Annotated in this window: 52 protein-coding genes (2 of these 52 cut by a window edge); 24 read left to right on the top strand and 28 right to left on the bottom strand. The window is 31.9% G+C overall.

Annotated elements, in window-relative coordinates; genetic code table 11:
* From ACZ2G2_RS13215 to ACZ2G2_RS13200, 4 genes are all read left to right on the top strand, one after another.
* On the top strand, window positions 1-373 hold the 3' portion of the coding sequence (locus ACZ2G2_RS13215; RefSeq protein ID WP_090838365.1) for a sugar nucleotide-binding protein. Its footprint begins 458 nt before the window's first position; the window shows 373 of its 831 coding nt (coding positions 459-831); its start codon lies beyond the left edge, outside the window; the stop codon is at window positions 371-373.
* A 25-nt stretch (window positions 374-398) separates the two neighbouring features.
* On the top strand, window positions 399-692 hold the full coding sequence (locus ACZ2G2_RS13210; protein ID WP_090838367.1) for a 4a-hydroxytetrahydrobiopterin dehydratase: 294 nt from the start codon (window positions 399-401) through the stop codon (window positions 690-692).
* 17 nt (window positions 693-709) lie between these two features.
* Window positions 710-2,755: a carboxy terminal-processing peptidase gene (locus tag ACZ2G2_RS13205; protein ID WP_470392619.1), complete on the top strand. Its 2,046-nt coding sequence runs from the start codon at window positions 710-712 to the stop codon at window positions 2,753-2,755.
* Between the two features lie 138 nt (window positions 2,756-2,893).
* Window positions 2,894-3,613 (top strand): YebC/PmpR family DNA-binding transcriptional regulator, encoded by a 720-nt coding sequence (locus ACZ2G2_RS13200; RefSeq protein ID WP_470392617.1) that lies wholly within the window; start codon window positions 2,894-2,896, stop codon window positions 3,611-3,613.
* Window positions 3,614-3,684: 71 nt separating this feature from the next.
* Here the strand turns inward: ACZ2G2_RS13200 and bcp are convergent, their stop codons facing one another.
* Window positions 3,685-4,140 carry a thioredoxin-dependent thiol peroxidase gene (gene bcp / locus ACZ2G2_RS13195; protein ID WP_090838373.1) on the bottom strand — a complete coding sequence of 152 codons (456 nt, stop codon included), beginning with the start codon at window positions 4,138-4,140 and terminating at the stop codon, window positions 3,685-3,687.
* A gap of 35 nt (window positions 4,141-4,175) precedes the next feature.
* Here bcp and ACZ2G2_RS13190 point away from each other — a divergent pair, with 35 nt between their 5' ends.
* Both ACZ2G2_RS13190 and ACZ2G2_RS13185 read left to right on the top strand, forming a co-directional pair.
* The gene (locus ACZ2G2_RS13190; protein WP_090838375.1) at window positions 4,176-4,823 is read left to right on the top strand and encodes an endonuclease III domain-containing protein; all 648 of its coding nucleotides are present in this window, start codon (window positions 4,176-4,178) and stop codon (window positions 4,821-4,823) included.
* Between the two features lie 38 nt (window positions 4,824-4,861).
* Window positions 4,862-5,263, top strand: a complete 402-nt coding sequence (locus tag ACZ2G2_RS13185; protein ID WP_470392616.1) for a GNAT family N-acetyltransferase — start codon at window positions 4,862-4,864, stop codon at window positions 5,261-5,263.
* Window positions 5,264-5,389: 126 nt separating this feature from the next.
* Here the strand turns inward: ACZ2G2_RS13185 and ACZ2G2_RS13180 are convergent, their stop codons facing one another.
* Window positions 5,390-5,545, bottom strand: a complete 156-nt coding sequence (locus tag ACZ2G2_RS13180; protein ID WP_177183509.1) for a hypothetical protein — start codon at window positions 5,543-5,545, stop codon at window positions 5,390-5,392.
* 56 nt (window positions 5,546-5,601) lie between these two features.
* The gene (locus ACZ2G2_RS13175; RefSeq protein WP_090838943.1) at window positions 5,602-6,186 is read right to left on the bottom strand and encodes an RNA polymerase sigma factor; all 585 of its coding nucleotides are present in this window, start codon (window positions 6,184-6,186) and stop codon (window positions 5,602-5,604) included.
* A gap of 234 nt (window positions 6,187-6,420) precedes the next feature.
* Between ACZ2G2_RS13175 and uvrA the strand changes: the two genes are divergently transcribed.
* Complete coding sequence (uvrA, locus tag ACZ2G2_RS13170; protein WP_470392614.1) at window positions 6,421-9,204, top strand: excinuclease ABC subunit UvrA; 2,784 nt, start codon at window positions 6,421-6,423, stop codon at window positions 9,202-9,204.
* Window positions 9,205-9,229: 25 nt separating this feature from the next.
* Entirely contained in the window at window positions 9,230-9,802 is a 573-nt protein-coding gene (locus ACZ2G2_RS13165) for a hypothetical protein (protein ID WP_101202483.1), read from the top strand.
* Between the two features lie 136 nt (window positions 9,803-9,938).
* On the opposite strand, the gene ACZ2G2_RS13160 is transcribed toward ACZ2G2_RS13165, so the two are convergent.
* Window positions 9,939-10,988, bottom strand: a complete 1,050-nt coding sequence (locus tag ACZ2G2_RS13160) for a DUF3667 domain-containing protein (RefSeq protein ID WP_470392611.1) — start codon at window positions 10,986-10,988, stop codon at window positions 9,939-9,941.
* 205 nt (window positions 10,989-11,193) lie between these two features.
* Here ACZ2G2_RS13160 and ACZ2G2_RS13155 point away from each other — a divergent pair, with 205 nt between their 5' ends.
* Both ACZ2G2_RS13155 and ACZ2G2_RS13150 read left to right on the top strand, forming a co-directional pair.
* Window positions 11,194-11,856 carry a hypothetical protein gene (locus tag ACZ2G2_RS13155; protein ID WP_470392610.1) on the top strand — a complete coding sequence of 221 codons (663 nt, stop codon included), beginning with the start codon at window positions 11,194-11,196 and terminating at the stop codon, window positions 11,854-11,856.
* A gap of 163 nt (window positions 11,857-12,019) precedes the next feature.
* A complete protein-coding gene (locus ACZ2G2_RS13150; RefSeq protein ID WP_470392608.1) occupies window positions 12,020-13,195 on the top strand; it encodes a hypothetical protein in 1,176 nt (391 codons plus the stop codon).
* Between the two features lie 71 nt (window positions 13,196-13,266).
* Here the strand turns inward: ACZ2G2_RS13150 and ACZ2G2_RS13145 are convergent, their stop codons facing one another.
* Genes ACZ2G2_RS13145 through ACZ2G2_RS13130 form a run of 4 tightly spaced genes read right to left on the bottom strand, consistent with a single transcriptional unit; the run spans window position 13,267 to window position 18,788 of the window.
* Entirely contained in the window at window positions 13,267-14,718 is a 1,452-nt protein-coding gene (locus tag ACZ2G2_RS13145) for an oligosaccharide flippase family protein (RefSeq protein ID WP_470392606.1), read from the bottom strand.
* Window positions 14,719-14,747: 29 nt separating this feature from the next.
* Window positions 14,748-16,031 carry a glycosyltransferase family 4 protein gene (locus ACZ2G2_RS13140; RefSeq protein WP_470392604.1) on the bottom strand — a complete coding sequence of 428 codons (1,284 nt, stop codon included), beginning with the start codon at window positions 16,029-16,031 and terminating at the stop codon, window positions 14,748-14,750.
* A gap of 36 nt (window positions 16,032-16,067) precedes the next feature.
* Complete coding sequence (locus ACZ2G2_RS13135; RefSeq protein WP_470392603.1) at window positions 16,068-18,506, bottom strand: YfhO family protein; 2,439 nt, start codon at window positions 18,504-18,506, stop codon at window positions 16,068-16,070.
* A 30-nt stretch (window positions 18,507-18,536) separates the two neighbouring features.
* Window positions 18,537-18,788: a DUF4834 family protein gene (locus ACZ2G2_RS13130; RefSeq protein ID WP_282067980.1), complete on the bottom strand. Its 252-nt coding sequence runs from the start codon at window positions 18,786-18,788 to the stop codon at window positions 18,537-18,539.
* A 119-nt stretch (window positions 18,789-18,907) separates the two neighbouring features.
* On the opposite strand from ACZ2G2_RS13130, the gene ACZ2G2_RS13125 reads away from it, so the two are divergent.
* Window positions 18,908-19,966 (top strand): transporter, encoded by a 1,059-nt coding sequence (locus ACZ2G2_RS13125; protein ID WP_101202475.1) that lies wholly within the window; start codon window positions 18,908-18,910, stop codon window positions 19,964-19,966.
* A 15-nt stretch (window positions 19,967-19,981) separates the two neighbouring features.
* Window positions 19,982-21,103, top strand: a complete 1,122-nt coding sequence (locus ACZ2G2_RS13120) for a GTP cyclohydrolase (RefSeq protein ID WP_281846511.1) — start codon at window positions 19,982-19,984, stop codon at window positions 21,101-21,103.
* Between the two features lie 57 nt (window positions 21,104-21,160).
* Here ACZ2G2_RS13120 and ACZ2G2_RS13115 read toward each other — a convergent pair whose 3' ends face one another.
* The 3 genes from ACZ2G2_RS13115 to ACZ2G2_RS13105 form a co-directional block, all read right to left on the bottom strand.
* On the bottom strand, window positions 21,161-22,420 hold the full coding sequence (locus tag ACZ2G2_RS13115) for an aminotransferase class I/II-fold pyridoxal phosphate-dependent enzyme (RefSeq protein ID WP_090838403.1): 1,260 nt from the start codon (window positions 22,418-22,420) through the stop codon (window positions 21,161-21,163).
* A gap of 183 nt (window positions 22,421-22,603) precedes the next feature.
* Window positions 22,604-23,644, bottom strand: a complete 1,041-nt coding sequence (locus ACZ2G2_RS13110; protein ID WP_470392599.1) for a PLP-dependent cysteine synthase family protein — start codon at window positions 23,642-23,644, stop codon at window positions 22,604-22,606.
* A 73-nt stretch (window positions 23,645-23,717) separates the two neighbouring features.
* A complete protein-coding gene (locus ACZ2G2_RS13105) occupies window positions 23,718-25,781 on the bottom strand; it encodes a S9 family peptidase (protein ID WP_470392598.1) in 2,064 nt (687 codons plus the stop codon).
* Between the two features lie 139 nt (window positions 25,782-25,920).
* On the opposite strand from ACZ2G2_RS13105, the gene ACZ2G2_RS13100 reads away from it, so the two are divergent.
* Window positions 25,921-26,241, top strand: a complete 321-nt coding sequence (locus ACZ2G2_RS13100) for a YbaB/EbfC family nucleoid-associated protein (protein WP_470392596.1) — start codon at window positions 25,921-25,923, stop codon at window positions 26,239-26,241.
* Between the two features lie 72 nt (window positions 26,242-26,313).
* On the opposite strand, the gene ACZ2G2_RS13095 is transcribed toward ACZ2G2_RS13100, so the two are convergent.
* Both ACZ2G2_RS13095 and ACZ2G2_RS13090 read right to left on the bottom strand, forming a co-directional pair.
* Window positions 26,314-28,545, bottom strand: coding sequence for an OmpA family protein (locus tag ACZ2G2_RS13095; RefSeq protein ID WP_470392594.1), 2,232 nt, complete (start codon window positions 28,543-28,545; stop codon window positions 26,314-26,316).
* Between the two features lie 212 nt (window positions 28,546-28,757).
* Window positions 28,758-29,777: a threonine aldolase family protein gene (locus ACZ2G2_RS13090; protein ID WP_470392592.1), complete on the bottom strand. Its 1,020-nt coding sequence runs from the start codon at window positions 29,775-29,777 to the stop codon at window positions 28,758-28,760.
* Between the two features lie 101 nt (window positions 29,778-29,878).
* On the opposite strand from ACZ2G2_RS13090, the gene prfB reads away from it, so the two are divergent.
* The 4 genes from prfB (at window position 29,879) to ACZ2G2_RS13070 (ending at window position 34,268) form a co-directional block, all read left to right on the top strand.
* Window positions 29,879-30,989 (top strand): peptide chain release factor 2 gene (prfB, locus tag ACZ2G2_RS13085; RefSeq protein ID WP_143067787.1). Its coding sequence is split into 2 segments (ribosomal slippage): window positions 29,879-29,941 and window positions 29,943-30,989, totalling 1,110 coding nucleotides; the frame shifts between segments, so codons are not numbered across the junction.
* A gap of 3 nt (window positions 30,990-30,992) precedes the next feature.
* Window positions 30,993-31,334, top strand: a complete 342-nt coding sequence (gene arsC, locus ACZ2G2_RS13080; protein WP_470392590.1) for an arsenate reductase (glutaredoxin) — start codon at window positions 30,993-30,995, stop codon at window positions 31,332-31,334.
* 47 nt (window positions 31,335-31,381) lie between these two features.
* Entirely contained in the window at window positions 31,382-31,762 is a 381-nt protein-coding gene (locus ACZ2G2_RS13075; protein WP_470392588.1) for an ArsC/Spx/MgsR family protein, read from the top strand.
* A gap of 85 nt (window positions 31,763-31,847) precedes the next feature.
* Entirely contained in the window at window positions 31,848-34,268 is a 2,421-nt protein-coding gene (locus tag ACZ2G2_RS13070) for a TonB-dependent receptor (protein WP_470392587.1), read from the top strand.
* Window positions 34,269-34,413: 145 nt separating this feature from the next.
* Here ACZ2G2_RS13070 and ACZ2G2_RS13065 read toward each other — a convergent pair whose 3' ends face one another.
* Complete coding sequence (locus ACZ2G2_RS13065; protein WP_177183510.1) at window positions 34,414-34,587, bottom strand: hypothetical protein; 174 nt, start codon at window positions 34,585-34,587, stop codon at window positions 34,414-34,416.
* Between the two features lie 107 nt (window positions 34,588-34,694).
* Window positions 34,695-36,311, bottom strand: coding sequence for a sensor histidine kinase (locus ACZ2G2_RS13060; RefSeq protein ID WP_470392586.1), 1,617 nt, complete (start codon window positions 36,309-36,311; stop codon window positions 34,695-34,697).
* A 229-nt stretch (window positions 36,312-36,540) separates the two neighbouring features.
* Between ACZ2G2_RS13060 and fumC the strand changes: the two genes are divergently transcribed.
* Entirely contained in the window at window positions 36,541-37,938 is a 1,398-nt protein-coding gene (gene fumC, locus ACZ2G2_RS13055) for a class II fumarate hydratase (protein ID WP_090838427.1), read from the top strand.
* 150 nt (window positions 37,939-38,088) lie between these two features.
* Here the strand turns inward: fumC and ACZ2G2_RS13050 are convergent, their stop codons facing one another.
* Complete coding sequence (locus ACZ2G2_RS13050) at window positions 38,089-38,616, bottom strand: Crp/Fnr family transcriptional regulator (RefSeq protein ID WP_177183511.1); 528 nt, start codon at window positions 38,614-38,616, stop codon at window positions 38,089-38,091.
* 221 nt (window positions 38,617-38,837) lie between these two features.
* Here ACZ2G2_RS13050 and hutI point away from each other — a divergent pair, with 221 nt between their 5' ends.
* On the top strand, window positions 38,838-40,073 hold the full coding sequence (gene hutI, locus ACZ2G2_RS13045) for an imidazolonepropionase (RefSeq protein WP_470392584.1): 1,236 nt from the start codon (window positions 38,838-38,840) through the stop codon (window positions 40,071-40,073).
* Between the two features lie 151 nt (window positions 40,074-40,224).
* Here hutI and ACZ2G2_RS13040 read toward each other — a convergent pair whose 3' ends face one another.
* Entirely contained in the window at window positions 40,225-41,109 is an 885-nt protein-coding gene (locus ACZ2G2_RS13040; RefSeq protein WP_470392582.1) for a chromosome partitioning protein ParA, read from the bottom strand.
* A gap of 101 nt (window positions 41,110-41,210) precedes the next feature.
* On the opposite strand from ACZ2G2_RS13040, the gene ACZ2G2_RS13035 reads away from it, so the two are divergent.
* The 3 genes from ACZ2G2_RS13035 to ACZ2G2_RS13025 are packed head-to-tail and all read left to right on the top strand — an operon-like array spanning window position 41,211 to window position 43,001.
* Window positions 41,211-42,239, top strand: a complete 1,029-nt coding sequence (locus ACZ2G2_RS13035; protein WP_470392580.1) for a formimidoylglutamase — start codon at window positions 41,211-41,213, stop codon at window positions 42,237-42,239.
* Window positions 42,232-42,522 (top strand): hypothetical protein, encoded by a 291-nt coding sequence (locus tag ACZ2G2_RS13030; RefSeq protein ID WP_090838437.1) that lies wholly within the window; start codon window positions 42,232-42,234, stop codon window positions 42,520-42,522. The genes ACZ2G2_RS13035 and ACZ2G2_RS13030 overlap by 8 nt, the downstream gene beginning before the upstream one ends.
* A 2-nt stretch (window positions 42,523-42,524) precedes the next feature.
* Window positions 42,525-43,001 (top strand): GNAT family N-acetyltransferase, encoded by a 477-nt coding sequence (locus ACZ2G2_RS13025; protein ID WP_470392578.1) that lies wholly within the window; start codon window positions 42,525-42,527, stop codon window positions 42,999-43,001.
* A 38-nt stretch (window positions 43,002-43,039) separates the two neighbouring features.
* Here ACZ2G2_RS13025 and ACZ2G2_RS13020 read toward each other — a convergent pair whose 3' ends face one another.
* From ACZ2G2_RS13020 to ACZ2G2_RS12975, 10 genes are all read right to left on the bottom strand, one after another.
* Complete coding sequence (locus ACZ2G2_RS13020) at window positions 43,040-44,806, bottom strand: hypothetical protein (RefSeq protein ID WP_470392576.1); 1,767 nt, start codon at window positions 44,804-44,806, stop codon at window positions 43,040-43,042.
* A 126-nt stretch (window positions 44,807-44,932) separates the two neighbouring features.
* A complete protein-coding gene (locus ACZ2G2_RS13015) occupies window positions 44,933-45,469 on the bottom strand; it encodes a hypothetical protein (protein ID WP_470392574.1) in 537 nt (178 codons plus the stop codon).
* 67 nt (window positions 45,470-45,536) lie between these two features.
* Complete coding sequence (locus tag ACZ2G2_RS13010) at window positions 45,537-46,772, bottom strand: DUF6638 family protein (RefSeq protein WP_470392572.1); 1,236 nt, start codon at window positions 46,770-46,772, stop codon at window positions 45,537-45,539.
* A 62-nt stretch (window positions 46,773-46,834) separates the two neighbouring features.
* On the bottom strand, window positions 46,835-48,163 hold the full coding sequence (locus tag ACZ2G2_RS13005) for a hypothetical protein (protein WP_470392570.1): 1,329 nt from the start codon (window positions 48,161-48,163) through the stop codon (window positions 46,835-46,837).
* 65 nt (window positions 48,164-48,228) lie between these two features.
* A complete protein-coding gene (locus ACZ2G2_RS13000; protein WP_143067788.1) occupies window positions 48,229-48,729 on the bottom strand; it encodes a PIN domain-containing protein in 501 nt (166 codons plus the stop codon).
* Between the two features lie 145 nt (window positions 48,730-48,874).
* The gene (locus ACZ2G2_RS12995) at window positions 48,875-49,498 is read right to left on the bottom strand and encodes a hypothetical protein (protein ID WP_470392567.1); all 624 of its coding nucleotides are present in this window, start codon (window positions 49,496-49,498) and stop codon (window positions 48,875-48,877) included.
* Window positions 49,499-49,503: 5 nt separating this feature from the next.
* Complete coding sequence (gene nudK, locus ACZ2G2_RS12990; RefSeq protein WP_470392566.1) at window positions 49,504-50,088, bottom strand: GDP-mannose pyrophosphatase NudK; 585 nt, start codon at window positions 50,086-50,088, stop codon at window positions 49,504-49,506.
* Window positions 50,089-50,157: 69 nt separating this feature from the next.
* On the bottom strand, window positions 50,158-52,119 hold the full coding sequence (locus ACZ2G2_RS12985) for an AAA family ATPase (RefSeq protein WP_470392564.1): 1,962 nt from the start codon (window positions 52,117-52,119) through the stop codon (window positions 50,158-50,160).
* 75 nt (window positions 52,120-52,194) lie between these two features.
* The gene (locus ACZ2G2_RS12980) at window positions 52,195-53,253 is read right to left on the bottom strand and encodes a hypothetical protein (protein ID WP_470392562.1); all 1,059 of its coding nucleotides are present in this window, start codon (window positions 53,251-53,253) and stop codon (window positions 52,195-52,197) included.
* Window positions 53,254-53,667: 414 nt separating this feature from the next.
* On the bottom strand, window positions 53,668-55,008 hold the full coding sequence (locus tag ACZ2G2_RS12975; RefSeq protein WP_090838461.1) for a coiled-coil domain-containing protein: 1,341 nt from the start codon (window positions 55,006-55,008) through the stop codon (window positions 53,668-53,670).
* Between the two features lie 169 nt (window positions 55,009-55,177).
* Here ACZ2G2_RS12975 and ACZ2G2_RS12970 point away from each other — a divergent pair, with 169 nt between their 5' ends.
* Window positions 55,178-55,957 carry an MBL fold metallo-hydrolase gene (locus tag ACZ2G2_RS12970; protein ID WP_470392560.1) on the top strand — a complete coding sequence of 260 codons (780 nt, stop codon included), beginning with the start codon at window positions 55,178-55,180 and terminating at the stop codon, window positions 55,955-55,957.
* A gap of 41 nt (window positions 55,958-55,998) precedes the next feature.
* A complete protein-coding gene (locus tag ACZ2G2_RS12965) occupies window positions 55,999-56,178 on the top strand; it encodes a hypothetical protein (RefSeq protein WP_470392558.1) in 180 nt (59 codons plus the stop codon).
* Between the two features lie 269 nt (window positions 56,179-56,447).
* On the opposite strand, the gene ettA is transcribed toward ACZ2G2_RS12965, so the two are convergent.
* Window positions 56,448-57,671 carry the 3' portion of an energy-dependent translational throttle protein EttA gene (gene ettA / locus ACZ2G2_RS12960; protein ID WP_090838469.1) on the bottom strand. Its footprint extends 468 nt past the window's final position, so 1,224 of the gene's 1,692 nt are visible here — the last part of the coding sequence; its start codon lies off the right edge, out of view; it ends in the stop codon at window positions 56,448-56,450.

Below are 57,671 nucleotides of genomic sequence, written 5' to 3'. Positions count from 1 at the left end.
ACTACCCATGGTTTTTGGAGCGCAATCCCCAAGAATACAAGAAATAAAGTTTTTTTTAAAAGAAAAATCACCCATTGAAGTTTTTCCGAATTTAATAATGAATGTCACTACAGATACCAAGGTGACACAACAAATTCATTATATTATCAATCAAAAAAAATCCGGTATTTTCCATCTTGGAAGTACAGATTTAGTGCATCATGACGACTTTTTTAAAGAAATAATAGCGTCTTTAGGTGTTATAAACCCAGTGTTTAAGCAAGTGTTTACTACTAATGACGACCGTTATTTAGCAGTACTATCTAAAACAAATGCGCTTCCAAAAAATTTAGAGCTATTAAGTCATGATATTTTAACAGAATTAGAAGTATAAATGTCTTATTTTTAAATAAAAATTTATGTCTACACTTACCCCTATTGAAATTGAACAACGTTTATTAAGATTACCAGAATGGGACTATGCTGATAATGCAATACATGCAGAGTTTGAATTCGAAAATTTCAAAGATTGTTTTAGTGCCATGAGCAGAATTGCTTTTGAGTGCGAAGCATTAAACCACCATCCAGAATGGACTAACGAGTATAATGTTTTAAAAATAATTTTAACAACGCATGATGCAGGTGGCGTTACTGATAAAGATTTTAAATTAGCATTAGCTATTGAGCATATTGTTGAAGAAGACGAAGACTAACCGTTTAAACGCCCCAAATGTATAAACACCTTCTCCTACTCTTTCTATTAAGTACTAACGTCAGCTTGGCGCAATCAGATTCTATATTTTGTAAGCAGTTAGTGGCTGTAAAACAGTTGGTAAAAAATAACCATTACCAACCAAAAATAATTAATGATAGTTTATCAAAAGGTGTTTTTAATCTGTTTTTAAAAGGCTTAGATCCTGATAAGGATTACTTTTTAAAAACAGATATTGACCAATTTAAATCAGATCAACTGCAATTTGATAATTATTTACTGTCTGATAATTGCGACTTTTTAGACACTTATAAAACAGTATTATTACAACGTATTAACGACACTAAAACTATTTTAGAGCAATTAAACACAACTGTTCCTGATTATTCTGGTGGGCTAACCTTACAATATTCGCCTTCAAAATTTATCACTTACCCCAAAGATTATCAGGGATTACAAAAAATGCTTGAAAAATTAGTAGCCTATAAGGTTATTACCAATCTATTGGATAGTAATGACGCTATAGAAGTTATTAAATCTAACTTTTCAACTCTAGAAGTTAACGCTAGATTGGATGTTATTAAAAATCAACTGTGCAAACTTGAGCAGTTTACCAACACCAGCGGTGGTATTGATCGTTATGTAAAAGATGCCTTTATTAATGCTTATTTAGAGTATCACGATCCACATTCGGTGTTTTTTAATCCTACTGAAAAATTAATTTACGAAACCTCCTTATCTAGTAATCAATTGTCTTTTGGTATTACTACCGAAAAAAATAAAGAAGGTCAGATTTTTATAGCAGAAATCACACCAGGAAGCGCAGCTTTTAATAACGGAAACTTTGAAACGGACGATATCATCATGTCATTAACCGCTAATGGCGTAACATTAAATACGTTTTGTATTTCTAATCATGAGATCGAAGCATTTAGTAATAAAGAAGACCATAAAACAGTATCCTTTTTAGTAAAAAAGAAAAACGGAACAGAACAAACCATTACCATAACTAAAACCAAAATTAAAGTAGAAGACAATGCCATTAAAGGCTATTTACTTGGCGAAAATCAAGATTTAGGATATATCAAGATACCTAGTTTTTATACTAATGACGAGTCTCTAAACGGTCGTGGTATATCCTCTGACTTTGCTAAAGAACTTTACAAACTACAAAAACAACATATTGACGCGTTACTTATTGATCTTAGATTTAATGGTGGCGGATCCATGCAAGAAGCAATGGAACTTGTTAGCATGTTTATAGATCAAGGTCCAATAACCATTATTGAAACTAACTTAAAAGAAACCTACACCATTAGAGATAGTAAGCGTGGTACGTTTTTTAACAAACCTGTTGTAGTACTGGTTAATAGTTATAGCGCTTCTGCATCAGAGTTTTTTGCATCTGCAATGCAAGATTATAATCGTGCTTTAATTGTGGGGTCTACAACACATGGTAAATCCAGTGCGCAAAGTATCCTTGCTTTAGATGACACGGGCAATTTAGGGTTTTGCAAAATTACTGTCGAAAAATTTTATCGTATCACAGGCCAAAGTCATCAGGCAACTGGAGTAATTCCGGATATAAAACTCCCTTCTATTTATGATAATTTAGATAGCGGAGAAGGGTATTTAGACTACGCTTTAGCCAAAGATACAGTTACGCCTCAAATGGGATTTAGACCGTTTAAAACAGTAGATTACGCCTCTATATTAAGTAATAATAAGCAGCGATTAGCCAACAACACTAATTTTAAAGACATTGCTAAAAACAACCTAAAGTTAAGAGCCAGTATTTTTGAAAAAGGAGAAAAATATCAACTGACGTTAGAAGGTATAAAAAAAACCAGAGAAACTAAGAGCGACTTATATTTTCAGATTTTTCCTGAACAAGACGATTTACCATTAATTAAAGTGTCTAATACTAAAGCAACACAAAAATTATTAGATATTAATAAAGAAGATCAAACCTTAAATGCGGATATAATCACGCAATTATCAAAAGATATTTATATTGCAGAATCTTATACAATTTTAAAAGACCTACTTAATCTTAAAAATTAGTAATAAAAGCAAACTAATTACGTAGACACCTGTCTAAAGATTAAATTAAAAGTAAAAGTTTTTTTAAATTTGTAATTGTAAAATTAATTTTAACTATTTAGTTTTCGCTTAAGCGGAAATTTAAAAACATATATAACCATGGGAAGAGCTTTCGAATTTAGAAAAGCACGTAAAATGAAACGTTGGTCTGCGATGAGCAAGGCCTTTACACGCATAGGAAAAGATATTGTAATGGCGGTTAAAGAAGGTGGACCCGATCCAGCTAGTAACTCACGTTTACGTGCAGTTATCCAAAATGCCAAAGCAGTAAACATGCCAAAAGACAACGTAGAGCGTGCTATTAAAAAAGCAAGTGATAAAAGTCTTGGTGATTTTAAAGAAGTTGTATTTGAAGGTTATGCACCACATGGTATTGCTGTATTGGTAGAAACTGCAACAGATAATAACACCCGTACAGTTGCAAATGTGCGTAGTTATTTTAATAAATGTGATGGTAGTTTAGGGACGTCAGGTTCTGTAGTATTTATGTTTGACCACACGTGTAACTTTAGAGTAAATGCTGAAGGTTTAGACCCAGAAGAGTTAGAATTAGAATTTATCGATTTTGGTGCAGAAGAGGTTTTTGCTGATGATGATGGTATTTTAATCTACGCGCCTTTTGAAAGCTTTGGCGCTATCCAATCAGAAATTGAAAGTCGTGATATCGAAATATTATCTTCAGGATTTGAACGTATTCCTCAAGTTACAAAAGCAGTAACACCGGAACAAGCAGCAGATATTGAAAAATTATTAGAAAAATTAGAAGAAGATGATGATGTGCAAAACGTATATCATACTATGGAAGAAACTACAGAATAATTGTTCTTTCAAACTTATAGCAACAAAAAAAGCGACCTCATGGTCGCTTTTTTTATACTTAAATTATAATCCTACAGCTCTAAAATTTGAGCTGCATGGTCTTTAGTTTTTACTTTATCAATAACATGGGCTACTACTCCATCTTCATCTACCAAAAAGGTTTTTCTGTGGATACCATCATATTCTTTACCCATAAATTTTTTCAAACCCCAAACACCAAAAGCATTAATAACTTCTTTCTCTTCGTCCGCTAATAACGGAAACGGGAAACTGTATTTGTTTTTAAAATTAGTTTGTCTTTTTTCTGAGTCTGCACTTACACCCAAAATCTCATAACCTTTATCTTGTAACAGTGTATAGTTGTCTGTTAAATTACAAGCTTCGGCTGTACAACCAGGCGTACTAGCTTTTGGATAAAAGAAAACAATTAGTTTTTTGCCTTTATAATCCGATAATGACACTGGATTTCCATCTTGATCATTTACTGTAAAATTTGGTACTTTATCGCCTTGTTTTAATGTATTCATAGTTGTAATTTTGGTTTCATTCAAAAATACGACTAATGACTAAGCAAGAAAAGGTAGATTTTGTTATAAATACGTTAAATAAACTTTATCCAGAAATACCTATTCCGTTAGACCACAAAGATCCGTACACCTTATTAGTTGCTGTATTGCTATCTGCACAATGTACAGATGTTAGAGTTAATCAAATCACACCGTTATTATTTGCCAAAGCAGATAACCCGTATGATATGATAAAAATGAGTGTGGAAGAAATCAAAGCTATTATTAGACCTTGTGGTTTGTCTCCAATGAAAAGTAAAGGTATTTACGGGTTATCAAAAATGTTAGTCGAAGACTATAATGGTATTGTACCACAGTCTTTTGAAGCATTAGAAACCTTTCCCGCTGTTGGACATAAAACAGCTGGTGTAGTTATGAGTCAGGCTTTTGGTGTACCTGCTTTTCCTGTGGATACACACATACATAGACTTATGTACCGTTGGAATTTAACCAACGGTAAAAACGTACAACAAACAGAAAAAGATGCCAAGCGCTTATTTCCAAAAGACACTTGGAATGATTTACACTTGCAAATTATTTGGTATGGACGCGAGTATTCTCCAGCTAGAGGTTGGGATTTAGAAAAAGATATTATTACCAAAACTATTGGTCGTGCTACCGTTTTAAAGGACTATTATAAGTAGAATTGATAGATTAATAAGCTGAAAAACATTAGTAACACATGAAAAATATCGAATTCAAAATCGGAATACGTCCTAACACATCGGAGATAATCAAACTTTATAATAGCTCAGGAATAACAAGACCTACCAACGATAGTGATCGGATTTCAAAAATGTATAAAAATTCTAATCTAATTATAACCGCTTGGTTAAACAACGAATTGGTAGGAATAGCACGCTCACTAACAGATTTTTGCTATGCCTGTTATTTATCAGATTTAGCGGTAAATAGCGAATATCAAAAAGAAGGTATTGGTAAGCATCTAATAAACCTTACCAAAAAAGAGATTGGACCACAAACAACGCTAATTTTACTTTCGGCACCATTAGCAATGGAATACTATCCAAAAATAGGTTTTGATACTATTAAAAATGGTTTTATAATTCCGCGAACTGAATAATTATCATCACCTTTTTTCTGACATAATAGGTCCTGAAAAAGTATAATAATTCATTTTCATTAAGGTTAATTACTAAAATGCCTTAAAAATAAAAACGTCCTGAGACTATCAGGACGTTTTCAAAGTTTAGTTTTGAAGTGCTTCAAACTTCAAATTTTTATAATTTATAACACTTAAAGCCTTAGAATAATTTAAAATAAAACTAATTGTTTCTGCTTTTGGTTCTATTTTAAAGTTTTGTTTTTTTGGGGTATTCGAATGTTCAGAGTAAATTTTCGCCATGTATATATGTTTAAGGTATACACAGATAACGAGCAATCTTTTGATTTATTGCATTTCTAATTTGTTAAAACAATATTATGCTTTTCAATTACTTTTCTCATATTAATTAATGCATAACGCATACGCCCTAAAGCGGTATTAATACTTACACCTGTACGTTCTGATATTTCTTTAAAACTCATATCATTATACATACGCATAACCAAAACTTCTTTTTGATCTTCTGGTAATTCGTCTATTAATCGACGTACATCTGCTTCGACCTGCTCCTTAACCATCACTTTTTCAGCGTTTAAAGAGTTATCACTAATTACAGAAAAGATATCAAAATCACCTGAATTATCAAATTTTGGCATTCTGTTATTCTTTCTAAAATGATCAATAACTAAGTTGTGTGCGATACGCATAACCCATGGTAAAAATTTACCTTCTTCATTATACTTACCTCTTTTTAAGGTACGAATAACCTTAATAAAGGTATCTTGAAAAACATCCTCTGCGATGTCTCTATCAAATACTTTAGAATAGATAAAACTGTAAATACGTTGTTTGTGTCTTTTAATAAGAATCTCTAAAGAAGACTCATCTCCTTTAATATAGTTACTAACAAGGATAGCATCCGTTATGGTTATTTTTTGCATAATCATTACTTTTAAGCACCAAAAGCAGGTTTTGGTCTGGGGTTTATAAATTAAAAAGTAATGTTATACTATAGGCTATAAAGTTTTGTTAATAATATGATATGTTCCAAATATAACAACAATCATTCCGTAAAAGCAAAAAAAAACATTTTTTTTAACATTTTATTGCACAATAAACCTATTTAAAAGGTGCTCAACTTGTGTTATCTTTGTGTTTTAGACGTAAAAACAACTATGACTACACCGCTTTCTGAAGTAAATCCAAAAGAAAACATTATTATAAAAGGTGCAAAACTGCACAATCTTAAAAATATTGATGTTGTAATACCACGACGCAAACTTGTTGTTATAACAGGACTATCAGGTTCTGGAAAGTCAAGTTTAGCATTTGACACCTTATATGCTGAAGGGCAACGTCGTTATGTAGAAAGTTTAAGTAGTTATGCTAGACAGTTTTTAGGTCGTCTAAACAAACCTAAAGTAGATTATATTAAAGGTATTGCTCCTGCAATTGCAATCGAGCAAAAAGTAAATAGTACAAATCCTAGATCTACGGTTGGAACAACTACTGAGATCTATGATTACTTAAAACTGCTTTTTGCAAGAGTTGGACGCACCTACTCTCCTATTTCTGGTCAAGAAGTTAAAAAAGATACTGTTACAGACGTTACAAATTATATAAAAGGATTAGGCTTAAACGAAAAACTACTGCTTTTAGCGCCTTTAGTTTTAGAAGAAGGTCGTGAATTACAAGATAAATTAAGTGCATTAAATGCGCAAGGTTACGCCAGAATTAAAGTAAAAGATAAAGTTATAAGAATAGACGATGCTAAGGACTTAACATCAACCAAAGATTTGTTTTTGGTAGTAGATCGTATTGTAACAAAAGACGATGAGGATTTTTATAACAGATTAGCAGATGCCATACAAACTGCTTTTTTTGAAGGTAAAGGCAATTGTTATATAGAAACGTTAGCTGATAATACAACCCGTCATTTTAGTAATAAATTTGAATTAGATGGCGTGCTGTTTTTAGAGCCAAACGTACATTTATTTAGTTTTAACAACCCTTATGGTGCCTGCCCTAAATGTGAAGGTTATGGTGATGTGATAGGTATTGATGACGATTTAGTCGTGCCAAACACAGCACTTTCTGTTTATGAAAACGCCATTTTCCCTTGGCGTGGTGACAGTATGAGTTGGTATAAAGACCAATTGGTTAACAACTCGCATAAATTTGATTTTCCGATTCATAAACCATATTTTGAATTAAGTGCAGAACATAAAGCCTTAATTTGGGAAGGAAATGAATACTTTGAAGGTTTAAATAGCTTTTTTGCAGAGTTAGAAAGCAAGGCTTACAAGATTCAAAACCGTGTGATGTTATCCCGATACAGAGGTAAAACACAATGTAAAGTATGTCATGGAAAACGATTAAGACAAGAAACTAACTATATTAAAGTTGGTAATGCAACCTTAACGGAATTAGTAGAGTTACCTTTAAATAAATTGGCTGTGTTTTTTAATACGATCGTGTTAAACGACTACGATGCAAAAATTGCAGAACGTTTATTAATAGAAATTAGAAACAGACTTAGCTTTTTACATAACGTAGGATTAGATTATTTGACAATAAACCGAAAATCTAATACCCTTTCCGGAGGAGAAAGCCAACGTATAAATCTAGCAACCTCTTTAGGTAGTAGCTTAGTTGGATCTATGTATATATTGGACGAACCTAGTATTGGTTTACACCCAAAAGATTCTGAACGCTTGATACAAGTTTTAAAACAACTCCGTGATTTAGGAAATACTGTAATTGTGGTAGAACATGATGAAGATATCATGAAGGAAGCGGATCAAATTATAGATATTGGTCCTGAAGCTGGTACTTTAGGAGGAGAAGTTGTTGCAGTTGGTACGTATGCTGATATTCTAAAATCAAACTCGTTAACCGCACAATATTTAAATGAAACCTTAAAAATTGAAGTGCCTAAAACACGCCGTACTAGTAAATATAGTGTCGATATTATTGGTGCTAGAGAAAATAATTTAAAAAATATAGATGTCTCTTTTCCTTTAGAAATGCTAACAGTTATTACTGGTGTTTCTGGAAGTGGAAAAAGTACATTGGTTAAAAAAATATTATTTCCGGCAATACAAAAACACTTAACTGGTTTTAGTGATAAAGCAGGACAGTTTACAGAACTAAAAGGAAACTATAGTATTGTAAAAAACATCGAATTTATTGACCAAAACCCTATAGGAAGATCGTCTAGATCAAACCCGGTGACTTATGTTAAAGCTTATGATGACATCAGAGCGTTATATTCTAAACAAAAACTAAGTACTATCCGTAATTATGCAGCTAAACACTTTAGTTTTAACGTGGATGGTGGACGTTGCGAAACCTGTAAAGGTGAAGGTGAAGTGACTATTGAAATGCAATTTATGGCTGATGTCCATTTAGAATGTGAAACTTGTAAAGGAAAACGTTTTAAAAAGGAGGTCTTAGAAGTCACTTTTGCAGATAAAAACATTGATGACATTTTAAATTTAACTATTGATGATGCTATTGCCTTTTTTGATAAAAATGGCGTTTCTAAAATCAAAAATAAATTACAACCACTCCAAGATGTTGGATTAGGCTATGTTGCTTTAGGTCAAAGCAGTTCTACCCTTTCTGGAGGAGAAGCACAACGTATTAAACTAGCTACTTTTTTAGGTAAAGGAAACACAAAAGATAAAACCTTATTTATTTTTGACGAACCTACAACAGGTTTACACTTTCATGACATTCAGAAATTATTAAAATCCTTTTATGCTTTAATAGCTAAAGGACATTCTATAATTGTTGTGGAGCATAATTTAGAATTGATAAAATGTGCAGATCATATTATAGATTTAGGTCCTGAAGGTGGAGAAAATGGTGGTAAATTAGTCGCTTTTGGAACACCTGAAGATATTATAAAGGTAAAAGCTAGTGTTACTGCGCAATATTTAAAAGACAAACTATAATAAACATTACAGTTAACAACGTTAAATGGGTGATTTAGAAACTATCAAAAAAAAGGTGTCTACAAAACCCGCAGTAAGTGGAGGTGCTAATTTTGAAACACATGTTTTGTCTCAGACTAGATATGGGTTTAAATTTAAGCCATCTTTAGGCTTTGCCCTATTTACACTGTTATTTGTTAGTGTTGCTTATGCCTTTTTGTACGCAGGTATTGCCTTGTATATAAAGACTCAAAATTTTGACTTTATATTTACTCTAGCAACATTAGCAGGAACTATGTTTTTTATTGCAGGTAACTATTTACTGATTTCTTATTTTTCGCCCATTGTTTTTAATAAACATTCCAATCGTTTTTATCGCGGATTTAATAAACACAACTCAAAGAAAAGTACTGTATTATCAAACATTGTTGCTTTACAGATTATTGGCGAAACTATATCTGGTGAGAATGGTAATTACAAAAGCTTTGAACTTAATTTAGTACTAAAAGATGCTTCACGAATTAATGTGGTGGATCATGGCAAACTAAAAACTATTATTATTGATGCTGAAGTATTAAGCAAACATTTTAACATTCCTATTTGGCATGCAACGTCTTAGTGTTATGGTTTATAAACAATACTTGTAACCCAAAAAAGCAACTTCATTAAGTCTATACCTATTTATTTATAAGGCTTTTAATTTCGGTTTAACCGAAAAAAAAATTAGAATACTACTTCCCTATTTAAATTTTGATTTAATAAAACAAAAAAGAAACAAACGCTAACACCACAAAAGCAATAGGAACCAATATTGCCAAAAATACAAAGGAAATAACACCACTTTTTAGTATACTATAGCGCCAACGTTGATTGTAAAAATGCTTGACGGCAATTACAAAATAGATAAAAATGGATAGTGCAATCAACAAATTAACCCAACTAGGCACATCTATAATAAGGTTGGTAATTAATAAGATGCTAAACACCATGAAAATGAAAGCGAAAAAATAGAACGAAAACACTAAATGATAAGCATAGCGTCCTTTTTTCCAATAAAACAATTTTAGAAATAAAGCAAAAATAGGTAACAATATAAATAATGCAATTGGTGTGGCATTTATCATAGAGATCCATATCGAACCTGCTTTTCTGTCCTTATGAAATTTTAACATTTGAGGATACAACATCTTGTCAAACCAACCCGGATTGTCTGCCATTCCCATTGCTTTATAAATAGTGTCATTAGAAGCACTTGCAGCTAATAGAGCATCTATTTCTTGAGTATTATACCCAAAGGATACGGAATTATTTGACTTAATATCCTTTTGAGAGACTATGGAGTCAATCACTTTATCAGACATTCTAGTCAGTGTTTTGTTTTTAATTAAAGCGGTGCGCATTTCATCTCTTTTAACGGAATCTGCATCCTTAGTTTGAATCTGATTTAATACATTGTTTGATTCGGCTTTAAAACCTTCATTTAGGTCTTGTTCTACTTTGTTCATCTGAAAAGAAAACAAAAAGAAAAATACAAATGTTATAAATAAGTACAATTGGGCGGGATGCAAAAAAGACAAACGCTTCCCTCCTATAAATTGATTTGGTAAAAAACCTGGCTTAGTCATTAAGGGTATAAAACTCTTGAAGAATTTAGAATCCCATAGTAGATAGTTGTTTAAAGTATTATAAAACAAAATTCCAAGCGTTAAATCCTCTTTATCCTTCATTCCGCAATGCGGACAAAAATCAAATCCAGATTTAAAATCACTCTCGCAATTTTTACACGTGTTATACTTTAAAGACATTGGTGGTTGGTTTTTACGATAGTAAATATAGCATTCTTTTTAATACTTTTTGGTTTACATCAAGAATAAAACCATGTCTTTAAACGGTTTGAAACACTAGTAAAACCAACGTTTAACAAGTTTGGCACAGCTATTGAAACTATCTAATCAATATAGCGAATGCCGAAACGCTTAATTAGTAGGCAAAATCTAAATCCTTAATACTATGAGAAAATTAGTACTATTATTTACAGGTATGTTAATTGGATTAACTACCGTAACAGCAGAAACTAAATCTGCATCGCAAGGTGAAGATTTAGTATTAAACAGAAATTATTACGCACAACCAATATTGTTTGTAGAGCGTGGTGTAGAATTTTTAATTTTTCCTGACGGAAGTTTTGATTTTAATACACAATTAGAACAAACACAAGGTGACAATTATTACAGACGTAGCACTACAAAACGTAGATCTGTAAATACAACTTATGGTGCACCAGGAACACAGGTTTCCTATTCTACCCCTAGAGGCAGAGGTATGATTGTAACCCATGATCGAGATGGTAAAGTAAGACGTATTGGACATGTGTTTTTAAACTATAACAGAACTGGACAAATCAAACGTTTAGGATCTGTATATATCGCCTACAACCGTCAAGGTTTAGTTAGTCAAATTGGAAGCATGCGTTTAAAATACAACAGAAATGGGCATTTAATTAAAACCATTGGTCATGTTAATAGAGCAAATACAAGTAACTATGGTGGTCAACACCATAATAACACTGTAGATTATAATACATACAATGATTATAATACTAATGATGATAACTACTATTATAAAAAAGGTGTAAAAACTAAAAAGACTAAAGTTGTTAAAACAAGAAAATAATATCTTTTTTGCCCTAAAGATAAACCCCGTAAATTTTTATTTACGGGGTTTTTTATGTGATAAAATTAAAACAAGACACCTAAACCCCTTACTATTACTAGGTTTTTGATTTTTGGCACGATGCTTGTAATTAGTTAATTGTTCAATCTTAAAACAATACATTATGAAAAACATATTCCTTTTATTAACAGCATTAGTCCTTAGTGGATTTACTGTTAATGCAGACACAAATACCACTGTAGATAACGGTGTTATTAACAACTCTTACGTTAGAGGTTATGGTAACTCTTTTATATTTGAAGAAGCAGGAATAGAATTTTCTGTTTATGCTGATGGGCAGTTTGACTTCTACATGCCAAATTACGGACCACAAGTTAACGTAGACGTAAATAACAGAAACACAAGTATTAGCTTTAATACAGGTTACGATTATGGTGCTTATGTGCAGTATGACGAATTTGGAGCTATTATACAAGTAGAAAACACTCCAGTATTCTATGACTATTATGGTCGTGTAAGTCAAGTTGGAAATGTTTATATAAACTATAACAACAGAGGATATGTAAACCGTGTTGGTGGATTATATGTACACTATAACCGATACAACCGTTATTCTCACTGCACAGGATTTATTAACGTGTATAACAGAGCATATGTTTACAGATCATGGCACTCGTTTTATGTATTACCTTCAATACATTACCGTGTATTATACTCTACACCTTACAGACAACATTACACACCTACTAGATACAGATATGATAGGCCTTATGTAAACAACAATAGACGCAGAACAGCGGTTGCTAGCAGAAGAGGAAACACAATTACTAGAAATAGAGCTTTAGCTTCTAGAAACGAAGGAAGAACACCTAGAGCAAACAGTACAACACGTACAAGAAATAACAAAGTAACACCTAGAACAAAAGGTAATACTACTGTAAAGCCTAGAACTAAAAATAACAATGCTACGATTAGTACGCCTAGAACAAGAGGTAATCAAACAGTTAACTCTAAGCCTAGAACTAGAAACAATAATACTACCACTAGTACACCTAGAACAAGAGGAAACCAAACAACGATCTCTAAGCCTAGAACTAGAAATAATAGCACTACAACTAGTACGCCTAGAACAAGAGGGAACCAAACAACAACCTCTACGCCTAGAACTAGAAATAATAGTACAACAACTAGTAAACCTAGAACAAGGAATACCGTAAGTACAAAATCAAATAGAAGTAATACTAGAACGACAACAACTAGAAAAACGACTTCTAAACCAAGAACAACAAGCTCTAGAAGTACATCTTCTAAAACAAGAAGTACAAGGTCTAGAAATTAACATAGAATAGTTACAAGATTAGAATCCTACAAACGGTTGTTTGCCCTAAAGCAACTGGAAGTAGGATTTTTTTATGGAATAAACTTATTTAATAGTTTAGAAATATCCTCAGACAAATTAAATTTATAAACAGAAAGCCCATATACAATACTAAGTAGCATTGTTTTTAACAAAATAGCCAAAATCGGATGGCACGAAAACTCCCAAAAGAATAATGCTAATCCGCAAATCGTAATTAAAAGCAACGTTTTTAGTGTTAAACCTGTAAAAGGATGCATTTTAAACTTACGATACACAAAGCTAAGTTTAATAATATTATAAGTAAATATCGTGATACAACTCGCGTAAGCTGCTCCGTTAATTCCATATATAGGAATAAATACTAAGTTTAAAACCACGGTCAATATGGCTAACAGTACACCAAATACTAGCACTACTCTATAATAATCGCTATTAAACAAAATAGCATTATTATTTCCTATTAAGTTATCAGACAACTTAGCTAAACCAATAACTAACACCACAAGAAACCCTTCGCTATAATTCTCAGGAATCAAAAGATATAACTTGGATATGTTTATGATAATACACAAAAAAATAAAACCGCTTATAATAAATAAGTTGATAGACGTTTTTTGATACAAGGTCTTTAATTCCTCCTTATGTCCTTCGTTTAATAATTTTGCAGTTAAAGGATTAGTTATTTGGTGCATTGCTCTTGCTGGCACACCAATTACCGTAGCAATATAGATTGCTACACCATAATAAGCTACATTATTAAGCGCTTGAAACTGTCCTAACATAAACTTATCTATTTCTAAGATAATATTAGCTACAGAGCCTGCTATAATAATTAAAGCAGAGTATTTTAAAATACTAGATAAATTAGGGATTTTAGTCCATTTAAAACTAGGCATTCTCAAGCTAAAAGCATACAATTTCATTATCAAAGCGCGCGCAATATATACTATAACAATCCCATAAATTAATTGGTCTACAGTTAGATAACCAAAATAAAGTGCTATTAATAAAATAGAGGTTGCTATCCTATGAAAGACTTCGCTCATAAAATTACCAAAAACACTTTGTAACTGCACTTTGCTCCACGCATAAAACACCTCAAAATAAGCAAATGCAGCTGCAGACACATAAATTAACCACGTGTAATCCTTTATTATCGCATTTTTTTTAGATAGCCAATTCGCAATCACATCAAAAGCAAAATGCGTCAGTAAACCTAAAGGAATAATAAGAAACAAAGGCAGTATCAACATCAAACTTAAAAAGCTATTTTGCGATTGTCTTGTCTTAAACGACGAATAAAACTTAACGATAGTATTATGTACTCCAAATGCCATAAATGGCATTAATATACTAGAGGTAGACAATATAAAAGTTATTAAACCAAAATACTGTTCCGTTAAAAATTGAGTGTACAAAAAAATAACATTAATAGCGCCTACTCCAAAACCAAAGTACGTGACAATAGTGTTTTTTATAGATTGATTAATGACTATTCCCATAAATTAAAAGATATTAAAACCCTAAGGTATTAAGGATTTATCAACTGTGATAAATTCTTGGTAAGTTGTTGTCTAGAATACTTCTGTAAACCAATTGGATTTGTTTTTAAATCTCCTTTTTTAAAGGCTTCAAAATGTTGTTTTATAGTCAACTTTAAAGCATCGTAATCTTGGTAATTAAAAAACTGTCCTGTATTAGTTTCTTTAATAATAGAAGCCACATCTGCACCAATTGGGCCTAATGCAATTATAGGTCTATTAGCAACCATGTACTCAAATAACTTACCTGGTATTATTGCTTTAGTAATTTCAGAATCTATCTCAATCAATAATAATAATTGCGACTTTTTCTGAAACATAATTGCTTCACTATGTGAAACATAACCAATGTTATTTAAACTATTAGTTAAATCGTTAATTTCAATAGATTGAAGCACTTCTTTACCAACAGCACCAACCAAATTCAACTGAAAATTTGATGCAAAATCTGAATCTTCATTAATTAAATCACGTAATACTTTCCACAATACTTCAGGGTTTCTTTTTGATAATAACGAACCAATATGCGAGAGCGTAAACTTTTTATCCAATCCAAATGTTGTTACTTTTTCATGGTCATAACCATTGGTAATAACCTGAATAGGCTGTGTTGTAATTTGCTCAAATTCCACCTTAGTGCTAGGACTAGTAACAATAATTTTATTGGCAGTATTAAGTACTTTTTTCTCTAAATTTTTGTGCTTAATTTTCGACGCAGATGTTAATTTTAATTGTTTATGGTAGCCAATAGTTGTCCAAGGATCTCTAAAATCCGCAATCCAAGTCACGTCTAATTTTTGCTGTAATTCTAAACCTATTAAATGTAAACTGTGCGGTGGACCACTTGTAATAATCGTATCTATATTAAAATCTTTAATATAAGTTGACAAGTATTTAACAGACGGTTTTACCCAATTTTTTCGCGCATCAGGAATAAAAAAATTACCTCTTACAAATAGCATCAAACGCTCCATTAAGCTCTGCTTTTCCTTTTCGGCAATAATCCCTTTACTAATCGTTTTACTTTTCTTAGAAAACAATTGCGCTATCTTATAAGGCTCTTTAATATGTTGTTTAATTACTGTTAAATCAGGATTAACCTGATCAGCCAAACTAGCATCTGTAATAGGATAACTAGCGTTTGACGGACAATATACAATAGGTTCTATATTAAATTCTGGTAAGTACTTTACAAATTTTAACCAACGCTGTACGCCTGGACCTCCTGCTGGTGGCCAATAATAAGTAATTATAAGTACTTTTTTTTTATTCATTATATAACGCTTTCGCGGAATTTATGCCTTGACGTATTAATCCTTTTGGTTTCCTAGATAATTTTTATATCCAAAAAACAAACCTCCAAGCACCAATAAAGCTAATAATATAGAACTAGCTAAAGCAATAGTACTTCCCGTTTTAACCACTTGAGGTTCAAATTTAAAAGTCACGATGTGTTTCCCTTTAGGGATTTCCATACCACGTAAAGCATAATCTACCTTATAATGTGGTTTTAATTGACCATCTATATAAGCATTCCAACCATTAGCATAATACATTTCAGAAAACACTGCAAAACCATTGTTACTGTTCTCAGAACTATATTCAATTAGATTGGGAGTGTACGTTTTTACTTTAATCCAAGCTAAAGAATCCGTTGTAAATGATTTAGGTAAATTAGTTTTCCCTTTAAATTCTGATGAATACACAGCTGTTTCTTTTGATTTTAAAGACTCTAAAGCCAATAACTCATCCGTTTCTGAAGCTACTTTTTCAAGATTTGAAACAAACCATGCGTTTCCGTTTGCATCATTATTAACGTAAGGAAATGGTTTTTCATCTTCACCAGCACCAATAATGTATTTCGCGTTAAGCAGACTTAATACATTAATATTGTTTTTGTAGATATAAAATTCATATAAATCCTGAAAACGTTTTGGTTTGGCAGCATGATATCCTCCTAAAGCATTATGAAAATAACTTGTTTTTGCACCGCCAGACGTCATATCATATACTCTATAATTAGACTTGTCTTTTAATATTTGTAAGTCGGCCTTATTAGCTTCATAAGGACGTTCCATTTGGAACTTAGACACAAAATCATCATTATTTACATAACGCTTATCAACACTAACTAAATCCACAACAATTAAAAGTCCTAAAATAATAATGACTTTGGTTTCGTTTAATTTCTGTTTTAAAAATAAGTAAATAACACCTGCAGCTAACAGAACAAATAGCAACGTTCTAAGTGTGTCTGTTGTAAAAAAGCTAGCTCTATCAGCTTTTAACGCATCTAAAAACGCTTGGCCATTACCTTCTCTAATGCGTCCATCCATTCCTCCTACAAAATCAAAAAGACCAATGGTTTTAGCAACCAAAAATAAAACGGATAACCCTCCGGTAATAAATACCGTATATTTTAAAGCCTTTATTTTTTCTTCTGTTTTAACAACGTCATTAAACAGTCTAACTAAAGCAAATACAGCTAAAACGGGAATACATAATTCTAAAATAACTTGTATAGAACTAACCGCTCTAAACTTATTATATAGTGGTACATAATTTATAAATAAGTCCGTTAAAAACTCTAAATTCTTTCCGTACGATAATAATAATGATAAAATAGTACCGCCAACTAACCACCACTTTAAGCGTCCTTTTACTAAAAATAGGCCAAGTACAAACAAAAAGATAACTACTGCTCCAATATAAGCAGGCGCTTCCACTATTGTTTGACTTCCCCAATACGTAGGCAAGCTCTTTGTATATTCTTTAGCATTACTGGCAGGTACACCTTGCGCCACTATATATTTAAATACAGCCGAGTTTTCTCCAACATCTTCGCCACTACCTCCTCCTAAAAATCTTGGAATAAATAAGTTAAAAGTTTCAAGTTTTCCATAACTATATTCTGTGATATACTCTTTACTTAATCCATTACTGCTTTCTCTTTTAGAGCCATCAGGATTTATGGTTAACGCACTTTTACCACGTGTACTTTCCTTAACATAATCTTGCGTAGCTAATATATTTGTAGCATTTAAACCTATCGCTAACACTACTGCTGCCGATAAGACACCAACCGCTTTGAAAAAATGTGGCAACATTTTTTTTCTGTAAGCATCTACTAAATAAGCAATACCCAATACCAACACTAATAAAAGCAAATAATAGGTCATTTGATAATGGTTAGCCACCAACTCTAAGCCCATAGCAATTGCTGTTAACAAGAACCCCCCAACATACTTACCTCTAAATGTTAGTAAAATACCACTTAAAACTAATGGCATATAAGCAATAGCATGTGCTTTACTATTATGTCCAACACCAAGAATTATAATCAGATATGTAGAAAAACCGAAGGCTAGTGCCCCCAGTCCAGCAAGTTTCCAATCTACCTTTAAAACTAAAAGTAAAATATAAAAACCTAAAAAGTATAGAAACAAATAATCCGCAGGTCTTGGTAAAAACCGTAAGGATAAGTCTAATTTTTTAATATAATTGTGTGGGTATTTTGCTCCTAATTGATAGGTTGGCATACCTCCAAATGCGCTGTTAGTCCAATACGTTTCTTCACCTGTTTTGGTTTTGAAATCCTTTTGTTGCTTAGCCATTCCGGTGTAATGCACAATATCACTTTGGTAAATAACTTTACCTTGTAAAACAGGACTAAAATAGGCTAAAGAGCAAACAATAAATCCTACCAAAACTAAAAGATGTGGTAAGATTTTTTTAAACGAAAATTGCATAAATGATTTTAAAAAGTATGAGCTTGAAAATTACTCAATTTCTTCGTAATCTACATACTCCCCTACATTTTTATTTGAAGATTTATTATTAGGCATTTTATCTATAGATATTTCTCCTTCTTTTGTAGTTGGTTCTGCTTTTTGTTGGTTAAAACCGCCATTAAAACGTTGACCCGCTTTTTTGGCTGCGTATTTAAAAAGCGCAGGTGCAAACAGACGAGATAAGATTTTTAATCCGTAATAAATTAATGCAATAATAAGGATGGTTCTTAATAAACCCATGTTGTAACTTTTGTTAAATTATCAATACTTTAACAAAAATACAATTCTTCAGTTTTAAATTAAGTTTTAAATACTTAAAAAAAATATAAAATCTTATATTTGACTTTAAACAATAATATATGCTTAACCCAAAATTAATATTGCAGTATATTCTGCTATTAGCAAGTATCACTGCTACTGCCCAATATACAGATGTCATAAATTCTAACAGACCTGGAGTATCTAGAAGTGCTTTTGCTGTGGGAAAAAATGTAGCTCAACTGGAAGTTGGTCCTTATATAGTTAAAGAAGAACATACGCCACTAAAAAATGAAGTTTCAGGATTTGGAATTGACTTTGCGGCACGTTATGGTTTGGTTTGGGAGCAATTAGAATTAAATATTGAAGGAAGTTACCAAAATGACACCTTTACTGATAACCGCTCTTCTGCATTTCCTGTAGAATCAGACCGTGCTAATTTTAGATATTTGACAGTAGGTGCTAAATATTTGGTTTACGATCCTTATAAAAAAAGAGGTGAAGAAAAACCAAATTTATATAGCTACCATGCAAACAAGAAATTTAAATGGAGTAATTTAATACCAGCAGTTGCCGTATATGTGGGAGTTAACTATGATGCTGACAATAACAGTTATGTTCCTTATAGCAACCCGTTTACAAGTCCTAATTACGAAGGTGGTTTTACACCTAAAGTAATGATTGCTACTCAAAACAACTTTAGCAGTGGATGGGTATTAGTAACCAATTTTTCTAAAGACAGAATTGGATCAGATTTTTCTGATTTTGAATATATAGTAACATTAACTAAAGCCATTAATCAACAATGGGTGTTATTTGGAGAAACGCAAGGGATTAAAAGTGACTACTACGCAGATAACTTATTTAGATTTGGTGGTGCCTATTTATGGAATAAAGATTTCCAATTAGATACAGCAGTGACTTTTAATACTAAAGACACACCTTCTGTATTTGGTGTAAACTTTGGTGCCTCTTACCGTTTAGATTTTCATAAAGATCCTGAAGCAGACAAAGACAACGGGACTGATGCTTTAGAAGAATACGAAAGAAGAGCAAATAAGAAAAAGAAGAAGAAAAAAGATGGAGACCCTGATACTCCAGAAGATTCAGGAAAACGAAAAAAAGAAACTCAAGAAATTGATTTCGATGACGAAAATTAACCCTTTCTTTTTTATATGATTACAACCAAAAAAGTAGTTTCAAAAGCAGATTACAAAGCATTTGTTAAATTTCCATTCGATATATATAAAGATTCCAAGTATTGGGTTCCTCCTATTATTAGCCAAGAATTAGCTACGTTTGATGCTAAAAAAAACCCAATCTTTAATGATGCTGAAGCCACATTGTTTTTAGCTTATAAAGACAATAAAATTGTAGGGCGTATAGCTGCCATAATAAACTGGCTAGAAGTAAAAGATCAGAACATCAAAAAAATGCGTTTTGGTTGGTTTGATTTTATTGATGACCAAGACGTCAGTAAAGCACTGTTAGAAGAGGTTTACAGTATAGGAAAAGCAAATAGCTTAGTTTACACAGAAGGTCCTGTAGGATTTTCTAATTTAGATAAAGTTGGTGTTATTACTGAAGGATTTGATACTGTTGGAAACATGATAACGTGGTATAATCACCCCTATTATGTTAACCATTATAAAGCACATGGATTTTCTGTTGAAAAAAAATACTCTGAAAATCGCTTTCCTTTTGAAAACGTAAAACCGGAATTTTTCTATAAAGCGCAAGAATTAATCAAGCGTCGCTATCAGTTAACTGCTTTAGATTTGAAAAAAACATCTGAAGTTATGCCATACGTAGATCAGATGTTTGATTTATTTAATGATAGCTATGCATCTTTGTCATCCTTTGTGGCTATTACAGACATTCAAAAGGAATATTTTAAAAAGAAATTTATCAGTTTTATAAATCCAGAGTACATAAAGTTTGTACTAGATAAAGATAAAAAGCTAGTTGCTTTTGCGGTCGTAATGCCAAGATTTGCAAGTGCATTAAAACAGATGAATGGTAAACTTTTTCCTTTAGGGTTTTTGAAGTTACTAAAAGCTAAAAAAGAAAGTAAAGATGTTATGTTTTACTTAATTGGTGTACATCCTGATTATCAAAATAAGGGTGTCCATGCTGTTATTTTTAATGAATACTATAACACATTTACTGAAAAAGGTATACAAACCTGTTACAGAACACCAGAACTAGAAGATAATGAAGCTATACATAAAATATGGAAGCATTTTGATCCAGAAGTATATATTAGACGTTGTACCTTCAAAAAGGAACTACACTAAAACAAAAAATCCGATTCTTACGAATCGGATTTTTTTATATATAATATTTATTACTTCTTATTCTCCCATTGCTTTTATTAAAGCAGCAGACATACGTTTGTAAGTTCCGTTTTCTAGACGTTCTCTAATCGCATCAAAAGCATCTAAAGTAACTGTTACATCTTCTAATGTATGCGTTGCAGTAGGAATCATTCTTAATAAAATTAATCCTTTTGGTATTACTGGATACACTACAATAGAACAGAATATTCCGTAATTTTCTCTTAAGTCTCTAACTAAAGCCATCGCTTCAGGAATACTTCCGTTTAAATATACTGGAGTTACACAACTTTGTGTTGTTCCGATATCAAAACCACGTGATTTAAGACCTGACTGTAATGCATCTACAATTTTCCATAAGTTTTGTTTTAACTCAGGCATTGTACGTAACATATCTAAACGTTTTAATGCTCCAACAACCAATTGCATTTGCAATGACTTAGCAAACATTTGAGAACGTAAGTTATATTTTAAATAATCAATAATTTCTTGATCAGCAGCAATAAAAGCACCTGTACTTGCTAAAGACTTTGCAAACGTTGCAAAATAAACGTCAATATCATCCTGTACACCTTGCTCTTCACCAGCTCCTGCTCCAGTCTTACCTAAAGTACCAAAACCATGTGCATCATCAACAAAAAGTCTAAAGTTAAATTTCTCTTTTAAAGCAACAATTTCTTTTAAACGACCTTGCTCTCCTCTCATACCAAAAACACCTTCAGAAATCACTAAGATTCCTCCTCCAGTTGTCTCTGCCATTTTAGTAGCACGTTCTAAGTTTTTTTCCAAACTTTCCATGTCGTTATGCTTGTACGTAAAACGTTTACCGTGGTGTAATCTTACACCATCAATAATACATGCATGTGCATCAACATCATAAACAATAATATCATCTTTACTAACTAGAGCATCTACAGTAGATACCATACCTTGGTAACCAAAGTTTAATAAATATGCTGCTTCTTTCTGTACAAAAGTTGCTAGTTCGTTTTGTAACTGCTCATGTAATTCTGTATGACCCGACATCATTCTTGCTCCCATTGGGTAAGCTGATCCGTACTGTGCTGCAGCTTCTGCATCCACTTTACGAACTTCAGGATGATTTGCTAATCCTAAATAATCATTGATACTCCAAGTGATAACTTCCTTTCCTTGAAATTTCATACGATTAGAAATTTCTCCTTCTAATTTAGGAAACACAAAATAACCTTCTGCTTGCGCAGCCCATTTACCTAGTGGTCCTTTGTCCTTGTATATTTTTTCAAATAAATCTTTCATTGTAAAACGCGATTTTTAAGCTATTATTTGCGAAATAATTGGCTTAAGCTATTATAATTTAGTTAGATAATACAAAATTAGGCATTTTTATTATACGTGCATAATAAATAGCCTAACTGTTATTAACAAAAAAGTTAACTCTAATTATATTAAAGTTAACTTTTTATATGTTTATTGTAATAATTACTTTACATATTGAATGCTTTGAGCAGCAGCTTCATTTTTACTATCAAAAAAGCCTTGTTCACTCATCCATTTATCACTGTATATTTTACTCATATAACGTGATCCGTGGTCAGGAAAAATAACAACAATGTTGTCTGTCTCCTTGAATTCATTTAATTCGTTTAACTGCTTTAAAGCTTGCATCGCAGCTCCAGAAGTGTATCCTACAAACAAACCTTCTGTTTGAGCCAATTCTCTTGCTGTGTGTGCGCTTTCTTCATCAGATACTTTGATAAACTTATCAATACTATCAAAATCTGTAGCTGTTGGAATTAAGTTTTTACCTAAACCTTCAATTCTGTATGGATAAATCTCTTTATCGTCAAACTCTCTAGTTTCGTGATATTTTTTTAGTACAGAACCAAATGCATCTACACCAATAATCTTGATGTTTGGATTTTGTTCTTTTAAATATTTAGCTGTACCAGAAATAGTTCCTCCTGTACCGCTACATGCTACTAAATGTGTTATCTCCCCACCTGTTTGGTTCCAAATTTCTGGACCAGTAGACTTGTAATGTGCATCTATATTTAACTGATTAAAATACTGGTTAATGTAAACAGAACCTTTAATCTCGTCGTGCAAACGTTTTGCAACTTGATAATAACTTCTAGGATCATCCGCACTTACGTTTGCTGGGCAAACATACACCTTAGCTCCCATGTTTTTTAACATGTCTATTTTATCTGCAGAAGATTTAGAACTTACAGCTAATATACAGTCGTATCCTTTAATTACGCTAACCATAGCAATACTAAATCCTGTATTACCAGAAGTCGTTTCTATAATTGTATCGCCAGGTTTAAGGATACCCTGCTTTTCTGCTTGCTCAATAATATATAGTGCAATTCTATCTTTAGAAGAATGACCAGGATTAAAAGCCTCTACCTTTGCTAGGTAATTTCCTTTAAATTCTGATGTAATTTTTTTTAGTTTTATCATTGGCGTATCACCAATTAAATCTAATACGCTATCAAAAACTTGTTTCTTTTGTTTCATAAATGCTATTTAAAAGCTACTTATTTTTTTGATTTTAAAAATCAAACCGTGCAAAAATAAGCATTTTTTTTCATTATTTATTTATTCCTTCTAAATCAAATATAAATGCATACTCTAAAGCCACCTCTTTTAAAGCCTCAAAACGACCAGAAGCACCACCGTGACCGGCTTCCATGTCTGTTTTTAACAATAATAAATTAGCGTCTGTTTTTAACTCTCTTAATTTTGCAACCCATTTTGCAGGCTCCCAGTATTGTACTTGCGAGTCATGTAAACCTGTTGTTACTAATAAATTTGGATACGCTTTAGCTTCTATATTATCATAAGGTGAATATGATTTCATATAATCATAATAAGGTTTATCATTTGGGTTTCCCCACTCATCATACTCTCCTGTTGTTAACGGAATAGAATCATCTAACATTGTAGTTACAACATCTACAAATGGTACTGCAGCAATAACTCCGTTGTATAATTCTGGATTCATATTAATTATAGCTCCCATTAACAGTCCTCCTGCACTACCCCCCATGGCATATAGATGTTGCTTAGACGTATAGTTTTGTTCTATTAAATGTTTTGAGCAATCAATAAAATCTGTAAAAGTATTTTTCTTGGTTAACAACTTACCGTTTTCATACCAAGGTCTACCTAAATATTCACTTCCTCTAATATGTGCAATAACATATATAAAGCCTCTATCAAGTAAGCTTAATCTAATTGTAGAAAAATAGGGGTCTATTGTAGAGCCATAAGAGCCATAAGCATATTGTAATACTGGGTTATTACCGTTAAGCTCTGTGTCTTTTCTATATACTACAGACATTGGGATTTTCTCCCCATCTCTAGCTGTTGCCCAAATACGTTCTGAGGTATAATTGTCTTTATCAAAGTTCTGATCAAGTACTTGTTGTTCTTTTTTAACTGTTTTAATCCTTGTAATAAAATTATAGTCTATAACAGAACTCGGCGTTGTTAAAGAATTATAACCATAACGTAAAAATTCGCTATCAAAATCAGGATTATTACCAATTAATGCGGTGTACGTTTCATTTTCAAAATCTAAATAGTAATCTTCCTTACCATTCCAACTAATAATACGTAGTTGATTTAATCCGTTCTCTCTTTCGTTAACTACTAAATAGTCTTTAAAAATTTCGATATCTTCTAACAAAACATCAGATCTATGTGGCAAAACGTCGACCCAATTATCACTGCTAGTATCCAATTCGCTAGTTTTTTGAAGCTTAAAATTTGTTGCACCATCTTTGTTGGTAATAACATAAAAATTATCTTCAAAATGCGCAATAGAATATTCTAAATCACGCGTACGTGCATTAAAAATTCTAAAATCACCATCTGGATTATCTGCTTCTAAAATGCTATATTCTGTAGTTAATGTACTAGAGCTTCCAATAACTAAATACTTTTTAGATTTTGTTTTATAAACGTATGTATTAAAGGTCTCATCCTCTTCGTTAAAAATTAAAACATCTTGTAAGGATTCAGTTCCTAGTTTATGTTTAAAAATTTTGTCAGATCGTAATGTAACTTCATCTTTTTGACTGTAAAACAAAGTCTTATTATCATTAGCCCATGTTGCACCTCCAGATGTGTTTTCTATTTTATCTGAATATATTTCACCTGTAATAAGATTCTTTACATAAATGGTATACTGTCTTCTACTTACGGTATCTACAGCATAAGCTGCTAATGTATTATCTGTGCAGATAGAAATACCACCCAACTTAAAGTAACTAAATCCTTCCGCCATTGTATTACAGTCAAACATGACTTCTTCATCCGCCTCTAAACTATCTTTTTTTCTAGTATAAATTGGATAATCTTTTCCTTCTTCAAATCTAGTAATATACCAATACCCATTTTGTTTATATGGCACACTTTGGTCGTCTTCTTTTATTCTAGCCTTCATTTCGTCAAAAAGAGACTTTTGAAATGGCTCTGTATGTTTTAAAACAGAATCTGTATAACTATTTTCTGCATTTAAGTAATCTATTACTTCTTGATCTTCTCTTTGGTTTAGCCAATAATAATTATCTATTCTCGTGTCATCATGTATGGTTAATTCCTTTTTTACTTTTTTTGCTACAGGAGGCACTATATTACTTTTAGTCATACTTTTTTCTATTTAATGGGATACTACAAATGTAAAACTTAATATAATTAGCAAAAACAGTTTTTTCATATTTAATTAAAATGAATTTATAAACATTCATTTTAATAAATTTGCACAATTAATTTTAAAACTATTAGAAATGTTTGGAGACCTTAAGGGTATGATGGGTAAATTAAAAGAAACCCAACAAAAAGTAGAAAGCACTAAAAAAAGATTGGATACTGTTTTAATAGATCAAAACAGTACTGATAATTTATTACAGGTAACAATAACTGCTAACCGTGAAATTAAATCTATTACTATTAGTGATGATTTATTAAATGATAAAGAACAGCTAGAAGATTATCTGATTTTAACACTTAACAAGGCTATTGCAAAAGCAACTGAGATTAATGATACTGAGATTGCTGCTGTTACTAAAGAAGGAATGCCTAACATTCCAGGAATGGATTTGTTTTAATAAACAAATCCTTATTAAAACAAAAAAGGAAGCCAAATTGGCTTCCTTTTTTTATATAAAAGTATATACTAATTAGTTAGCATTGATAACTCTAAATTGAGTACGTCTGTTTGCTAAGTGCTCTCTTTCTGTACAAGAAACACCATCAGAACATCTGTTTGCTAATCTAGCTTCACCATATCCATTAGATACAATTCTTGAAGAATTGATTCCTTTTGTGATTAAGTAGTTAGTTACAGCTTGAGCTCTTCTTTCAGATAAAGATCTGTTAGATTCTTTAGAACCTCTTGAATCAGTATGAGAAGCAATCTCTACAGATACTCCACTAGCCAATACAGGTAATAATTTAGCATCAATTTCAGATTTAGCAGCTGCTGTTAAAGAAGCAGAACCTAAATTCCAGTTTATGTTTAAGTCGTTATATTCAACGATTTTACAATCAACCTCAGTCCAAGTAGTTAATCCACCTTTTTTCTGTAATACTTCTTTCGTTACTGTTTTGTTAACAGCAGGAACAGTAGTTTCTTCTACTCTAGCATCACTAGCTAAAACTGTACGCTTTAAAGTTGCAGTTTTTTGAGCAACAGCGATAACTCTAGTTGTAGGAGGTGTAGTCATAACAGTACGCTTCATTGTAGTACTTACTGCAGGAATTGCAACAACTCTAGTAGACTCAGGAGTAATGTTAGTTTTTCTGATTGTTGTAGACTTAGAAGGTACATCAATAGCTCTCGTTGTAGGAGGTGTTGCCATTACAGTACGTTTCATAGTTTTAGTTACAGCAGGAATCTCAGATACTCTAGTAGTAGCTGGCTCTAATACAACTGTACGTGTCATAGTTTTTGTAACAGCAGGAATTGCAATAACTCTTGTTGTTGGAGGTGTAACCATTACTGATCTAGTAACTTCTTTAGTTACAGCAGGTACATCTACAACTCTTGTTGTTGGAGGTGTAACCATAACTCTTCTTGTTACATCTTTAGTTACAGCAGGAATATCAATTACTCTAGTTGTAGCTGGAGATACTAATACTGTTTTCTTGATTGTTTTTTCAACAGAAGGAATTTCAATAACTCTAGATGTTGGAGGTGTAGTCATTACTGTTTTCTTAACTGTTTTAGTAACAGCAGGAATATCAATTACTCTAGTTGTTGCTGGAGTTTGAACTACACGTCTTGTGTAAGTACCCATACCACAATCAGAAGCATTGTTTGTTCCTTGATCACATCCTGGCTTAGTCATTACTTGCGCATCAGAAGCTAATTCAGTTGTGTTAATTGTAATGTTTTGAGATGGTACATTTTTGTAACACCAGTATCTACAATCGTTAGGATCACTTGAAGCACAATCAGCAGCAGGTGTATCACTCATACCCCATTTAGCTGTAGCTGGCTTTACTTCGATAGTTTGGTAACCAGAAGTAAATTTAGCAGGCACTACAGATAAAGTAGAACCAAATTCTTGTTTCTTGTAAGATAACGTTTCAGTTCCCCATTTTGCAGGAATAACTTCTAAACGTTGAGCAGCGTCTTTAACAACAACTTCTACAGTTTCAGTACCATATTGAGCAGGAACTAAACTTAATCTAGAAGAAGCTGGTTGTACTAATACAGTTACATTTTCAGTTGTCCATTTTGCAGGAACAACTTCTAAACGTTGACCAGCAGCTTGTACTACTACAGTCTCAGTTCTAGTTTCGTATTGTGCAGGTACAGTTTGTAACTTAGTATAAGCAGCTTGTACTAATACAGTTTCAGTTCTGTTTTCGTACTGTGCAGGAACCAACTCTAAACGTTGACCAGCCTCTTGTACTACAACCTCAAAACTTTCAGACCCTAATTTAGCAGGAACTACAGATAAAGTTTGACCAGCTTCAGCTGTAACAACTTCAAAAGTTTCGTTTGCATACTTAGCAGGTACTACTGCTAATTCTTGGTAAGAAGGTTGGATTGTCATTTCTTCAGTAGTTGTATCCGTAGATCCAGCTACTTTTTCTAATCTCTGTGACGCTCCTTGAGTAACAACTTCAAAAGTTTGTGTCTCATACTGTGCAGGTACAACAGATAATTCTTGTCCAGCAGATTGAGTTACAACTTCTTCGTTTTCTGTTCTGTACTGTGCAGGAACCACGCTTAATTTCTTGTAAGCTGGTGCAACCTGAACTGTAATGTCTTGGTTAACCCATACATCAGGAGTTACACAACGTACGTAACATTTCCCTGGCTCAGGATTTGTAGGTAAATCTTGTGCAAAAACTGCTGAGCAGACTACAAAAGATAAAATTGTTAGTAATACTTTTTTCATTTTTGTTAATTTAAATTGTTATTTATTAAAATATATAGCCGAACTAATAACGACTGTTCACTAATTTGATGCAAAAAAAACACATATCTGACTATTCTCGGTATTTATTCTTAAAATTGAGTTAACATTTCGATAAAGTGTGTTAAATTTCCGTTTAAAAACACTTGTTTTTACACTATTAGATTCTGCATAACAACTCTAGTAAAAAAAAATTACAAATTATTGATAATCTCTAACACCCTATCATGCTGGTTATCAAAATAATCCAAGTGCGTTACCAGCCTTAATTTGTTACTTCCCATTCCAATTAATTTAATATTTTTAGCAGAAAACAGCTCTATAAATTGGTTTTCTGAGTATTTTTTATTAAGCTCAAATATGACAATATTAGTTTCAACAGGTTCTACCTTTTTAACAAAAGAAGACGTTAATAATGCGTCCCCTAATTCCCTTGCTTTTTTATGGTCTTCTGCCAATCTTTCAATATTATTATCCAAAGCGTATAATCCCGCAGCAGCTAGAAAACCACCTTGTCGCATACCTCCACCTAAAATTTTTCTAATTCGGAGTGCTTTTTTCATAATTTGCTCATCCCCTACTAAAACGGATCCTATTGGACACCCTAAACCTTTACTTAAACAGACAGATATCGTATCAAACGCATCTCCGTATTGTTGTGTCGTTTCGTTTTTTTCTACTAATGCATTCCAAAGTCGTGCACCATCTAAATGAAATCCTAAGTTATGATCTTGACAAACTTGTTTTACTTTTAAAACTTCTTGAAAATCCCAACAAGCACCTCCTCCTTTATTTGTAGTATTTTCAATTTCCACCAACGTTGTTAATGGACTATGGTAAAATTCTGGAGGATTTATAGCCTCAATTACCTGCTGCGCTGTAAACATCCCTCTGTTCCCATCAAGTAAATTACATGATATACCACTATTAAAAGAGGCACCTCCACCTTCGTAATTATATATATGTGCATATTTATCACATATTACTTGATCTCCTGGATTAGTATGTAATTTAAGTGCGGTTTGATTAGCCATTGTCCCTGTTGGAAAAAACATAGCATGAGACTTACCAAACATGTCGGCAACTTTTGACTCTAATGCATTTATAGTTTCGTCTTCTTTATAAACATCATCACCAACATTGGCATGCATCATGGCATCCAACATTCCTGGACTTGGTTTAGTAACCGTGTCACTTCTTAAATCTATAATCATCTTAATTCTTATTTTTCAGCATAAATCTATTAAAAATAGTTGGCAAATATTTTTAAATGTTAGTATTAATTCTATTTTTGTTAGATACGCAAACCTAATATATGATCACTTCAGAAAACATTAAAGATCTTAATACACGCCTTAATTTGTTAAGGCAATATCTTTGACATTGATGCTAAGCTAATTGCACTTCAAAACGAAGAAGAACAAACCTTTGATCCTAGCTTTTGGAATGATTCAAAAAGCGCTGAGCTAGTAATGAAATCCATTAGAGAAAAGAAAAAATGGATTAATGACTACAACCAATCTAAAATACTTGTTGAAGATTTAGAAGTTATATACGAATTCTATAAAGAAGATGAAGCCACTTTATCTGACGTAGAAAACAGATATAATAAAGCCTTATCCTTAATTGAGGATCTTGAGTTTAGAAATATGTTGTCAGAACCTGGAGACAATTTAAGTGCCGTATTACAAATTACAGCTGGAGCTGGTGGTACAGAAAGTTGTGATTGGGCAAACATGTTGATGCGCATGTATTTAATGTATGCCGAAAAAAATGGATTCAAGGTCAAAGAGCTTAACTTTCAAGAAGGTGATGTTACTGGTATCAAAACGGTTACTTTAGAAATTGAAGGCGAATTTGCTTTTGGTTGGTTAAAAGGCGAAAATGGCGTCCATAGATTGGTGCGTATCTCTCCTTTTGATAGTAATGCAAAAAGACACACTAGTTTTGCCTCCGTATATGTATATCCTTTAGTAGATGATACTATTGAGATTGAAATAAACCCAGCTGATATAGAAATTACTACTGCCCGATCAAGTGGTGCCGGTGGACAAAATGTAAATAAAGTTGAAACTAAAGTACAACTAACACACAAGCCGTCTGGTATACAAATATCATGTTCTGAGACACGATCACAACACGATAACAGATCTCGAGCTATGCAAATGTTAAAGTCTCAATTGTACGAAATTGAGTTGCAAAAACAATTAGCACAACGCGATGATATTGAAGCCGGAAAAATGAAAATTGAATGGGGTAGTCAAATTAGAAACTATGTATTACACCCTTACAAACTAATTAAAGATGTAAGAAGTAGCCATGAAACAGGAAATGTTGATGCTGTTTTAGATGGTAATATAGAACCCTTTTTAAAAGCCTATTTAATGATGATGGGACAGCAAGAAACAGATAACCAAAACCTATAAAAAATGATTAAAATATACCATAATCCTAGATGCAGCAAATCTAGACAAGGGTTACAGTTATTAGAAGACTCTAATCAAGAGTTTGAAATTATTAAATATTTAGACCATCCATTATCAAAAGCTCAATTATTAGAAATAATCAAGCTTTTAGATATTACGCCAATGGAATTGGTAAGAAAAAATGAAGCCATTTGGAAAGAAAACTACAAAACAAAAACACTTACGGATAATCAAATAATTGATGCGTTAGTCACATATCCAAAGCTAATAGAAAGACCTATTGTTGTTAATAATAACAAAGCAGTAATAGGCAGACCAACAGAGTTAATTCAAACAATATTGTAATATAAGTTCTTAGCAATTAATAGCAACTAAAATTTTCCCTTAAACTAATGATAGTAATATATCACAATCCTGAGTCTACAGGCTCAAACGCTTGCCTTGAAATACTAGAAACACATAAAAACGATAGTCAAGTTATAAAATATCAAGACAAACCGTTAGATAAAATCAAGTTTACCAAAATAATAAAACTTTTAAATGTAAAACCTGAAGAATTAATTAGAAAAGAAAGTAAAACGTGGATAGATAACTTCAAGCCTCTTGTAGATGAGGGACACAAGTTTAATGACGACAGCTTAATAGATATCATGATCGAGTATCAAGATATTATAGAACGTCCGATAATTATAAACGGTGAAAAAGCTGTTATCGGAGATCCTCCAAAACGCATATTTGATATCGTACAGCAAGAAAATGCGCCTTTAAAATAAGGCGCATTTTTTATTTAACAAACCTTTAACCAATCCCCTTTAAACCTATCGGTATTTTTGAGGTCATACTTACAAACCAAAACTTATGACAAAAAATATTATTACCGTTTGCTTGCTCTTTTTAGCATTAAATACAGCATTTGCACAAAGTGGAGCTGATGACAAGGTAACTATTACAGGAAAAATTTTAGAAAAGGACACCAATGCACCTTTAGAATATGCAACGGTTGTATTTAAAAATGCTAAAAATCCAACAGATGTTTCAGGAGGTATTACAGATGGTACTGGTAACTACTCCATTGAAATAAACAAAGGAACTTATAATATTAGTTTTGAGTATATCGGTTTTAAAACCGAAACAATTCCTAACAAAACAATTACTGCTGACCAGAATTTAAAAACGCAGTATTTATTTATGGATGCGGAAGCATTAGATGAAGTTGAAATTGTTGCTGAAAAAACGACAGTACAAATTAGATTAGATAAAAAAATATATAACGTTGGTAAGGATTTAACCGTGCGTGGCGGAACCGTAAGTGATGTTTTAGATAACGTCCCTTCTGTTTCGGTGGATGTGGAAGGTAATGTCGCTTTACGCGGAAATGATAACGTGCGCATCTTGATTAACGGAAAACCATCAGGTTTAGTTGGTTTAAATTCGACTGACGCTTTAAGACAACTACCAGCCGAATCTATAGAACGTGTCGAAGTAATTACATCGCCATCCGCAAGATATGAGTCGGAAGGAACTGCAGGAATATTAAACATCATTCTTAAACGTAGTAAGTTAGAAGGTTTAAATGGTGCAATAACAACTAATGTTGGTTACAATCCGTCTGCAGGAATTAATGGTAACATTAATTACAGAACTGGAGACATCAATATATTTAATACTACAGGTTATAGCTACAGAGAAGCACCTGGTAACTCCTCTTCTTCTACTCAATACGTATCTACAGGAAACTTTTTAGATGAAACTAACGAATTTGATAGAATTAGAAAAGGACTTACTACTAATTTTGGTGTAGAATGGTATGTCAATGATTCTGCTTCTTTAACTGCTTCTTTCTTGTATAGAAATAGTGATGACGAAAACAACACGACTAACTTATTACAACAATTTGATTCTGATAAAAACTTACTATCTACAACGGTACGTTTAGACCCAGAATTTGAAGAGGACAAAACAATGCAGTACGCATTAAACTTTCAGAAAAATTTCAAAGAAAGTGGTCATGTTTTTACTTTTGATTTTCAATATGAAAAAAGTTCAGAAGACGAAAACTCTTTAGTAAAAGTAGATGATATTACTTCAGAGCGTGTTGCTACTTTAGAAGATCAAACACAAATTTTACTACAAACAGATTATGTACTTCCTATTGGAGAAAACAGTCAATTTGAAGCAGGTTACAGAGGAAACTTTAATACAACGACAACAGATTTTCAAGTAGAGTTTTTAGATACTGATAGTAATCAATTTGCACTAAGTACAGATTTATCTAACGTTTTAAATTTTAGAGAATATTTAAATGCAGTCTACACTCAGTTTGGAAGTAAAATTGGTGACTTTTCATTTTTACTAGGCTTACGTTTAGAAAACACGCAGTTAACTATTGACCAACCAACTACAGGCGATTTCAGTAAAAGAGATTTTACAGGATTATTCCCAACAGTAAATTTAAGTTACGAAATAACGGACAGAGAAAACATTACATTGGGATATGCACGACGTTTACGTCGTCCTAGAGGATTCTTTTTAAACCCATTCCCATCAAGATCTAGTGTTACTAATTATTTCCAAGGTAACCCTAACTTAAACCCTAGTTATTCAGGACAATTTGATTTAGGATACTTAAAACGTTTTGGTAAATTCACATTTAATTCATCTTTATACTATTCTCATGCTACAGACGCTTTTAACTATGTAAGTTTTGATACTGGAGAAACAGCTATTGTAAATGGAGAAGAATTACCAATCATACAACGTACACCTATTAATTTAGCTACGGAAGATAGATATGGATTTGAATTCACTTTAACTTACAGTCCTTCTAAAAAATGGAGAGTAAACGGAAACTTTAACTTTTTTCAAAACGACACTAAAGGAGATACTCCAAATGGTTTATCCTTAGACAACACAAATACAAGCTGGTTTGCTAGATTAAGCAATAAGTATACGTTACCTGGAGAAATTGATTGGCAAACTAATCTAAATTATAGAGGTCCAAGTGAAGATGCTCAAAATAAATCAGAAGGTATCTTTACAACTACTATGGCATTGAGTAAAGATTTATTTGGAGACAGAGCGTCAATAGCGCTTAATGTAAACGATTTATTTAACAGTAGAAAAAGACAGCAGACTACTACTACTCCTACTTATGATGCTTATAGCGAGTTTCAATGGAGAGAACGTAGCTTTAATTTAGCCTTTACATATCGATTCAATCAGAAAAAGAAACGATCACAACGCGGTAGTTACGGAGATGGTGATGATTTTGAAGGTTAATAGTTAAAATACAATTAATAAAAAAGGAGCAAGTAATTAAATACTTGCTCCTTTTTTTATGTACCAAATTAAATAACAAAGTACTACTCACAAAAAAAAGGAAAACTCTTTCGAATTTCCCTTTTTTAATATACTATTTGAAAGCTTATGCGCTATGATTAGCTTTTTTCTCTTCTTTAATTTCGTTTAAACGCTCAATTACACTTCCTCCAATCCAGTAAGGAATAACAAAAGTGATTAAAAATATCATCAACCAAAACCCTATGGTTAAGATAGTTAAAAATGCTAAAAAGCCTAAATATTGGTCAAATTCGAACATAATGCGTTTAATTTCTTGTTTATTGTTATGGCAAAGATAAAGTAAAGTTGTTTTTTATCCAATACAAAGTTAAAATTTATTAACAGACTTGTTAATAATTTTCCGACCTACGCCTTGAAACTTTTTTCTAATGGTTTAAAATAGATAATAAAAGTGCTATCCGGCGACTTATTGTACTCCAATCGCCCTCCTAATTGCTCCGTTAAAATTGTAATTAATTGCATTCCTAAAGTTTTTGCACTTTTAAAATCAAAATTATCGGCTAATCCTTTACCGTAATCTTTATATATCAATTTATAGAATGACTCTTCTTTAATAATTTCAATTCGTAATTTATTATTACGTCCTTCTCTAAAAGTATGCTTAAAAGAATTTGTAACCAATTCGTTAATTATTAATCCCAAATCCGAAGAGGTGTCACCATCAAAGTACAACTCTTGAATTATAACAATTTCTTTTTGTAACTCTAATGCTTTATACTTTACAGTATCCTCAACATACATCAATAATTGCTCTATATACTCCTTTGTATTTACTTCCTTTAAAGTCGCATTTGCATAAAGTTTTTCATGTACAAGAGACATTGATTGTATTCGGTTTTGACTATCTCTTAAAGCCTTTTTAATATTTTCATCTTCATACTCATCCTCTTGCATTAATAAAATACCAGACACCATTTGCATGTTGTTTTTTATCCTGTGGTGAATCTCTTTTATCAAGGTCTGAATTTTAAGCAAGTTACCCTCCAACGCTTTATTTTTATCAAGAACTAAATCGTTAGCATCATGTAAACTATTATTTAAGGCTCTGTTTTTAAGAAACTGATATAATGATAACAACACTAAAAGAGAAATTAAAGCATACCAAGCATAAGCTATATTTGTGCTACTCTTATTCACTAAAGGCTTAACTTTGTAAGCACTACCAATTCTTAATTTTAAACCAAACAACTGTATACTGGAATAGATATAATCACTATCCTTAACATCAAATTTTTTATAATATTCTGCATCTTCGGTAGCATTAAATATTTCAGTATTATTATGGACTGCTTCTCGAGTAAAATCTATCGAATCATTAACAATAAATTTGTGTACATAAGTTTCTGAATCATTGTTTTCATAAAAATAATCCAACAAATACTTCACATTTATAACGGGAGCAACATATCCTAAAATTTCGTTTTTATTATTTCTTGCCGAAAAATCAAACGGAAAACCAGCCCATCCTTCTCTCAAATTTATAGGTGGAAACAATTCGATATCCTCAGACTGCATTAAACGATCTAATGCAGCTATCTTTTTCTTAGAAATAAATGATTTTGTAGAAACACCCTTTAATTTTTTAGGATCAATTTGATTAGGAGTAATTACATATTTAAAAGCATGGTCAATCCCTACATGGCTTATTAAAATCGAATCCTTAAAATTGATATCTTTTAATAAATCGTTAAGATACTTTTGGAGCTGGTATTCATCAGGGAATGTAGCTTCATTTTTAGTATAACTTTTAATAGAAGACACTATCGTTGCATACACTTGCAAACCTGCTTTTGCACTATTTATAGCATTTGCATGCTCCTCTTTAAGTTTTTGTTCTATTTTTTGCTGTTCTAAAGCATTATTGTTATCCAATAGGTTGTGTAATAAAAATACACCTACAAATAAAACTATAAAAACAAGCAAATAATATTTTACATTCTTAATTATCTTATTAAAAATCATGCACTAGGTTAAGTTGCTAATAAAAGATAAAGGTATGTATTTATTCTCAAAGAAATAGGGGTATTTAACACATCTTAAATTATTTCTAATCAATTTTTTACTATTAAAAATTTTACAAAAACACTAACATCAAATACAGTACATTATTTTTTAATTTTATTATCCAAATCTGACAATCTAAAACCTCAAAATTTTGTAATTTTACTGCTATAATTTAATTAATTTTCAGATGGAATACAGAATAGAAAAAGATACCATGGGCGAAGTTAAAGTCCCTTCAGACAAGCTTTGGGGTGCACAAACAGAACGTTCTAGAAATAATTTTAAAATTGGTTTGGCTGCATCAATGCCACTTGAAGTGGTTTATGGTTTTGCTTATCTTAAAAAAGCTGCAGCTTACACAAATTGTGAACTTGGGGTTTTACCTATTGAAAAACGCGATTTGATAGCACAGGTTTGTGACGAAATTTTAAAAGGACAACACGATGATCAATTTCCTTTAGTAATTTGGCAAACAGGTTCTGGGACACAATCTAATATGAATGTTAATGAGGTTATTGCTAACAGAGCACACCAATTAGCCGGTAAAATTGTTGGCGAAGGAGAAAAAACAATCCAACCTAATGATGATGTTAATAAATCACAATCATCAAACGATACGTTCCCTACAGGAATGCATATTGCAGCTTACACAAAAATTGTTAAAACAACCATACCTGGTGTAAAACAATTACGTGATACTTTAAAAAAGAAATCGGATACATTTAAAAACGTAGTAAAAATAGGTCGTACGCATTTAATGGATGCAACACCTTTAACTTTAGGACAAGAGTTTTCTGGTTATGTCTCTCAATTAGACCATGGTATTAAAGCTTTAGAAAATACATTGCCACACTTAAGCGAAATAGCTTTAGGAGGTACAGCTGTAGGTACAGGTTTAAACACACCTAAAGGCTACTCTAAACGTGTTGCAGAATATATAGCAGAATTTACAGGACAACCATTTATTACTGCGCCAAACAAATTTGAAGCTTTAGCTGCACACGATGCTATTGTAGAAAGTCACGGTGCTTTAAAACAATTAGCGGTTTCTTTAAACAAAATAGCTAATGATGTCCGTATGATGGCTTCAGGACCACGTTCTGGAATTGGTGAAATAATTATTCCAGCTAACGAGCCAGGAAGCTCTATCATGCCAGGAAAAGTTAACCCTACACAATGTGAAGCTTTAACAATGGTATGTGCACAAGTTATGGGTAACGATGTTGCTGTAACTGTTGGAGGCACACAAGGACACTATGAGCTTAACGTATTTAAACCAATGATGGCTGCTAACATATTACAATCTGCACAACTTATTGGAGATGCATGTGTTAGTTTTGATATTAATTGTGCTGCAGGTATAGAGCCTAACTACGATGTTATTAAAGAACTTTTAAACAACTCTTTAATGCTTGTAACTGCTTTAAACACTAAAATAGGATATTATAAAGCTGCTGAAATTGCAAATACTGCTCATAAAAACGGTACAACTTTAAAAGTTGAAGCTGTTAATTTAGGCTATGTTACTGCAGAAGATTACGACGAATGGGTAAAACCAGAAAATATGGTTGGTGCATTAAAATAATGTGACAACTCTTATAAAAGTAAAAAACCGGTAAGCTAGCTTATCGGTTTTTTTAGTTAGTTATTAATTTTAATAATAGGGATGGTTTAAATAACCACTGCAAGATTATAACTTATTATATTTATACACATTAACATATGTTAATAAATATTACAATTTTGCCCTTATCCTACTAAGTTGTACTGGCGTAATACTCAAATACTTCGCAATTTGATATTGCGGTATCAAATTATCAATATTCGGAATCATTTTTCTTAGGTTTAAATAACGCGCCTTTCCTCCCATGGTTAATAATTCAATATGCTTTTTATCCTTTTCGCAAATCAAGGTTTCTAAAAATTTAGCATAAAACCCTAGGATTTCAATATTAGATTCGCACAATGCTTTAAACTGAAAATATTCTAAAATATAAATATCACAATCTGTTAGAGCTTCATAAATACTATTTGAAGGCGATTGATTAAGCAAAGCATCAAAAGATGCCAAAATCGTGATAGGCAAAAAAAGTGATTTAGTCACTTCTTTTCCACTTTCTAACCTAACAAAAGAACGCATCACACCTTTATTTAACATATAAATTTTACTTGGCACATCTCCAGAATCAACCAGAATATCTCCTGCTTTTAGCTGTTTGCAACTAGAAGCACCTAACATCTGATCAAATGAGGTTTTAGACATGGGGTAAAATGAAGTTATATAGTTATATATATCATTATAATATTTTTCTCCCTTCTCAAACATATATTTTATTTACTCGTATGCTAAATTATACTATTTATTGGTTGGCCAAAGAAGTTTTCGACGTATGACATGTTAAAATTTAAAACAACTATTCTGACAAGAAGTATTCTGTACTATGCATTTTGTCTATATTTGAATATAAATTAGAGCTTTTTTTTATGTCAATACTTATTACAAATATTCAAGAATTACTGCAGGTAAGAGAGGAAAACACTTTAAAGTTATCTGGAAATCAGATGAAAGAATTACCTACTATTAAAGATGCTTATCTACTAATTGATAATGACACAATTGTTGATTTTGGATCCATGATAGACGTAAGTACCATAAAAGCCGATAAAACAATTGACGCTTCAGGTAAACTAGTTTTACCTACTTGGTGCGACTCTCACACGCATATTGTATACGCTGGAGACCGCTCTCAAGAGTTTGTAGACCGTATCAATGGTTTAAGTTACGAAGACATTGCAAACCGTGGCGGCGGAATTACCAATAGCGCTAAAATACTTCAAAATACAAGTGAAGACGAGCTTTACAACCAATCCATTGCACGTTTAAAAAATGTTATGAAGTTAGGTACAGGAGCAATAGAAATTAAATCCGGTTACGGATTAACACCTGAGGCTGAACTTAAAATGCTGCGCGTAATAAAACGTATTAAAAAAGAATTTCCGTTAAAAGTAAAAGCCACTTTTTTAGGTGCTCATGCATTACCTTTAGAGTACAAAGATAATAAGCAAGGCTATTTAGACCAGATTATTAACGTTATGCTACCTCAAATTGCCAAAGAAAACTTAGCCCAATACATTGACATTTTCTGTGAAAAAGGCTATTTTGACTTAAACGATACAGAACAAATATTAAACGCTGGTAAACACTATAATTTAATACCAAAAATACATGTTAATCAATTTAATGCGTTTGGAGGTATTGCATTAGCGGTTAAGCATAATGCGTTAAGCGTAGATCATTTAGAGCAGTTAAATCCTGAAGATATAAAAGCCTTAAAAGACAGTGATACAATTGCTGTAGCGCTTCCCTCTTGCTCTTATTTTTTAAGCATTCCATATACACCAGGTCGTCAAATAATTGATGCAGGTTTACCATTAGCATTGGCTTCAGATTATAATCCAGGATCTACACCATCAGGAAACATGAACTTTGTTGTAAGTACAGCTTGTATTAAAATGAGATTGACACCAGAAGAAGCTATAAATGCAGCTACAATAAATGGCGCATATGCAATGGGAATATCTAATCAATATGGAAGTATCACCAAAGGAAAAAAAGCCAATTTAATTATTACAAAACCAATCTCAAGTTATAACTATTTACCATATGCTTTTGGAGATAATCATATTGATACTGTTATAATTAACGGACAAGTTATATAGTTTAAACTTATCAAGATTATTATTTATTCTTTTAATTACTAAAGAAGCTTACAAAAGAAAAATTCACGTTAAATTAAACGCATTAAAAAAGCCTGAAAGTAACATACTTTCAGGCTTTTTATGGAATAATAAATTACTATTAGTAATACTTTTATTTTAGAGTAAACTGAGAACTAGAAACCAATTCGTTTGCATTAAAAACATTGACTTGGTAAAGCCCCTTTTCAAAATCATCATCTGTATTATTTGTAACAAATTCGCAAATATCTAAATTTCCATTCTCATAATTAAATTTACTAATCACACTGTAATTAAGTGATTGTTCTCCAAATTTAACCTGCTCATTAACTCCTAAAATATTGTTGTTAGGATCTATAACTTGTACAAAAAACTCCTTATCTCCGGATTGTACTAACTTGTTTTTTGCAACTGTATAACATACTCTAATTTTGTCACTTCTTCTTGCTCTTTCTGTTGGTATTAGTTTACCGTTATTACGCTCAATAACACCAAACCCTTTTAAATTAGCAGTAGACAATACTGCTGCATTTTCTACTACATTAGCCAACGCTGTATTTTGTACTAAAAGCGAATCGTTAAACATTCTGCTTTTTTCAAATCTCACATTTGTACTATCCAAAGTAGTTGCTAATTGCATGTTTTCAACTTTTAATCTGTCGTTTTCAGTTAACAACACATCCATTTCATCTTGCAACGCTAAGTATTTCTTTTTATACTTCCATAAACTACCCACATTGTTTTCTGATACTTTTAAAGAGTCTATCAAACCTTGAATACGTTCTCTTGCATCAATTAAACTTTGATTTGCTACTTTATTTTCTCCTAATGCTACGTCATACTTTGCAGCCATAATGTTTAAATCACTTAAAACACTCTCTTTTTGCTGCGTTAATTCTTGTTCATTTTTTTGTTTGTCTTTATATAAAGACGACGTGTAAATTCCAGTACCAATAAATAATGCTAAAGCAATACCTAATGCTACTTTTAGTCCTGTACTTGCGGTGTTATTTGCCATAATTATTTGTTTTTAAATTGTTAAACGTTAATTCTTGTTTCTTGTTAAAACTTTAATAATAAAAACGTAATTTTAATTTTTCAAAACTACATAAAAAGTAAATGAATAAATTAGTTTTATTTAATAACTCGATTATTACAGATCTACTTAATACACGCTCTGGCGAAACTAAATTTGGTGAACATGTTCAGACATTAACCAGTGTTTCAAATATATACGATGCACTTAAAAATTTAGACGTTACGCATGTTATATTTGGCATACCAGAAGACGTCGGTGTATTTGCAAATCACGGTAAATCAGGCACTTCAAGCACTTGGGAGGCTACAATTAAAATTTTGTTAAATACACAAAGTAACACGTTTAATGTGCCCAACAAAGTACTAATTCTGGGACATCTAGATTTTTCTGAAGAACAAGAAGTAATCTCCAAACTAAAACAGAGCAACCCTAAACATATTTCTAAAGCTAGAAAATTAGTTGCCGAAATAGATAAACATATTGTAGACTTAGTTTCTAAAATTGTTAGTGCAGGTAAAATCCCTATTGCAATTGGTGGTGGACACAATAATGCCTACGGAATGATAAAAGGAACAAGTTTAGCCTTAAAACAGCCTATAAATAGTATTAATTTTGATGCACACACAGATTTTAGAGCATTGGAAGGAAGACATAGCGGTAATGGATTTAGTTACGCTTACGCGGAAGGTTTTTTAAAACGTTATTTTGTTTTTGGTTTACACGAAAACTATACATCCTCAGACATTTTTAGTCAGTTTAAAGACAATAAGCATTTAGATTATAATACTTATGAAGCTATTGCTGTCAGACATGAAAAGAAGTTTTTAGCAGAATTACAGCGTGCTGAATCACATATAAACAAATCAAAATTTGGAATAGAAATAGATTGTGATGCTATAATAAATACACCTAGTAGCGCACAAACACCTAGTGGTTTTACTGTAGAAAAAACAAGACAATTTCTTCATCACTTTGCAAGACTAGATAATGTTAATTATTTGCATATTTGCGAAGCTTCAGCAAAAAAGAAAAATGCTGCACAAGTAGGTAAACTAATCAGCTATTTAATAACAGACTTTATACGTTCAAACTCAAATAAAAATGACTAAATTACAAGTAGAATATATAAGACTTGCGATAGCAACCTTAGTATTTATCTTTATTATTACACTATTATTTGTGCTTATTAACCAAGTACAAATGGATTGGTTTATTAACACTGCACAAGCCATAACAATACCCGTTCTTGTATTAATTGTGGCTGTTCCAATCTGGATGATTGTTGATTTAATTAGAAAACAAGTTGCAGATAAATCTATATTTAATTTAACGTTTTTTATTTCTGTAATTTCAATTCTATTAATGCTTTTTGCAATAAAAATATTAAATTAAAGATGACAGAAAACATTAAAATAATTCCGTTTAACCAACTGTATTCTAAAGATTTTTATCAATTAAATATAGAATGGTTGGAAACTTACTTTTATGTTGAGCCTTTTGATCAAACTGTTTTAAGCAATCCTAAAGACTATATTATAGATAAAGGTGGTTTTATCTTTTTTGCTAAGTTTGAAGACAGAATAGTTGGCACCTATGCTTTTATGCCCTTAAAAGACCAACCTGGTTTTGAATTAACTAAAATGGCGGTTTCTCCGGATATGAGAGGACATAAAATAGGTCAAAAATTATTGCAACATAGTATTGAATTTGCCAAAACCAACCAATTTAAAAGGCTACTTCTCTACTCTAGTAAAACATTAGAAAACGCAATCTATTTATATTTAAAATTTGGCTTTAAGGAAATTACTTTAGAGCAAGATTCGCCTTACAAAAGGTCCAATATAAAAATGGAATATGATTTAAACGTATAAAAAAAAGCACTAAATAAGATTTAGTGCTTTTTTTGTGATTAATTATTATTTTCTAATGAATCTATTTTTTGTTTTAATTTAGCAATATCATCAGCTTTACGCTTGTTTACTATAGAGTCGTATTTTCGCTGTAAAGCCTCTAGCGTCTCTTTATTGTCAATAGTATTACCATTTACCGCTGTAGTATCAATAGCAATGTATTGATCGTTTAAGTCCTTCATTATAGCCTCTGTGGCTTTTTCTTCATCTACAAAATAAGCGTCAATACCTTCACTTGCTCTCCAAGCTTCATTAAGTTGATCATAAATAGTTTTTTCCCATGTACTTGGATGTTTAACATCTATCCAAACAACATCTCTATACTCACTATCAATTAATGCCAAATCTGGGGTTGCAGAACCGTCAAAATTATCAGAGTCTTTACTAATTGAAGCGACCGTCCCTAAAAAGAATAAACGTTTACGTCCTGCAATATTTTTTATATAAGGCCTAAACTCTACAGCCTTATTAACATCCCAATCGTATTCTTTCCTAGACTCTCTAACTTTAGAAGGCATCGCAGAAATACCTGCGTAACCTTGTTTTTTTGTTGCATGATCATAATAATACAATTTATCAGTACCATCAGCTGGTACAAAAACACTGTATGTTAAACTAGTACGCTCGTCTCCAAAAGGCTCTAAACCAAACCAATGGTACAATCCGCTGTAGGCATCTATTTTAGTATCTTCAAAATTAAAATCCGTTACAAAAGGCAGTTGATTTTGATCATCTTCTAAATCCGGAATTTTAACTGCTGTTTTCATGTTCCAAGGTAAAGGATCACTAAATCCACCAATAAACTTTAAAGATTCCGCTTGTAAGCGTGATACTTTTTCTGACAACGTATTTTGACGTGTCAAGTAAGGATGATTCCTCATTTCTTCTTGGCTTATAAACGTCCCTTTACCTATAGTAACACGCTCAATATAATCGCTAAAATCATGTGCGCCATTATCAATAACCATTACCCCTCCAAAGGTTGGGTAAGGAAAGAAAAATCCTTTCCATTTGATAAGGCTTACTACTTCCACCCATTGACCAGAATCGTTTTTCATGTAAAACGTATCGCTTGGTTCATAATTAAATAACATCCAAGGATTAAAACGCTGTACTACTGCATTGTAAGTATTACGACTAAATTTTAAAGATTCTCCAATAGAAAACGTTACCGGAATTCGGTTTTCATTAGAAAAACGAGGAAAAGGTGTTGTACTTGATACAGAAAACACTTCTTCAGTATTATCACTTATACCCTGCCACACATATTTTTCTGTAGGCTGAATAGCCATCGTCCATTTATTCTCATCTCCAATACGAACCAAGTGTGGCAACGACACATCTTTAGTCTCTCCAACGCTTTCATTACCCATAGAATGGACGTTTTTTAATGGTTGAATACGTTCGTTTTGTGTTAATGGTAGTTCGTTAATTTCGATTTTATTTAGATTATTATACACATTATACGTTCTCATATAATCATATAATTGATATTCCCAACCTGCCACATACAACAGTCCAAAAAAAACTAATAGTCCTGCTAAAACAGCTAATCGTTTTCCTGTTGCTGCTGAATTACGGAAACTACGCAACCCAAAAAACAATAATATACCACTTAGTAAAATGATAAAAATATACTTACGTATAAATAATAGTAACGGTTGATAATCATCTCTTAAAAAAAACAATAATGCAAAAACAATTAGTCCTAAAATAATAACAACTGCTTTTTGCTTACCTCCTTGATTCCAATACCTTTTAATCATATAACTTATATTTTGGTTTTTAGCTTTCGCTTTTAACCGAATAGTGTTTCCTTGTTTATTTTTCTGCCTTATACCTTCTGCCTTCTGCCTTCTGCCTTAATATAGCATTTACCCTTTTCCTAAAAACTACATTAATCCTTTATCCTTCAATCGTTCTCTTGCAGTTTTTTCAGGTGCTTTAGCTTCTTCTTTAATTTCGGTTTTAGCCTCTTTAATCACTTTAGTATCTGTGTTTTTTAAATCCTCTAAAAACTCTTTACCTTTATTAAAACCACCTTTTACAACATCTTCAATACTATCTGTTTGCTCTTCTATAACCTCTCCAGATTTAAGTACAAAATTAGCAACATACGTCCCAATCAATGTTCCAAAAATGGCCATTGCAAAAGCTGAAATCCCATAATAAGAACTAAAAATAACGATAGGTGTTAAAAACTGAATAATTAAAGCCACTATTAAAAATCCAAATGCAACAAACAAAACCCTAGGTAAAATGTCCTGCTTATAAATAAAGCCTTTTACATTGCCTGATTTCATTTGTAATTCTTTACTATTTAATAGTTTATTAAAAAATCTATAAACTCCGTTTCCTTTAGATTCTGTCCAATAAATAAAAATTCCGAAAAGAATTGCTCCAAAAAATATAATAATTTCTAAACCCATGGTTTTGCTTGTGTTTTATTATTTAAAAGGCTTATTACAAAGCCTGTACTAAATTAGTCTATAATTTTTAAATATTGTTACTAATAGTTTCAATAACCCAATCCTTAAAAGAATCCTCCCAAGTACTGTATTGCTTATAAAATTCTTCTTTATCATACCAATATAAGAACAGAACATCTCTAGGCGAAACATTTATTAATAGTTTCCAAATTAAATCTTGATGCTTAGCTGTTAAAGACGAATGTGGTATATGCAATGCATTAAACAAATTAACATCTACAATATCTGCAATTTTATATTGGTTACTAACTTCAATTTTGTCTAAATATAACTCCACACCCATGACACGTTTTCTGGTATCAATATCTAACTTGTTTAAATAACTTTTAAATAATACAGCATCGTTTAAAATGTCACGTAACGGATGTTGCGTGTCTTTTAAAGCCATTGCGAATTCCATCTTTTTTACGCGTTGATAACGCGTCGTATTTAGTGCTTCCTCCAAATCATGCTCAATAATAACATGATCACGCAATTTATCCATTAGTTCTGGTTGCTCAATATGAAAAATTGTAACATCATGAATCGTGTCTTTTATGGCTTCTTTGTACCATTTTATGTTTTCAAAGACAACAATTGGCGATATAAAGTCACGCAATACATAAACACCACCAAAGGATTTAGTATAAAACGAATCCGTTTGATATTGTAAACTATGAAGGCTTAAATCACGACCACGCAAATCGCCATGTGCTTTTGCAGATGCTAATAGTTGCGCATGTAAGTCTTCGTCAATAAAATTATTACCGTGTCTAAAAGTATCTATTAGATCTTGTTGTTCTTTTTGAAGTTTATCTAAATTATTTACAAGATGAAATTTAATGTAAACCTTATTATACTTAAGAACGTCTAGTGGCTCATAAAATGCATCTATATCTTGATCAAAATCAATGCATATTGCTGAGTCTCTTGTAATATCATTAATTTTTTGACCATGTACTTGAAACACTTGCTTCATCATCTCTCTATCAAAACTATGAAACTCAGAATATACTGGTTTTCCTTTTTGTAAAGGCGAAATAATAATAGCATGCGGATTAGCTTCTCCATTATTAAGGTACATTGTCGACCCTTTTTCTTCTGCTATTTCTGGACTATATCCAATACCATCAATTGAAAAACTAGTCAATTTAGTTGGCGTAAACCCTAATTTTTGAAGGCATTGGTTGTAACGCTCCACTAATTTACCACTTATTGGAATTAGCTCGCTTCTGTATAGATTTGCTTGTTTTAGTTTTTGCATGTGTTTTAGTTAAAACGGTATTCCTTTATTACTTTATTTTCTGAAAATAATTTTTATAAAATCTATTTTGAGCTATAATAAAATGGAATATTCCATTCTTTTATAAATTCATCACTGTATTCCTTTTTTATTGTAACTATATTCTTCCCTAATTTTGGTGTAACCATTGGAATATAACCTACAACCCCAAATTGATTTGTTCTAGGGTGTTCATATTTTGAAAACTCCATAGCTATCTTTTCTCCATTTAAATATATAAAGTTATACGCTTTATAACAATCTAGTTTCATTTGTCTTCTCTCTGTTAACTCACCTTTTTCAAACAACGAATAATCTTTTTGATATACCTCACATACTTTTTTACTAAGTCTTTTTTCGTTAGAAAAAATTGGAATAAAAACCTTTACTAAATTCGATTTAATTCGATCACTCTCGATTTGAGGTGTTAACAAAAAATTATTACCTTCCTTATACGACTCATAAAAACTTGGATAAACTTTAGTGGTATCAAAGTAAACATCATCTCCAAGAATCAAATAAGGGATATTCGTTTTATTTAATTGAAAAATAGCTACAAATGCTCCAAACAATAAGCATGATATCATTAAATAAACTAATGATTTTTTTTTCTTAAAATTAGACCCAAAAATCATGGTAACTTGCAAAATAGACTTATAAATAGGACCATAAATTACAATCGAAGTAAATTTAACTATCTTAAAAAGCATTAATTGCATTTCTGTTTTTTCTTTGTTTTTTTTAAGATTTGCAATAATTGTAAAAGCAGTTTGAAATATTATAACAATAAGGATAAGCACTAAAGGTATTAACAGAATGTAGGACGGAATATAATTAGAAAGCATATTAAACACCACCAAGTATAAACTAGCAAAAAAAGCCATGTAAGTATATATAATCAAAAATGTGAAAGCTGCTGAAAATATAACGCTGCAAACCTCGTCAACTTTTTTGATAGAATCTTCTAGTTTTGGAAGAATAGATAATATTTTTTCTGTGTATACTTTAGAATAAGCGCTGTCTTCAATACTATAATCAGGAAATACAGAATTTAAACCCACTAAACCAATCCAATATGCACGCAGAAAAAAATGAATGACAAACATTGCAGCTAAAATACTAACTGCAAAAAGTCCAAAAAAGATAATTATATACCCAATAATATACTGACTTGGGTCTAAAATGTCTATAAATTTATTTGTTCCCCAACTTATAACACCAAACAATTGAAATGTACCAAAAATAGCAATTGCGGACACTAATAGTTCTGCTTCCCAGCTTTCTTCTTTTAACCTTTGCAACCAGTTTTTTGGTGCAGGTTTTATTGTAACATCTGTATTTAAATCGTTATTATCGTTAACAATTTTATCCATATTCTATTTTTTAAAGCATAAAAACGAATCTGTATAGATTTGCTTGTTTTAGTTTTTGCATTACATTAAATTTTACTCAAATATTTTTTTTCCATCCTCTCAATATTAAAAACATGCTTTCCCCACTCTTTATGCGTTATTGGGATTAAATTCTTAATAATTAAATAATCAACCATACTATTTATTACAGTTAACGGTCTATTATAATTGAGATTTGAAGAAGCTTTTAAATTATGCGATTTTTCTAAATGACTTAAATTTACATCGAAGTTGTTTTTTTCCAAATCATTATAATTTACATACTCTTCAAGACTCAAATTCCGCCCTAATGACAACGGATCAAACAAAACTCTAAATCTATAATCAGGAGTTTCTTGATGATTCTCCCATTCTATTCCTGCAAGTACCGTGTAGTCTCTAATTTGACCTACCCAATCCCTACCTTTTAATTTAAACCCATTTCTTTTAAATTCGTTAAATAACTCAGAATTTAATTCCTCAATTATTTTTTTTGGTCTTAAAACCTCATAATTATAATAGCGCATTACACTCAGTAATGAGAGCATAATAAATAAACTTAAAATAATAAATATTAAAGGGTATTGGGTTTCACTTTTATCCAAATTAACCAATGCAATACCAAGTATTACAAATAGCAATATTTGAGGTGCTAAAAAATACCTTTTGTATATGTACCAAGCCTTTTTCAAATTATAATTTTTCTAAATTTTTAATCATTTTAATATTTCCATCAATAGGCGCAATTATTACCTCAGGATCATCTTTTAAAACATAAAACACATACAAACTATTTTTACCTAACATTTTTATGTCTTGTGTAAAACCATCATCAAATGTTAATTGATGTGTTATTTTATAATCATTACTAATTATTCTTTTCTTCGTTTTATGACCACTTCCAACACCCAAGCCTATAAAAATACTGAATACATAAAAGGCAATCATTGTTATTACCGCGTCTTTAGCATTAATTTTAACTTGTGCCTTTTCTAATTTTATTTTATTTTTTCCTGATTGGTACTTTTTCTTTTTACTTAACCATTTGTAATACTTAGGCGTTATTTTAACCACTACATAAGCCATAACTATACTAAATAAGACTGCTAAACCTAGAATTAAATTACCTGTAATAACAGCTATTGGACTAATCAAAACATCTAAAACAGATGAATAATCCAATATATTAATCCCAATAAATTTATAGTAAATGGTTTCATGTACAACACCTAGCACTAATAAAAATAAGTATCCAATGGATAAAAAATCTTGAATACCAAGATTAGATAATTTACTACCGTGTTTACTATCTTCCATATTAATTACTGCATTATATTATTAATTTGAGCATACTGCAACAAACAAATAGTCTTTATATCCTTAATCTCGCCAGTTTTAATGCTATTTACAGCTGTATTAAACGCTAGTTCTAATACTTCGATGTCTTCTGTCTCATTAGCAGCTCCTCCGCCCTCATTGACTTTCATTTGGTCTGAATATTCGCCAATAAAATAATGTAAAATTTCTGTAACAGATCCTGGAGATGAATAGGCTTCCATTACCTTTTCTACGTTTGTAATGCGATATCCTGTTTCTTCTTCAACTTCCTTTTTGATACAATCTTCAGGTTTATCATTGTCTAACATACCCGCACAGGCTTCAATCAAAAAGCCCTCTTTGTTACCGTTTACATATGTTGGTATGCGAAGTTGTTTGGTTAATACAACCGTTTGTTTTACTTTATTGTATAACAGAATGACTGCTCCATCACCTCTATCGTAACATTCTCTAGTAACTGATCGCCACTCGCCATTACTTTGTAAATAATCAAATGTTAACTTGTTTAGAGTGTACCAATTATCAGATAATAATTCGGTTTTTAAATTTTTGATTCGGCTAGTACTCATTTGTTATTCAGCTTGTGTTTTGTTTACATTTTTTTGTCATTCTGCGTCGTAGCGCAGAATGACAAATTGTTATTTACTAACACCGTATTGTTCTCTAGCTTTAGTTTCAATATTTAATTGATTTACTCTAGCATCCACTTTACGTTTAAAGTCTGTATCTGCAATAGTTGCAACGTTATCTAAATAACGCACAACCTCTTGTCTTCTAATATCCGAAAAGTCTAATCCTTTCATGTTGGCACGCATTAGTTCTTGTAACATTCCAAATTTAGTATCGTAATCTTTTTTGAAATACGTTTCAGGATTCTCAAACCAATCTGGTTCTAAATCAAAATCCGTTAAACGTAGCGATACTGATTTTTGAATATTACGTACATCACGAGATGAGAAAAATGGAAATATTTTCTGAATTTCGGTATATAAATTAGCATAAAACATATGCTCTGTATCTTTATATTTTGCCTCTACTTTTTCAAATGTTTCTAAAACGCGTTGCTCAGTTGGGTTGTCTACTTTTTCTAAAATATCTCCCAAGTTTTTAGCAACATGTTGCGCATCTAAATAGTTGTAATCTGAAGGATTACTCATATTTACAAAATCAGGCATTGTACTATCTAGTTTTCTCCACCAGATATGATCTTGATCAATAAAATCATGCTCATTACGTGCACCATCAATTTTAAATCGTCCTTGAACACGAGAAATAACTGCTTTATCTAACATTTCTGGAAGGTTGGTAAATAACCCTACCGAGCTATTTCCGTAATTAACAGCATACGCCCCTTCCGTATATCTTAAAAAGACACCAATAACTTCTTTTACACCGGCAGATACACCTTGCGCTGTACGTTCTTGCAAATTGTTTTCTGCATCATCAATTGGTGCAAAAATAAGTTTAGTTGGATCCTGCATTGGTTTCATCCAATCTACCATCTTTTCTGCCGATCCACCTTGAAATGTACTAATTAAAGTATCCGGCATTGGATGGAATAAAAATGGAATGTCTAAATGGTCACAATGCTCTTTTAATCGTGTAGCAATAGCTGCAATTAGCATACTTTTTCCTGTTCCAGGAATACCGTACCCCATAAAAACTGGCATAAAACCACCTAGTTCTTGGAACGGGTTTTTCTTTGCTTCAAAATCGTAACTCAACATACGCTCTGTTAAACGACGTGCAAAGTGTTTTGCATCTCTGTTACCAACGATTTGCTCGAATTGTATTTTATTAAACTCGACACTTTTGGCTGTGCCTTGAAAAGTATTTTCCCATCCTGAAATAGCAAAATCACTGTTTTCTAATTTGTAAGTTCTATCAACAATAGTCTCCGTATAATCTAAGCTACTTCTTCTTAAACTAATCTCGGCTAATAAGGCTTCAAAATAAACTACAGTAAAATCTGCAACATCTTTATCTGACTTAATAATATCCGGATGTGCTAGGTATTTGTCAAAATAAAATAAGGCGCAAGACACCCCTTTTAAAGGCGACATTAAAGACAGTTCTGGAATACCCGCAAACTTCTGTTTCATGACACTTAAATCGTCCGAAGCATGTGGTTTTAATAAATGTAATACTTTGTACGCCGATGCAAATAACATAAAAGCAGTTGCGGTTTGCATTTTGCTTTCATACTCGCGCTTACCATCATTATCTAAAGCCGATTTACGCTCGTTAAGACTAGATAAACCTGAGGCATCATAATAACTGTCTTTTATCCAAATACCTAAAGTAAATCCTTCTTGTACTGCGTATAATGTCTGATTTAAAAGAATAGGTATGGCTATCGAATCTGGTAATAATCGTTTTTTTAAAGCAAGTATGGTTTTTGAAACCGATGTAATGGATGCTGACGATCCATTATTTGCTTTTGATAAATACAGTAATATAGATTCGTCTTTAGCATCTTTGTCCTTGTTTTTTGCGCGCGACCCTTGCTCCCAACTAATACTTTTTAAGTATGATGAAGCTTCGTCACGTAAAACGTCTAATTCTGATTTTTTTATAGGGAAAGTTGAGTTGTGTTCCATGGTTTATTAGTCTTCAGTGTGTAATACGTATTTATCAATATTTTATAAAGCTAATTACGACCACTGTTATTGGTTTTATTTTTTTATTATTAAATCCGATACTTGAAATGGTGGCTTTGCCAACTTATTCATTATCTCTGGATTTTTATTGTAAAGTAATTGAATGATACGGTGTGGTGCAAAAACATAGCCTTCCTTGATTGGAGTGCTCCAATTTTGAAGTGTTTGTTTGCTAAAATAACCGCCTTCTTTAAATTCGCCTCCAGTAAATACTTCGTGAATTTTAAAAGATAATGCATAGGCTTCTAAAGGGATTTCCTTTTTACCTATTGCTTCTAAAATAGTATGCGTTAAGTCGTTATCATCCTTTGCAAACACGTTATGAAACGCACCTATATCTAGACGTTTTATATGTTTTGGATATACGTTTTTTAAACGTCTATCAATACCATAAGCCATGGTATCCATATTCATTTTACGATCAGCTACTGCTTTTAATGCCTCGTAAATTTCTTGTTTATTTGTAAATGGATCTTTACCATCATAGTCAAAGTACATAAAGCATACAAATGGTCTGTTTAAAGACACATCGTAAAAACTCCAACTAGTCATATAGTCTGCTTCGCTACCTTCCGGTGCTTTTATAATTTTACCTTGAACAAAACGATTGAATATGTATTGTTGCTCTACTGAAGTGTAATAAACTATTGAGGCTGCTTGAAATAATTTATCACGTCTAACAGGCTGTTTTTTGCGTAATAATTGATCTAGAAATTCGTCTTGAAGTACAGAGACGTCTTTTAATTTGTTTAAATAGTTGTCGCGTAAAGACAGGTCGTTAAATAGATATCTAAATTCTAAATAATTTGGGAAACCTGAATCTGTAACATCTATCTTCATGTTATCTTCTTCGTCATACATGTATTTGACACGCATGGCCTCTATGGAGTACAATAACAGGTCGCAGTATTGTTTGAAGAATATAACTTCTTGTGGTGTACATAAGCCATTTTGTTGGACGCCAACTATTAGCTCTTTTAAGGCAAAATCTACCTTTTTATGATAAAACACATATTGATCTTTACTATTTAAAATAGCCGAATCTAATGGTGTTACAATGTGGTTTATACTCATTTTAAATTTTCAATATTCAGTTGTTATAGACAGTTTTAAATATGCTATATTTTGATTGTTTTAATTGTGATTAACCTTTTTTTTATTGTTTTTATATTTAAAAAAAGCCCAAAGAAAAAATCCTCCAAAAAAGATAATATTTGACCAACCTATTATTTGGCTTGCAAGTGTATTACTGATTTTTAGGATGTAGATACCATTTAAAACAAAACCTATTATGATTATAATTGCAATTACTAATCTTAACTGTTTAGTCATATTTATAAATATTTATTTTATTGATCTACACTTTAACACCTGAGTAAGCGCGTTAAGGATTGAAGTGGCATCCTTTTGCTTTTTTGCAAAAGATATAACGTAAAGCCTGACCTACTTTAGCCCTTAAAAGCTAAAGTAGGTAACGCTCTATTAATTTTAAGACAATAAATCGTCGTTTGATGCTTCTGGTTTTGGTGCTCCTGCTGGTGCATCATCTCCTGAAGGTGTTGTATTATCTGAGTTGTAATACTCTTCAAAAATCTCTTTCATGTCAATTCCGTAACGGTCTGCAAAATTCTTTTGAATATCCACATCTTTTGCTCTAATCTCATGCAAAGCCTCTGCATAACTACGGTATACACCTTGCATAACTTTTTCGTGAACTGGGATATTATCCATCATTTCTTGACGTGCTTTAGCACTTGCTGTATGCATTGATGCTAATGTCTCTCCAATATGCTCGTCCGTTTTAACTCCTAAATGCTCTAAAATAGCAGCAAATTCTTGATCTGTACGTGCTTTTAAAGCCACGACATAACCGTCGTAATACTTTAAACGCTCTTCTGTATCCGACTTTAATTTAGCACGGTGCGTTTGTAAGTTACTACGTAAAGACGTTAATACTTTAATAGTTAAATTATGCTTGTGTACAAAACTGTCTTTAGATGCTGCAAGTGTTGTGTAGGCGTTTTTAAGTCCTTCTAACTCTTCTATCTCTTGTTCTAATTTAGTGACTTGAGATAATGCCTCAGAGTACTGTGGTGATTGTTTATCTGCAACTTCTTCTAATGCTTGACGTGCCTGCTTTAATGCAGCATATTGTGTCTCTAATTTAGCTTCTGTTTCTGCTTTTTTCTCTAAGGCTTTAGTGTGGTTTTTAGAGGCTTCTACGATAGCTACTTGTAGCTTATCTTCTACTTCTTTAATTTCTACCTCACGATTTTTAAGACGTGTTACTGCTGCTTGAGATTTGTATGACAACTCACTTAATAGTGTTTGGATGTCTGCACTCTCTATACGCTCTTGAAACATTGCTTTTGCTTTGTTGTCTGCTCCTGCACGTACTTTTTCTGATGCTTCTAAAGCTTTTTCTGCTGCTTTGATTTTGCTTTTACGTCCCCATAGGTTATTCCACCATGTGTCAGGCTTATTTTGTGCGTCTTCTAATTCGATTTTTGAACGCTCTAATGCTTTTTGAGCATCGTCAATAACTTTTTGTTCTTTTGCGTTTAAAGATGAAAAACGCTCAAACAAGATACCAACCTCATCTTGGTAGTCTGTTAAATCTTTAATAGCATCTAAAAGCGTTGTACGATCTTTCTCTGCCATACCAACAACATCATCCAAAGTTGCGTTTAAGATTTTTTGACGACTTTCTGGATCGTCCTCTTGCGCTAACTTAGACTTCATGGTATCAATTGCTTTTCCCCAATTGACATCTACTTTTTCGGTTTTTTCATTAGAGTTTGTTTCTAATAAATCAAAATCATCAGACATATATATTCTTGTTTTTAAGGTTGGATAAAATTTATGTAAGCAATTTCGTTAAAAAATATTAGTTAAGAAAATATTTATTGCTCATATTATAAGTATTAATTGTTATTAAAATGTTACAGATTATTATCAAGAATTAAAAAACAAGTATCTTTAAAACAAAAATCTAAAAATGAAAAGACTATTATTTACCTTACTTACATTAACCTTATTACTAACTAGTTGTAAAAATCAAGAGAAAACTGATACCGCTAAAGCTGAAAAACCAACAACCTCAGCTGTTAAAAACAGCTTAGAAATTATACCAATTACGCATGCTACATTGGTTTTAAATTATGCTAACGAAACTATTTACGTAGATCCAACTGGTGGAAAAGAAGCTTTTGAAGATCAAAAACAACCAACTTTAGTTTTAGTTACAGATATACATGGTGATCACTTTGATATTGAGACTTTAAAAGCATTAGATTTAAAAAACGCATTATTAGTTGCTCCTCAAGCGGTAGTAGATAAGTTTCCTGAAGATTTTAAGCCAACTATTAAAGTTATGGCTAATGATGACATTGCAATGGTTAATACGGTTACTATACAAGCAATACCTATGTACAATTTGCGTGAGGAAGCTTTAAAATTTCATGCTAAAGGACGTGGAAATGGATATGTACTAACTATTGGTGAAGAACGTATTTACATCTCTGGAGATACAGAAGACATCCCTGAAATGAGACAGCTTACAAGCATAGACAAAGCTTTTGTTTGCATGAACTTACCTTACACCATGACAGTAGAAAGTGCAGCTAGTGCAGTATTAGATTTTAAACCTAAACAAGTGTATCCTTATCATTACAGAGGAACAGAGGGATTAAGTGATGTTGCTAAATTTAAAACTTTAGTTAACGCTGGTAATTCTGAAATTGAGGTTATACAGTTAGATTGGTATCCTAAAAATTAATTATTATATTTGGGATGAATATATCCCCAAATTAACAATTTATGACACCTAAAGTATTATTTATTTTACAAAGTATAGAAGAAACATCAGCAACATTACATAATGAAAAAATAATTACAATTTTGTCTATTGCATTAGTTACAGTGATTTCTTTACTTACGCTAAACCTATATAGAGTAAACCAACTTAAGGAAGAGATTAAAAGACTTAAAAATTTATAATTAAAATATGAGCACGTTATTTATTACTCTGCTATTTGGTTTTGTATTTGTTATTTTTTGCGCATTATTAGGTTCACAAAAAATAAAAATGAGGAAAAACCAAATTGCGCTTGATGAAGAAAACAAAAAAATAGAAGCGTTATTGAATAAACAAAATAACAGTAATGATTACAACGATTTTACGGACGGTCATTTATATCAATAAAAATAAGACATAAAAAAAAGCAGACTAATTAGTCTGCTTTTTTTATGCTTAAAAATCAATAAACTTATCTTACTAATTTTTTATACTTAATACGTTTTGGCATTAAATCTCCACCTAAACGACTCTTCTTATTTTCTTCATACTCACTAAATCCACCTTCAAAGAAATACACTTGAGAATCTCCTTCAAATGCTAAGATATGAGTACACACTCTATCTAAAAACCATCTGTCGTGAGAAATCACTACTGCACATCCTGCAAAGCTTTCTAAACCTTCTTCCAATGCACGTAATGTATTTACATCTAAATCATTGGTAGGCTCATCTAAAAGTAATACGTTACCTTCTTCCTTAAGTGTCATTGCTAAGTGTAAACGGTTACGCTCTCCACCAGACAATAGTTTTACCTTTTTGTTTTGCTCTCCTCCTGAGAAATTAAAACGACTTAAATAGGCTCTAGAATTTACTTCTTTTCCACCCATCATAACCAACTCTTGCTCATCACTAAAGTTTTGCCAAATTGTTTTTTCAGGATCTATATTTGAGTGTGCTTGATCGACATAAGAGACCTTTGCAGTTTCTCCTGTTTTAAACTCACCTTTATCAGGAGTTTCTTCTCCCATAATCATTCTAAAAATAGTGGTCTTACCTGCTCCGTTAGGACCAATAATACCAACTATACCTGCTTGAGGTAAACTAAAGTTTAGATCTTCGTATAATAATTTATCATCAAACGCTTTACTTACACCAACTGCTTCAATAACATTGGTTCCTAAACGTGGTCCATTAGGAATGTAAATCTCAAGTTTTTCGTCCAGTTGTTTCTGATCTTGACTCATTAACTTGTCATAGTTTTTCAAACGTGCTTTTTGCTTTGTTTGACGCCCTTTAGCGCCTTGCTTAACCCATTCTAACTCACGCTCTAAAGTCTTTTGACGCTTAGACGCTGTTTTACTTTCTTGAGCCATACGCTTAGATTTTTGATCTAACCAAGATGAGTAGTTCCCTTTCCATGGGATACCTTCTCCTCTATCTAGTTCTAAAATCCATCCTGCTACGTTATCTAAAAAGTATCTATCGTGCGTTACAGCAATTACTGTTCCTTTATATTGTGCTAAGTGATGCTCTAACCAATGTACAGATTCTGCATCCAAGTGGTTGGTTGGCTCATCAAGTAATAATACATCTGGCTCTTGAAGTAATAAACGACATAAAGCAACACGACGTCTTTCACCTCCAGATAATACACCAATCTTTTTATCACCATCCGGAGTACGTAACGCATCCAT

It is taken from the genome of Olleya sp. KKT75 (genome assembly GCF_055635485.1).
This window is presented reverse-complemented; position numbering and strand designations above follow the sequence as displayed.

Excerpts from the sequence above, each read along its gene's own strand:
- ACZ2G2_RS12980 (WP_470392562.1), bottom strand. The coding sequence starts at position 53,253 with ATGAGTATAAACCACATTGTAACACCATTAGATTCGGCTATTTTAAAT.
- ACZ2G2_RS13050 (WP_177183511.1), bottom strand. The coding sequence starts at position 38,616 with ATGTCTAAAACCTCATTTGATCAGATGTTAGGTGCTTCTAGTTGCAAA.
- uvrA (WP_470392614.1), top strand. The coding sequence starts at position 6,421 with ATGACTACACCGCTTTCTGAAGTAAATCCAAAAGAAAACATTATTATA.
- ACZ2G2_RS13160 (WP_470392611.1), bottom strand. The coding sequence starts at position 10,988 with ATGTCTTTAAAGTATAACACGTGTAAAAATTGCGAGAGTGATTTTAAA.
- ACZ2G2_RS13005 (WP_470392570.1), bottom strand. The coding sequence starts at position 48,163 with ATGGATAAAATTGTTAACGATAATAACGATTTAAATACAGATGTTACA.
- ACZ2G2_RS13035 (WP_470392580.1), top strand. The coding sequence starts at position 41,211 with ATGAATAAATTAGTTTTATTTAATAACTCGATTATTACAGATCTACTT.
- ACZ2G2_RS13135 (WP_470392603.1), bottom strand. The coding sequence starts at position 18,506 with ATGCAATTTTCGTTTAAAAAAATCTTACCACATCTTTTAGTTTTGGTA.
- fumC (WP_090838427.1), top strand. The coding sequence starts at position 36,541 with ATGGAATACAGAATAGAAAAAGATACCATGGGCGAAGTTAAAGTCCCT.
- ACZ2G2_RS13210 (WP_090838367.1), top strand. The coding sequence starts at position 399 with ATGTCTACACTTACCCCTATTGAAATTGAACAACGTTTATTAAGATTA.
- ACZ2G2_RS12995 (WP_470392567.1), bottom strand. The coding sequence starts at position 49,498 with ATGGAAGATAGTAAACACGGTAGTAAATTATCTAATCTTGGTATTCAA.
- ACZ2G2_RS13020 (WP_470392576.1), bottom strand. The coding sequence starts at position 44,806 with ATGATTAAAAGGTATTGGAATCAAGGAGGTAAGCAAAAAGCAGTTGTT.
- ACZ2G2_RS13110 (WP_470392599.1), bottom strand. The coding sequence starts at position 23,644 with ATGAAACAAAAGAAACAAGTTTTTGATAGCGTATTAGATTTAATTGGT.
- ACZ2G2_RS12970 (WP_470392560.1), top strand. The coding sequence starts at position 55,178 with ATGAAAAGACTATTATTTACCTTACTTACATTAACCTTATTACTAACT.
- ACZ2G2_RS13140 (WP_470392604.1), bottom strand. The coding sequence starts at position 16,031 with ATGAATAAAAAAAAAGTACTTATAATTACTTATTATTGGCCACCAGCA.
- ACZ2G2_RS13090 (WP_470392592.1), bottom strand. The coding sequence starts at position 29,777 with ATGATTATAGATTTAAGAAGTGACACGGTTACTAAACCAAGTCCAGGA.
- ACZ2G2_RS13030 (WP_090838437.1), top strand. The coding sequence starts at position 42,232 with ATGACTAAATTACAAGTAGAATATATAAGACTTGCGATAGCAACCTTA.
- ACZ2G2_RS13200 (WP_470392617.1), top strand. The coding sequence starts at position 2,894 with ATGGGAAGAGCTTTCGAATTTAGAAAAGCACGTAAAATGAAACGTTGG.
- ACZ2G2_RS12975 (WP_090838461.1), bottom strand. The coding sequence starts at position 55,008 with ATGTCTGATGATTTTGATTTATTAGAAACAAACTCTAATGAAAAAACC.
- ACZ2G2_RS13010 (WP_470392572.1), bottom strand. The coding sequence starts at position 46,772 with ATGCAAAAACTAAAACAAGCAAATCTATACAGAAGCGAGCTAATTCCA.
- ACZ2G2_RS13155 (WP_470392610.1), top strand. The coding sequence starts at position 11,194 with ATGAGAAAATTAGTACTATTATTTACAGGTATGTTAATTGGATTAACT.
- nudK (WP_470392566.1), bottom strand. The coding sequence starts at position 50,088 with ATGAGTACTAGCCGAATCAAAAATTTAAAAACCGAATTATTATCTGAT.
- ACZ2G2_RS13180 (WP_177183509.1), bottom strand. The coding sequence starts at position 5,545 with ATGGCGAAAATTTACTCTGAACATTCGAATACCCCAAAAAAACAAAAC.
- ACZ2G2_RS13165 (WP_101202483.1), top strand. The coding sequence starts at position 9,230 with ATGGGTGATTTAGAAACTATCAAAAAAAAGGTGTCTACAAAACCCGCA.
- ACZ2G2_RS13015 (WP_470392574.1), bottom strand. The coding sequence starts at position 45,469 with ATGGGTTTAGAAATTATTATATTTTTTGGAGCAATTCTTTTCGGAATT.
- ACZ2G2_RS13075 (WP_470392588.1), top strand. The coding sequence starts at position 31,382 with ATGATAGTAATATATCACAATCCTGAGTCTACAGGCTCAAACGCTTGC.
- ACZ2G2_RS13065 (WP_177183510.1), bottom strand. The coding sequence starts at position 34,587 with ATGTTCGAATTTGACCAATATTTAGGCTTTTTAGCATTTTTAACTATC.
- ACZ2G2_RS13040 (WP_470392582.1), bottom strand. The coding sequence starts at position 41,109 with ATGGCAAATAACACCGCAAGTACAGGACTAAAAGTAGCATTAGGTATT.
- ACZ2G2_RS13060 (WP_470392586.1), bottom strand. The coding sequence starts at position 36,311 with ATGATTTTTAATAAGATAATTAAGAATGTAAAATATTATTTGCTTGTT.
- hutI (WP_470392584.1), top strand. The coding sequence starts at position 38,838 with ATGTCAATACTTATTACAAATATTCAAGAATTACTGCAGGTAAGAGAG.
- ACZ2G2_RS13025 (WP_470392578.1), top strand. The coding sequence starts at position 42,525 with ATGACAGAAAACATTAAAATAATTCCGTTTAACCAACTGTATTCTAAA.
- ACZ2G2_RS13205 (WP_470392619.1), top strand. The coding sequence starts at position 710 with ATGTATAAACACCTTCTCCTACTCTTTCTATTAAGTACTAACGTCAGC.
- ACZ2G2_RS13070 (WP_470392587.1), top strand. The coding sequence starts at position 31,848 with ATGACAAAAAATATTATTACCGTTTGCTTGCTCTTTTTAGCATTAAAT.
- ACZ2G2_RS13190 (WP_090838375.1), top strand. The coding sequence starts at position 4,176 with ATGACTAAGCAAGAAAAGGTAGATTTTGTTATAAATACGTTAAATAAA.
- ACZ2G2_RS13175 (WP_090838943.1), bottom strand. The coding sequence starts at position 6,186 with ATGCAAAAAATAACCATAACGGATGCTATCCTTGTTAGTAACTATATT.
- ACZ2G2_RS13150 (WP_470392608.1), top strand. The coding sequence starts at position 12,020 with ATGAAAAACATATTCCTTTTATTAACAGCATTAGTCCTTAGTGGATTT.
- ACZ2G2_RS13130 (WP_282067980.1), bottom strand. The coding sequence starts at position 18,788 with ATGGGTTTATTAAGAACCATCCTTATTATTGCATTAATTTATTACGGA.
- ACZ2G2_RS13115 (WP_090838403.1), bottom strand. The coding sequence starts at position 22,420 with ATGAAAGATTTATTTGAAAAAATATACAAGGACAAAGGACCACTAGGT.
- ACZ2G2_RS13105 (WP_470392598.1), bottom strand. The coding sequence starts at position 25,781 with ATGACTAAAAGTAATATAGTGCCTCCTGTAGCAAAAAAAGTAAAAAAG.
- bcp (WP_090838373.1), bottom strand. The coding sequence starts at position 4,140 with ATGAATACATTAAAACAAGGCGATAAAGTACCAAATTTTACAGTAAAT.
- ACZ2G2_RS12965 (WP_470392558.1), top strand. The coding sequence starts at position 55,999 with ATGACACCTAAAGTATTATTTATTTTACAAAGTATAGAAGAAACATCA.
- ACZ2G2_RS12985 (WP_470392564.1), bottom strand. The coding sequence starts at position 52,119 with ATGGAACACAACTCAACTTTCCCTATAAAAAAATCAGAATTAGACGTT.
- ACZ2G2_RS13185 (WP_470392616.1), top strand. The coding sequence starts at position 4,862 with ATGAAAAATATCGAATTCAAAATCGGAATACGTCCTAACACATCGGAG.
- arsC (WP_470392590.1), top strand. The coding sequence starts at position 30,993 with ATGATTAAAATATACCATAATCCTAGATGCAGCAAATCTAGACAAGGG.
- ACZ2G2_RS13120 (WP_281846511.1), top strand. The coding sequence starts at position 19,982 with ATGATTACAACCAAAAAAGTAGTTTCAAAAGCAGATTACAAAGCATTT.
- ACZ2G2_RS13125 (WP_101202475.1), top strand. The coding sequence starts at position 18,908 with ATGCTTAACCCAAAATTAATATTGCAGTATATTCTGCTATTAGCAAGT.
- ACZ2G2_RS13000 (WP_143067788.1), bottom strand. The coding sequence starts at position 48,729 with ATGCTCTCATTACTGAGTGTAATGCGCTATTATAATTATGAGGTTTTA.
- ACZ2G2_RS13095 (WP_470392594.1), bottom strand. The coding sequence starts at position 28,545 with ATGAAAAAAGTATTACTAACAATTTTATCTTTTGTAGTCTGCTCAGCA.
- ACZ2G2_RS13100 (WP_470392596.1), top strand. The coding sequence starts at position 25,921 with ATGTTTGGAGACCTTAAGGGTATGATGGGTAAATTAAAAGAAACCCAA.
- ACZ2G2_RS13145 (WP_470392606.1), bottom strand. The coding sequence starts at position 14,718 with ATGGGAATAGTCATTAATCAATCTATAAAAAACACTATTGTCACGTAC.